The 54,293-nt window shown below is 63.1% G+C and carries 57 protein-coding genes (1 of these 57 cut by a window edge); 33 read left to right on the top strand and 24 right to left on the bottom strand.

The window, feature by feature from the left end:
- Nucleotides 1-285 precede the first annotated feature (285 nt).
- The 6 genes from HNE05_RS14480 to HNE05_RS14455 all read left to right on the top strand — a co-directional run bounded on the left by HNE05_RS14480 (nucleotide 286) and on the right by HNE05_RS14455 (nucleotide 4,689).
- On the top strand, nucleotides 286-540 hold the full coding sequence (locus HNE05_RS14480) for a hypothetical protein (RefSeq protein WP_173208628.1): 255 nt from the start codon (nucleotides 286-288) through the stop codon (nucleotides 538-540).
- Entirely contained in the window at nucleotides 537-752 is a 216-nt protein-coding gene (locus HNE05_RS14475) for a CsbD family protein (RefSeq protein WP_219637196.1), read from the top strand. Before HNE05_RS14480 ends, HNE05_RS14475 begins: the two co-directional genes overlap by 4 nt.
- A gap of 130 nt (nucleotides 753-882) precedes the next feature.
- A complete protein-coding gene (locus HNE05_RS14470; RefSeq protein ID WP_173208626.1) occupies nucleotides 883-1,245 on the top strand; it encodes a hypothetical protein in 363 nt (120 codons plus the stop codon).
- 77 nt (nucleotides 1,246-1,322) lie between these two features.
- Complete coding sequence (locus HNE05_RS14465) at nucleotides 1,323-1,724, top strand: DUF4398 domain-containing protein (protein WP_173208623.1); 402 nt, start codon at nucleotides 1,323-1,325, stop codon at nucleotides 1,722-1,724.
- Nucleotides 1,721-2,506 (top strand): OmpA family protein, encoded by a 786-nt coding sequence (locus tag HNE05_RS14460; RefSeq protein ID WP_173208622.1) that lies wholly within the window; start codon nucleotides 1,721-1,723, stop codon nucleotides 2,504-2,506. The genes HNE05_RS14465 and HNE05_RS14460 overlap by 4 nt, the downstream gene beginning before the upstream one ends.
- Before the next feature lie 71 nt (nucleotides 2,507-2,577).
- Nucleotides 2,578-4,689, top strand: a complete 2,112-nt coding sequence (locus HNE05_RS14455) for a putative bifunctional diguanylate cyclase/phosphodiesterase (RefSeq protein ID WP_173208620.1) — start codon at nucleotides 2,578-2,580, stop codon at nucleotides 4,687-4,689.
- 141 nt (nucleotides 4,690-4,830) lie between these two features.
- On the opposite strand, the gene HNE05_RS14450 is transcribed toward HNE05_RS14455, so the two are convergent.
- The 8 genes from HNE05_RS14450 to HNE05_RS14415 all read right to left on the bottom strand — a co-directional run bounded on the left by HNE05_RS14450 (nucleotide 4,831) and on the right by HNE05_RS14415 (nucleotide 13,174).
- Nucleotides 4,831-5,559, bottom strand: a complete 729-nt coding sequence (locus tag HNE05_RS14450; protein WP_173208618.1) for a Crp/Fnr family transcriptional regulator — start codon at nucleotides 5,557-5,559, stop codon at nucleotides 4,831-4,833.
- Between the two features lie 130 nt (nucleotides 5,560-5,689).
- On the bottom strand, nucleotides 5,690-6,436 hold the full coding sequence (locus HNE05_RS14445) for a Crp/Fnr family transcriptional regulator (protein WP_173208616.1): 747 nt from the start codon (nucleotides 6,434-6,436) through the stop codon (nucleotides 5,690-5,692).
- 253 nt (nucleotides 6,437-6,689) lie between these two features.
- On the bottom strand, nucleotides 6,690-7,307 hold the full coding sequence (gene trhA / locus HNE05_RS14440) for a PAQR family membrane homeostasis protein TrhA (protein WP_173208615.1): 618 nt from the start codon (nucleotides 7,305-7,307) through the stop codon (nucleotides 6,690-6,692).
- A gap of 119 nt (nucleotides 7,308-7,426) precedes the next feature.
- Complete coding sequence (locus tag HNE05_RS14435) at nucleotides 7,427-9,958, bottom strand: EAL domain-containing protein (protein WP_219637195.1); 2,532 nt, start codon at nucleotides 9,956-9,958, stop codon at nucleotides 7,427-7,429.
- Nucleotides 9,959-10,121: 163 nt separating this feature from the next.
- A complete protein-coding gene (locus HNE05_RS14430; RefSeq protein ID WP_173208613.1) occupies nucleotides 10,122-10,772 on the bottom strand; it encodes a phenylalanine--tRNA ligase beta subunit-related protein in 651 nt (216 codons plus the stop codon).
- 51 nt (nucleotides 10,773-10,823) lie between these two features.
- Complete coding sequence (locus HNE05_RS14425; RefSeq protein WP_173208612.1) at nucleotides 10,824-10,994, bottom strand: hypothetical protein; 171 nt, start codon at nucleotides 10,992-10,994, stop codon at nucleotides 10,824-10,826.
- Between the two features lie 57 nt (nucleotides 10,995-11,051).
- Nucleotides 11,052-12,422: an ammonium transporter gene (locus HNE05_RS14420; protein ID WP_173208611.1), complete on the bottom strand. Its 1,371-nt coding sequence runs from the start codon at nucleotides 12,420-12,422 to the stop codon at nucleotides 11,052-11,054.
- A 464-nt stretch (nucleotides 12,423-12,886) separates the two neighbouring features.
- Nucleotides 12,887-13,174: a hypothetical protein gene (locus tag HNE05_RS14415; RefSeq protein WP_173208610.1), complete on the bottom strand. Its 288-nt coding sequence runs from the start codon at nucleotides 13,172-13,174 to the stop codon at nucleotides 12,887-12,889.
- A 464-nt stretch (nucleotides 13,175-13,638) separates the two neighbouring features.
- Here HNE05_RS14415 and HNE05_RS14410 point away from each other — a divergent pair, with 464 nt between their 5' ends.
- A complete protein-coding gene (locus tag HNE05_RS14410) occupies nucleotides 13,639-13,836 on the top strand; it encodes a hypothetical protein (protein WP_173208609.1) in 198 nt (65 codons plus the stop codon).
- Nucleotides 13,837-13,894: 58 nt separating this feature from the next.
- Here HNE05_RS14410 and HNE05_RS14405 read toward each other — a convergent pair whose 3' ends face one another.
- Both HNE05_RS14405 and HNE05_RS14400 read right to left on the bottom strand, forming a co-directional pair.
- Nucleotides 13,895-14,287, bottom strand: coding sequence for a hypothetical protein (locus HNE05_RS14405; protein WP_173208607.1), 393 nt, complete (start codon nucleotides 14,285-14,287; stop codon nucleotides 13,895-13,897).
- 112 nt (nucleotides 14,288-14,399) lie between these two features.
- Nucleotides 14,400-15,809 carry a PilZ domain-containing protein gene (locus tag HNE05_RS14400; protein ID WP_173208606.1) on the bottom strand — a complete coding sequence of 470 codons (1,410 nt, stop codon included), beginning with the start codon at nucleotides 15,807-15,809 and terminating at the stop codon, nucleotides 14,400-14,402.
- 30 nt (nucleotides 15,810-15,839) lie between these two features.
- On the opposite strand from HNE05_RS14400, the gene HNE05_RS14395 reads away from it, so the two are divergent.
- Together HNE05_RS14395 and HNE05_RS14390 are read left to right on the top strand one after the other, a co-directional pair.
- Entirely contained in the window at nucleotides 15,840-16,307 is a 468-nt protein-coding gene (locus HNE05_RS14395) for a TlpA disulfide reductase family protein (protein ID WP_420826970.1), read from the top strand.
- 4 nt (nucleotides 16,308-16,311) lie between these two features.
- On the top strand, nucleotides 16,312-16,587 hold the full coding sequence (locus tag HNE05_RS14390) for an acylphosphatase (RefSeq protein ID WP_173208605.1): 276 nt from the start codon (nucleotides 16,312-16,314) through the stop codon (nucleotides 16,585-16,587).
- A gap of 253 nt (nucleotides 16,588-16,840) precedes the next feature.
- Here the strand turns inward: HNE05_RS14390 and HNE05_RS14385 are convergent, their stop codons facing one another.
- Together HNE05_RS14385 and HNE05_RS14380 are read right to left on the bottom strand one after the other, a co-directional pair.
- Nucleotides 16,841-17,791, bottom strand: coding sequence for a hypothetical protein (locus HNE05_RS14385; protein ID WP_173208604.1), 951 nt, complete (start codon nucleotides 17,789-17,791; stop codon nucleotides 16,841-16,843).
- A 24-nt stretch (nucleotides 17,792-17,815) separates the two neighbouring features.
- A complete protein-coding gene (locus HNE05_RS14380; protein ID WP_173208603.1) occupies nucleotides 17,816-19,531 on the bottom strand; it encodes a proline--tRNA ligase in 1,716 nt (571 codons plus the stop codon).
- A gap of 102 nt (nucleotides 19,532-19,633) precedes the next feature.
- On the opposite strand from HNE05_RS14380, the gene HNE05_RS14375 reads away from it, so the two are divergent.
- Entirely contained in the window at nucleotides 19,634-20,041 is a 408-nt protein-coding gene (locus HNE05_RS14375; RefSeq protein WP_173211684.1) for a PaaI family thioesterase, read from the top strand.
- A 73-nt stretch (nucleotides 20,042-20,114) separates the two neighbouring features.
- Here the strand turns inward: HNE05_RS14375 and HNE05_RS14370 are convergent, their stop codons facing one another.
- Complete coding sequence (locus HNE05_RS14370; RefSeq protein WP_173208602.1) at nucleotides 20,115-21,395, bottom strand: OprD family porin; 1,281 nt, start codon at nucleotides 21,393-21,395, stop codon at nucleotides 20,115-20,117.
- Nucleotides 21,396-22,283: 888 nt separating this feature from the next.
- Between HNE05_RS14370 and HNE05_RS14365 the strand changes: the two genes are divergently transcribed.
- From HNE05_RS14365 to HNE05_RS14355, 3 genes are all read left to right on the top strand, one after another.
- Entirely contained in the window at nucleotides 22,284-22,709 is a 426-nt protein-coding gene (locus HNE05_RS14365) for an HIT family protein (RefSeq protein WP_173208601.1), read from the top strand.
- 3 nt (nucleotides 22,710-22,712) lie between these two features.
- Nucleotides 22,713-22,919, top strand: a complete 207-nt coding sequence (locus tag HNE05_RS14360) for a SlyX family protein (RefSeq protein WP_173208600.1) — start codon at nucleotides 22,713-22,715, stop codon at nucleotides 22,917-22,919.
- Nucleotides 22,920-23,063: 144 nt separating this feature from the next.
- On the top strand, nucleotides 23,064-24,266 hold the full coding sequence (locus tag HNE05_RS14355) for an ISL3 family transposase (protein WP_173208598.1): 1,203 nt from the start codon (nucleotides 23,064-23,066) through the stop codon (nucleotides 24,264-24,266).
- Nucleotides 24,267-24,497: 231 nt separating this feature from the next.
- Here HNE05_RS14355 and pta read toward each other — a convergent pair whose 3' ends face one another.
- The 3 genes from pta to HNE05_RS14340 all read right to left on the bottom strand — a co-directional run bounded on the left by pta (nucleotide 24,498) and on the right by HNE05_RS14340 (nucleotide 28,239).
- Nucleotides 24,498-26,588, bottom strand: a complete 2,091-nt coding sequence (gene pta, locus HNE05_RS14350; RefSeq protein WP_173208595.1) for a phosphate acetyltransferase — start codon at nucleotides 26,586-26,588, stop codon at nucleotides 24,498-24,500.
- A gap of 119 nt (nucleotides 26,589-26,707) precedes the next feature.
- Complete coding sequence (locus HNE05_RS14345) at nucleotides 26,708-27,895, bottom strand: acetate kinase (RefSeq protein ID WP_173208593.1); 1,188 nt, start codon at nucleotides 27,893-27,895, stop codon at nucleotides 26,708-26,710.
- A 2-nt stretch (nucleotides 27,896-27,897) separates the two neighbouring features.
- Nucleotides 27,898-28,239, bottom strand: coding sequence for a DUF3565 domain-containing protein (locus tag HNE05_RS14340; protein WP_173208591.1), 342 nt, complete (start codon nucleotides 28,237-28,239; stop codon nucleotides 27,898-27,900).
- Here HNE05_RS14340 and HNE05_RS14335 point away from each other — a divergent pair.
- The 6 genes from HNE05_RS14335 to HNE05_RS14310 all read left to right on the top strand — a co-directional run bounded on the left by HNE05_RS14335 (nucleotide 28,208) and on the right by HNE05_RS14310 (nucleotide 32,515).
- Nucleotides 28,208-28,693 carry an FKBP-type peptidyl-prolyl cis-trans isomerase gene (locus HNE05_RS14335; protein WP_173208590.1) on the top strand — a complete coding sequence of 162 codons (486 nt, stop codon included), beginning with the start codon at nucleotides 28,208-28,210 and terminating at the stop codon, nucleotides 28,691-28,693. The two genes, HNE05_RS14340 and HNE05_RS14335, sit on opposite strands and share 32 nt — an antisense overlap.
- Before the next feature lie 147 nt (nucleotides 28,694-28,840).
- Nucleotides 28,841-29,323: a glutathione peroxidase gene (locus HNE05_RS14330; protein ID WP_173208589.1), complete on the top strand. Its 483-nt coding sequence runs from the start codon at nucleotides 28,841-28,843 to the stop codon at nucleotides 29,321-29,323.
- A 122-nt stretch (nucleotides 29,324-29,445) separates the two neighbouring features.
- On the top strand, nucleotides 29,446-30,183 hold the full coding sequence (locus tag HNE05_RS14325; protein ID WP_173208588.1) for a nitroreductase family protein: 738 nt from the start codon (nucleotides 29,446-29,448) through the stop codon (nucleotides 30,181-30,183).
- A gap of 93 nt (nucleotides 30,184-30,276) precedes the next feature.
- Nucleotides 30,277-30,585 carry a hypothetical protein gene (locus tag HNE05_RS14320; protein ID WP_173208587.1) on the top strand — a complete coding sequence of 103 codons (309 nt, stop codon included), beginning with the start codon at nucleotides 30,277-30,279 and terminating at the stop codon, nucleotides 30,583-30,585.
- Between the two features lie 169 nt (nucleotides 30,586-30,754).
- Nucleotides 30,755-31,348, top strand: coding sequence for a TetR/AcrR family transcriptional regulator (locus HNE05_RS14315; RefSeq protein WP_476693099.1), 594 nt, complete (start codon nucleotides 30,755-30,757; stop codon nucleotides 31,346-31,348).
- A 57-nt stretch (nucleotides 31,349-31,405) separates the two neighbouring features.
- Entirely contained in the window at nucleotides 31,406-32,515 is a 1,110-nt protein-coding gene (locus HNE05_RS14310) for an NADH:flavin oxidoreductase (protein ID WP_173208586.1), read from the top strand.
- 74 nt (nucleotides 32,516-32,589) lie between these two features.
- On the opposite strand, the gene HNE05_RS14305 is transcribed toward HNE05_RS14310, so the two are convergent.
- The 3 genes from HNE05_RS14305 to HNE05_RS14295 all read right to left on the bottom strand — a co-directional run bounded on the left by HNE05_RS14305 (nucleotide 32,590) and on the right by HNE05_RS14295 (nucleotide 36,749).
- Complete coding sequence (locus HNE05_RS14305) at nucleotides 32,590-33,774, bottom strand: glycosyltransferase family 4 protein (RefSeq protein WP_173208585.1); 1,185 nt, start codon at nucleotides 33,772-33,774, stop codon at nucleotides 32,590-32,592.
- Nucleotides 33,775-33,998: 224 nt separating this feature from the next.
- Nucleotides 33,999-34,745, bottom strand: a complete 747-nt coding sequence (gene cysZ, locus HNE05_RS14300; RefSeq protein ID WP_173208584.1) for a sulfate transporter CysZ — start codon at nucleotides 34,743-34,745, stop codon at nucleotides 33,999-34,001.
- 45 nt (nucleotides 34,746-34,790) lie between these two features.
- Nucleotides 34,791-36,749, bottom strand: a complete 1,959-nt coding sequence (locus HNE05_RS14295) for a sensor domain-containing diguanylate cyclase (RefSeq protein ID WP_173208582.1) — start codon at nucleotides 36,747-36,749, stop codon at nucleotides 34,791-34,793.
- A 228-nt stretch (nucleotides 36,750-36,977) separates the two neighbouring features.
- Between HNE05_RS14295 and trxB the strand changes: the two genes are divergently transcribed.
- Nucleotides 36,978-37,925 carry a thioredoxin-disulfide reductase gene (gene trxB / locus HNE05_RS14290; protein WP_173208573.1) on the top strand — a complete coding sequence of 316 codons (948 nt, stop codon included), beginning with the start codon at nucleotides 36,978-36,980 and terminating at the stop codon, nucleotides 37,923-37,925.
- A gap of 473 nt (nucleotides 37,926-38,398) precedes the next feature.
- On the opposite strand, the gene HNE05_RS14285 is transcribed toward trxB, so the two are convergent.
- The 5 genes from HNE05_RS14285 to HNE05_RS14265 all read right to left on the bottom strand — a co-directional run bounded on the left by HNE05_RS14285 (nucleotide 38,399) and on the right by HNE05_RS14265 (nucleotide 42,941).
- The gene (locus HNE05_RS14285) at nucleotides 38,399-38,986 is read right to left on the bottom strand and encodes a putative glycolipid-binding domain-containing protein (RefSeq protein WP_173208571.1); all 588 of its coding nucleotides are present in this window, start codon (nucleotides 38,984-38,986) and stop codon (nucleotides 38,399-38,401) included.
- A 269-nt stretch (nucleotides 38,987-39,255) separates the two neighbouring features.
- A complete protein-coding gene (locus HNE05_RS20595; RefSeq protein WP_173208569.1) occupies nucleotides 39,256-39,861 on the bottom strand; it encodes a cold-shock protein in 606 nt (201 codons plus the stop codon).
- Nucleotides 39,862-40,031: 170 nt separating this feature from the next.
- Nucleotides 40,032-41,099, bottom strand: coding sequence for a GGDEF domain-containing protein (locus HNE05_RS14275; RefSeq protein ID WP_173208566.1), 1,068 nt, complete (start codon nucleotides 41,097-41,099; stop codon nucleotides 40,032-40,034).
- Between the two features lie 112 nt (nucleotides 41,100-41,211).
- Nucleotides 41,212-41,682 carry a Dps family protein gene (locus HNE05_RS14270; RefSeq protein WP_173208564.1) on the bottom strand — a complete coding sequence of 157 codons (471 nt, stop codon included), beginning with the start codon at nucleotides 41,680-41,682 and terminating at the stop codon, nucleotides 41,212-41,214.
- A 140-nt stretch (nucleotides 41,683-41,822) separates the two neighbouring features.
- A complete protein-coding gene (locus tag HNE05_RS14265) occupies nucleotides 41,823-42,941 on the bottom strand; it encodes an HD domain-containing phosphohydrolase (RefSeq protein ID WP_173208562.1) in 1,119 nt (372 codons plus the stop codon).
- Nucleotides 42,942-43,246: 305 nt separating this feature from the next.
- Between HNE05_RS14265 and aspS the strand changes: the two genes are divergently transcribed.
- From aspS to queE, 13 genes are all read left to right on the top strand, one after another.
- Nucleotides 43,247-45,022, top strand: coding sequence for an aspartate--tRNA ligase (gene aspS, locus HNE05_RS14260; protein WP_173208560.1), 1,776 nt, complete (start codon nucleotides 43,247-43,249; stop codon nucleotides 45,020-45,022).
- A 94-nt stretch (nucleotides 45,023-45,116) separates the two neighbouring features.
- Complete coding sequence (locus HNE05_RS14255) at nucleotides 45,117-45,866, top strand: YebC/PmpR family DNA-binding transcriptional regulator (protein WP_173208558.1); 750 nt, start codon at nucleotides 45,117-45,119, stop codon at nucleotides 45,864-45,866.
- Nucleotides 45,867-46,026: 160 nt separating this feature from the next.
- On the top strand, nucleotides 46,027-46,551 hold the full coding sequence (gene ruvC, locus HNE05_RS14250) for a crossover junction endodeoxyribonuclease RuvC (protein ID WP_160078987.1): 525 nt from the start codon (nucleotides 46,027-46,029) through the stop codon (nucleotides 46,549-46,551).
- Nucleotides 46,552-46,572: 21 nt separating this feature from the next.
- On the top strand, nucleotides 46,573-47,178 hold the full coding sequence (gene ruvA / locus HNE05_RS14245) for a Holliday junction branch migration protein RuvA (RefSeq protein WP_160494131.1): 606 nt from the start codon (nucleotides 46,573-46,575) through the stop codon (nucleotides 47,176-47,178).
- Between the two features lie 3 nt (nucleotides 47,179-47,181).
- Nucleotides 47,182-48,234, top strand: coding sequence for a Holliday junction branch migration DNA helicase RuvB (ruvB, locus tag HNE05_RS14240; RefSeq protein WP_173208556.1), 1,053 nt, complete (start codon nucleotides 47,182-47,184; stop codon nucleotides 48,232-48,234).
- Between the two features lie 52 nt (nucleotides 48,235-48,286).
- The gene (gene ybgC, locus HNE05_RS14235) at nucleotides 48,287-48,733 is read left to right on the top strand and encodes a tol-pal system-associated acyl-CoA thioesterase (RefSeq protein ID WP_173208553.1); all 447 of its coding nucleotides are present in this window, start codon (nucleotides 48,287-48,289) and stop codon (nucleotides 48,731-48,733) included.
- Between the two features lie 2 nt (nucleotides 48,734-48,735).
- Nucleotides 48,736-49,434 (top strand): protein TolQ, encoded by a 699-nt coding sequence (gene tolQ / locus HNE05_RS14230; protein WP_173208551.1) that lies wholly within the window; start codon nucleotides 48,736-48,738, stop codon nucleotides 49,432-49,434.
- Between the two features lie 8 nt (nucleotides 49,435-49,442).
- Nucleotides 49,443-49,901 carry a protein TolR gene (gene tolR / locus HNE05_RS14225; RefSeq protein ID WP_173208549.1) on the top strand — a complete coding sequence of 153 codons (459 nt, stop codon included), beginning with the start codon at nucleotides 49,443-49,445 and terminating at the stop codon, nucleotides 49,899-49,901.
- The gene (gene tolA, locus HNE05_RS14220; RefSeq protein WP_173211683.1) at nucleotides 49,898-50,848 is read left to right on the top strand and encodes a cell envelope integrity protein TolA; all 951 of its coding nucleotides are present in this window, start codon (nucleotides 49,898-49,900) and stop codon (nucleotides 50,846-50,848) included. Before tolR ends, tolA begins: the two co-directional genes overlap by 4 nt.
- Nucleotides 50,845-52,149: a Tol-Pal system beta propeller repeat protein TolB gene (tolB, locus tag HNE05_RS14215; protein ID WP_173208547.1), complete on the top strand. Its 1,305-nt coding sequence runs from the start codon at nucleotides 50,845-50,847 to the stop codon at nucleotides 52,147-52,149. The genes tolA and tolB overlap by 4 nt, the downstream gene beginning before the upstream one ends.
- 56 nt (nucleotides 52,150-52,205) lie before the next feature.
- Complete coding sequence (gene pal / locus HNE05_RS14210) at nucleotides 52,206-52,694, top strand: peptidoglycan-associated lipoprotein Pal (RefSeq protein ID WP_173208545.1); 489 nt, start codon at nucleotides 52,206-52,208, stop codon at nucleotides 52,692-52,694.
- A gap of 6 nt (nucleotides 52,695-52,700) precedes the next feature.
- Nucleotides 52,701-53,528 carry a tol-pal system protein YbgF gene (gene ybgF / locus HNE05_RS14205; protein ID WP_173208543.1) on the top strand — a complete coding sequence of 276 codons (828 nt, stop codon included), beginning with the start codon at nucleotides 52,701-52,703 and terminating at the stop codon, nucleotides 53,526-53,528.
- Between the two features lie 194 nt (nucleotides 53,529-53,722).
- A protein-coding gene (gene queE / locus HNE05_RS14200) for a 7-carboxy-7-deazaguanine synthase QueE (protein ID WP_173211682.1) crosses the window boundary here: on the top strand, nucleotides 53,723-54,293 show its 5' portion. The gene runs 77 nt beyond the window's last position; the window shows 571 of its 648 coding nt (coding positions 1-571); the start codon lies at nucleotides 53,723-53,725; the stop codon falls past the right edge of the window.

Genomic DNA, 54,293 nt, shown 5'->3' with positions numbered 1-54,293 from the left:
CGGCGGGGGCGCAACCGCTGGTAAGGCGAGTCGGTTGACGCGGTGACTGTAGGGGCTGTTGTCATTTCGTCGCGGCCGTGAACGAAACGGCAACTGCCCACAGCCTGGGCGCCGCGGGCCAGAGCGTCTGTGCGTCAGCGAACGGACGCCAATATTTTTCACTTTAAGGGGGAATTAGCTGCGCTTATGCGCGCCAGCGTACGGACGGGCCCTGGGCGGACTGCCATCGTCTTCATCCCGAGTTGCGTCCTTTACTCGCTGCCGGGGGTTCTACAGGAGGTCACCATGCACACGCCGATTGATCCGCAGCTGCCGGTAATACCTGCTCCGCCTGCCGAGCGGCCGAATCCGGATGTCGCCCCGCCGCCAATTGGTGATCCGCGGCAGCAGCCGCTGCCGGGTGAACAGCACGACCCGTTGCTCAATCCCTGGCCGGAGCTCAAGGAACCCAGGCGTAGCGAGCAAGAAGACCTGCTGGATGGCTACTCGGGCCCGGCAGAGGACGATGAGCGCTTTGCCAGCATCGAGCCGTATCAGTGAGTGGTTTGCCCAGTGCCGCCCAGTTGTGCGGCCAATGCAAGCAGCAGATTGGGGTTGTCACGCGGGCCTGGGGCCATTTCACCGACAACCAGCGACTGATCAAACGAGGCCAGGCGCTGCGCCTAGCGGGGCTGTTACAGGCGCGTTACGCCTTCTCGCGTGACGAAGCCGATGCCCAGGTCAAGGCGTTCATCGAGAAGAGCAAGTGTTGAGCTGAGCTGAGCCAGATTGCCTGACGCTTCGTCCATCGCGGTGGACCGTGGCATCTGGAGCTTTCAGTGGTGTTTTCACTTTTTTCGGCGTGGCGCCTCAAGCAGCCGTCACGCCCGTTGGAGAAGCCGCATGACCAACCATTCGCGCACCCTGATGCTCGCCTTCGGCCTGGCCCTGGCGATGTTGGCGGTCGGCAGCCTGGCCGTTGCCCTGAGTCTGTCCCAGGACGCTGCGGCGGCACGCCAGCAGGCTCTGGTGTGGAAGACCTATGCCCTGGCCGTGCATAGCCAGGGCTTGCTGGCGACCCATGACGATGGTCAGGGCTGCAGCGATTCCCCCTGTTGCGTGGCACTTGTCGAGCACCTCCTCGAGCAGGCGCACGCGCGGTTGCCCGGCCAGGAGCCCGTGCATGCCGTGGAGCTTGAAGGTTCCCAACTGCAGGCGGCCATCAGCGCCAGCGATCGCCCGGTTGTACGCGGCTTCAGCTTCTGAAACTGCGCGCTTGTCCGCACCCCCACCCCACGCACCGTCTGCCCTGTCGCAGCGGTGTTGCCTTCGAGGACAACACCATGAACCTGACCCCGCAACCCACTCACCGCACTACCGCGTTACGCCTGCTCGGCGGCTGTGCCGGCCTGCTGTTGCTTGGCGCCTGTGCCTCGCCTGAGCCGCCCAGCCAGGCCCTGCAGGCCGCCGAATCGGCGATCAGCAATGCCGAGCGCGCCCGTGTTGCCGATTACGCCGCGCCGGAACTGGGCGTGGCCCGCGACAAACTGCTGGCCGCCAATAACGCCGTGGAGCTGGACCAGATGCTGCTGGCTGAACGCCTGGCCCAGCAGTCGCGCGCCGAAGCCGAGCTGGCCCTGGCCCGGTCCCAGGCCGCCAAAGCCAAGGTGGTGAATGACGAGATGCGCAAAAGTACCGACAGCCTGAAACAGGAAATGCAACGCAACACGGGAGTACAACAATGAACACTGTGCAGAACCTCCATCTCTTCAGCGCGCTGGCCATCTGTGTGGCGCTCGCCGGTTGCGCCGCACCGAGCACACCCCAAGGTGCTGCCGCCACCCGTGACAAGCTGACCCTGCTGCAAGGTGATGCCGAGCTGGCCAACCGTGCCCCGGTGGCCATCAAGGACGCGGAAGTCGCAGTAATCGCCGCGGAACAGCCGCGCAAAGGCAATGATGAGGAACAGGCACTGGGCCAGCATCTGGTGGTGATGGCCGACCGCAAGGTGGAAATTGCCCGTGCCGTGGCGCAGGCGCGCTTTTATGAAGACCAGCGCCAGCTGCTCAGCCAGCAGCGCGAGGGGGCACGCCTGGATTCGCGCACCGCGGAGGCCGATGAGCTGCTGCGCCAACTCAATGCGCTGAATGCCAAGCAGACCGAACGCGGCATGGTCATGACCATCGGTGACCTGCTGTTCACCACCGGCGGCTCGGAGTTGCGTAGTGCCGGCGCCAATGATCTGGGCCGGCTGGCGCAGTTTCTCCAGCAGCATCCGGAGCGCGATGTGCTGATCGAAGGGCACACCGACAATGTCGGCAGCGACGACGCCAATTTCAGCCTGTCGCAGCGCCGTGCCGAGTCGGTCAAGGCCTACCTGCAGCGCCAGGGCGTGGCTTCCAGCCGCCTGGATGCTTCCGGCAAGGGCGAGAACTCCCCGGTGGCGGGCAATGATTCGGCCTCCGGTCGCCAGTTGAATCGGCGTGTGGAAGTGATCATCAGCAATACCCTCAGCTCCCTGCGTTAAGACGCAGCGTCCGTGGAACTCATGTAGTCGCTAGTGGCGTGGAGCAATATTTCCGGCAAAGGAGTGTGGTTATGAGCTACAGAGTGCTGATTGTCACGGCGGATGCCACCGACTGCAGCGGGCTGCAGGACATGCTTTTGGATGCGGCGGATGGTTCTTTCGTCAGCGAACGGGTCACCCACCTGGCAATGGCCCTCAAGCGCCTCGAGGGCACTGGCATCGACGCCGTACTGCTGGATCTGGCGCTGCCCGATAGCGTGGGTATCGCTACCTTTCTGGCGGTCTTCGCCGCCGTGCCGCATCTGCCCATCCTCACCCTGTGTGCGCCGGAGGACGAGCCGCTGGCGCTGGAGACGCTACGTTGTGGGGCCCAGGGCTATCTGCTCAAGGGGCGGTTCGCCAGCTACCTGGTGGCCCAGTCGCTGAGCAATATCATCCAGCGCAAGACGGTCGAGGCGCGCCTGCTGGTGGAGCAGGCACGGGCCGAAACCACCCTCAACTCGATCAGCGATGCGGTGATCGGCACCGACCTGCAAGGCCGTATCGATTACCTCAACCTGGCGGCCGAGCGTATGACCGGCTGGACGCGCGAGGAGGCGCGCGGGCAACCGATTGCGCAGGTTCTGCAGCTGATCAGCGGGGCCAGCGCTGCTGTGCCCAGCCCGGTCGACCAGGTTCTGCAGGAGGACGCCGAGGTGGGCATGGCCGCCGGTACCATCCTGATTCGCCGCGATGGCAGCAATGTGGCGATCGAGGATTCGGCCGCACCGATCCATGATCCCGATGGCCAGATCAGCGGGGCGGTGGTGGTGTTCCACGATGTCACCGCGGCGCGTGCCATGGCCATGAAGATGGCCTACCTGGCGCAGCACGACTTCCTCACCAAACTGCCCAATCGGGTGCTGCTCAACGACCGCATCGCCCAGGCGATCAGCCTGGCCGAGCGCAGCGGTAACTCCATCGCCCTGATGTTTCTCGATCTGGACAACTTCAAGCACATCAACGACTCACTCGGCCATGGCGCCGGCGACAAGCTGCTGCAGTCGGTGGCGCTGCGCCTGGCCAAGTGCGTGCGCAGCTCGGACACGGTGAGCCGCAATGGCGGCGACGAGTTCGTCGTGCTGCTGGCCGAGGGGCGCAACATGCAGGATGCCAGCCTCACCGCGCAGAAGATCCTCGCCGCGCTGGCCATCCCCCATCGCATCGACCAGCACGAACTGCGGGTGACCAGCAGCATCGGCATCAGCGTGTATCCCGCCGATGCCGGCAGCGCCGAAGCCCTGTTGAAGAACGCGGACACGGCGATGTACCACGCCAAGGAAGCGGGGCGAAACAACTACCAGTTCTTCAAGCACGACATGAACGTGCGTGCGGTCGAGCGTCAGGTCATCGAGCACAGCCTGTGGCGTGCCCTGGAACGGCATGAGCTGGTGCTGCACTACCAGCCCAAGGTCAACCTGCAGACGGGCAGCATCACCGGTGGCGAAGCCTTGCTGCGCTGGGTGCATCCGCAGTGGGGCATGACCTTGCCCGAGCGCTTCATGACGGTGGCCGAGGAGTGCGGGCTGATCGTGCAGATTGGCCGATGGGTGTTGCGCGAGGCCTGCCGGCAGACTTGCCTGTGGGAGGCTGAGGGGATAGTGCTGCCTTCGATCGCGGTGAATGTATCGGCCCTGGAATTTCGCCATCCGGGCTTCGTCGACGGGGTGCGCAGCATTCTCCAGGAAACCGGCCTGGCGCCCGAGCGCCTGCAGCTGGAAATCACCGAAAGTGTGCTGATGCGCGATGCCGACGCCAGTGCCACGGTGCTGCATCAGCTCAAGGCCATGGGCGTGCAACTGGCCATCGATGATTTCGGTACTGGCTATTCCAGCCTGAGCTACCTGCTGAAGTTCCCCATCGATGTGCTGAAGATCGACAAGTCCTTCGTGCATGCCATCAGCGCCGCCCACGGCAACGGCATTATCGTGCGCGCGGTGATCGCCATGGGCGCCAGCCTGCATTACCAGGTGGTCGCCGAAGGCGTGGAAGACCAGGCGCAGCTGCTCTTTCTCAAGACCGAGCAGTGTGGCGAAGGGCAGGGCTTTCTGTTCGGTCAGGGCCTGGTGGCCATGCAGTTCGCCACCCTGCTGTTGGCCAGCGAGGCCAGCGGAAAGGCTGCTGCACTGGCGCCGGTGGACTGAGAGTCTGGCTTTGATCTCCCCTAGGATGTGCCGTGCGCAGCGCCAACCCCATGCGGGCATTCAGGTTCGCTGCGTTTTTGCCCCCTCTCCCGTTTACGGGAGACGACTGCATCCATGCAGTCCGGGGTGTGTGCCTGCCACTCACACGGGCGCCGCGGCCGGTGCGCTGAACAGTCGCGAATAGTCGGCGCTGAGCGCGTTGTAGCACTCGCAGGCGGCGGCCTCCAGGCCCAGGCGGTCGAGGATGGTGATCTGTCCACGGCTGTAGTGGATCAACTGGCGCAACTGCAGGGCCCCGGCGGCAATGGTCACGCCGCTGCGGCGCACACCGAGCATTTCGGCGAGGTATTCGTGGGTGAGGTGGAAGTTGTCCGCATGGGCGCGGTCATGGGTCATCAGCAGCCAGCGCGCCAGGCGTGGCTCGACCTCGTGGAAGTGGCCGCAGGCGGCGTTCTGCGCCAGCTGCGTGAGCAGCACATAGAGATAGCGCTTGAGGGTGCGCAGCAGGCGCGGGCATTCCGGCAGTAGCTGGCGCAACTGCGTGGCACTGATGCGCCAGGCGCTGCCGGGGCCCTGCACCACGGCACGGCAGGGCGCGGCGTTGATGCCCAGGGCCAGGGTGGCGCCGAGCATGCCTTCGTTGCCGATCAGGCCCAGCTCCAGTGGCGGATGTTCGCCCAGGGTGGCGACCAGGGAAATGAAGCCGGTCAGGGGAAAGTACAGGTAGCGAAAAGGCTGCTCGGCCTCGCAGAGAATCTTGCCGAATACCAGTTCGACTTGTTCGCAGTCGTGCAGGATTCTGTTGCGTTCCTTGCGTGGCAAACCGTCGAGCAGCAGATTGCTGACGGGCGGTGGCTGAGCTGTGAGCATGGGAGAGTCCTGCAGCACCGGGCGAGCCGACTGTGGCGCGGGAAGGGTGCTTGGCAGTCCCGTATCCGCAGTCTGCGCGACGAGCCGCAGGCGATCTGTACGTTACTGCACGTAGTTGCGGGTTTCGCTGCTAGGCAGTGCTGGGAAGACCGGCGGTCTTGCGCTGGGGGAGATAGGGCAGCAGGCGATCGGTTTCGCGCTTGACCACCTCGTAGCATTCACAGCTCAGCTGTTCGAGCTTGTGCCGGTCGATGACGGTGATATGCCCGCGGCTGTATTCGATCACGCCCTGGCGCTGCAGCTTGCCGGCCGCCTCGGTGACGCCTTCGCGGCGCACGCCGAGCATGTTGGCGATCAGTTCCTGGGTCATGGTCAGGTTATTACCCGGCAGGCGGTCCAGCGACAGCAGCAGCCAGCGACACAGTTGCTGGTCGATCGAGTGGTGGCGGTTGCACACGGCGGTCTGCGCCATCTGGGTGATCAGTGCCTGGGTGTAGCGCAGCATCAGCACCAGCAGTTCACCATGGCGGTTGAACTCGTCCTTCAGGCGCTGGCCCAGCAGGCGATAGGCGTGGCCGCCACTCTGCACGATGGCGCGGCTCGGCGTACTTTCACCGCCCATGAACAGGGCGACGCCGACCAGGCCCTCGTTACCGACCACGGAAATCTCCGCCGATGCGCCACTTTCCATGACATACAGCAGCGAAACGATCGAATCGGTGGGGAAGTACACGTGGCGCAGGGTGTCGCCGGACTCGTAGAGCACCTTGCCGAGGGGCATCTCGACCGGCTCCAGGTGGGGGAACAAGCGTTGCTGTACTTCGCCCGAAAGGGCCGCCAGCAGGTGGTTGTGCTGGGGCATTATGGCTTCTGCCATGACGATCTCCATCCTAGAAGTGAGCGGTACAACCGGTTCAGCATACGCACCTGAAAACTGCGCTCTGTTCGGTATCGCACATAAGGATGGAATTGCCAGGGCTGGTGACCGACGGTGCTGGCTTGCGCGGCTAACGGCTCACAACCTGTTTACAACCTTTTGGACTAGAGCTAGCCAAGGCGCCACGACCAACGGGAGTAACAGCCGCTTTTAACGCGGTATGGCTGCGAGTCAGGCGCTCGCAAACCGGTGCTCAGAGCACGTAGCGCAGTATCGCCACGTAGTGCAGCAGGCTGCCGGCCATGACGAACAGGTGCCAGATGCCGTGCCAGTGGCGAAAACGGCTGTCGTAGGCGAAGAAAATGATGCCCACCGTGTACAACACGCCGCCGCTGGCCAGCCAGATGAAGCCGTCGCGGCCCAGGGCGGCGAGCAGTGGCTCGATGGCCACCAGTACGATCCAGCCCATCACCGCGTAGATGACGATGGACAGCACCCGCGCCTCCGAGCGCGGCTTGATCTCCTGCAGCATGCCGACCAGGGCCAGGCCCCAGACGATGCCGAACAGCCACCAGCCCCAGGGGCCGTGCAGGGTGACCAGGCAGAAGGGCGTGTAGCTGCCGGCAATCAGCAGGTAGATGGACAGGTGGTCGAGCTTGCGCATGACCAGCTTCTTCGGTCCGCGCAGGCTGTGGTAGAGCGTGGAGATGCTGTAGAGCAGGACCAGGGCCAGGCCGTAGATGGCCACGCTGACGATTTTGCGTGGCTCACCGTCGAGGCTGGCCAGCACCAGCAGCCAGATGGCGCCGACGGCGGCCAGCAGCGCGCCGATCAGGTGAGTCCAGGCGTTGAATTTTTCCCCGTGATACATGTGTTGCGACCTCGAACCGCGGTGACTGTGGGCTGGCAGGCAGGACCAGTCGCGGCACTATACGGAATTCAAGTGTACGGTTGTACTCTGAATGCTTCAGCAACCATCCCGACAGCCGCTCAGCGGTTGCCGGCGCGCCTGGCGCCTGCCACCCAGCCTTGCAGGTCGGCGGCCGGGCCGGGTTTGGCGAACAGGTAGCCCTGGTAGAGCGAGCAGCCCGATTGCAGCAGGGCGTCACGCTGTTCGACGGTTTCCACCCCCTCGGCGATCACTTGCAGGTCCAGGCTCTGCCCCAGGGCGACGATGGTGCGCACGATGGCAGCGTCGTTGGCATCGCTGAGCAGGTCGCGGACGAAGCAGCGGTCGATCTTCAGCCGGCTGAGTGGCAGACGCTTGAGATAGCCGAGGGAGGAGTAACCGGTGCCGAAGTCGTCGAGGGAGAAGCGTACACCGTGGCTTTGCAACTGCAGCATGCGGCGGATCATTTCCTCGATGTCGGCGGCCAGATGGCTCTCGGTCAGCTCCAGTTCCAGGCGCTTGGGGTTGGCGCCGGTTTCCGCGAGGATGGCCAGCACATCGGCGACGAAGCCGGGATGGTGCAGCTGGCGGGCGCTGACGTTGACCGCCAGGGGCAGCTCGGCCAGTGCCGGGTCGCTGCTCCAGGCCACCAGCTGACGGCAGGCCGCCTGCAGGATCCAGCGTCCCAGCGGAAGGATCAGGTCGGTGCTTTCGGCCACCGGGATGAACTCGCCCGGTGGAATCAGCCCGTGCTGTGGATGCTGCCAGCGCACCAGGGCCTCGGCCCCGATCAGCTGGCCATGCTGGTCGACCTGGGGCTGGTAGTGCAGCAGGAAGTGCTGCGCGGCAATGCTCTGGCGCATGTCGGTTTCCAGGCGAATGCGTGCCATGGCGGCGGTCTGCATCTGCTGGTTGAAGAAGCGCAGCGCATTGCGCCCGGCGGCCTTGGCCTCGTACATGGCCAGGTCGGCGCGCTTGAGCAGTTCTTCCACCGTGCTGTGGCTGTCGGAAAACAGCGCCACGCCGATGCTCGCCGTGCTGGTGTGGGCATGGCCCTGCAGATCATAGGGCGCGGCCAGGCTGGTCAGCAGCTTGCTGCCGACGGCCTCGATCTCGATCAGGGCCTGCGCCGAATCCGTCGACAGGCGTTCCAGCATCAGCACGAACTCGTCGCCGCCCAGGCGCGCCAGGCTGTCTTCTGCGCGGATCTGGCCGCTCAGGCGCAGTGTCACCTGTTGCAGGAGCAAATCGCCCATGGCGTGGCCGAGGGTGTCGTTGAGGGTCTTGAAGTTGTCCAGGTCGATGAACAGCAGGGCGCCTTCCTGGCCGGTGCGGGCGTGGTAGGCCAGGGCGTGCTGCAGGCGGTCTTGCAGCAGGCGCCGATTGGGCAGGCCGGTGAGCGAATCGAAGAAGGCCAACTGGTGGATCTGTTCGAGGTTGCGCTTGTGCTCGGTGATGTCGGTGGAGATGCCGCAGAGGGCGTAGATGCTGCCGTCCGGGCGGCGCAGTGGGAGCTTCACCGACAGGTAGGCGTTCTCGCACTGGCCGTCGACACTGCGATTGATCTCTTCGAGCTGTACCCGCTCGCCCTGCTGCAAGACGCGCAGGTCGTTGTTGCGCAGGTTGTTGACGGTGGCTTCATCGAAAAAGCTGCTGTCGGTCTGCCCCAACACCTGTTCACGCGGCTGGCCGAACAGCTCGCAGACCTTCTGGTTGGCGTACTGGTAGCGCAGCTGCGGATCCTTGATGTAGATGTAGGCCTCGACGCTGTCGAGGATGGTGTTCAGGCGCAACTCGTTGGCACTCAGGTCGCGGGTCTGCCGGGCCACCTGGCGGCGCAGTACAACGGCTCCGCCGAGTGCCAGCAGCAGCAGGCTGGCAAGGGTGGCCAGGGCCCACCACAGACTCGCTGGAATGCTCAGCTGTGGCGGCTCGCTGCCCCAGCGCTGGATGATCTGGTAGTAGGGCGAGTCGGCCTGCTCCTGCCAGGTCTTCAGGTGACTGTCGATGGCTGCCAGCAGATCGCCGTTCTGGCCTTTGCGGGTGGCGAAGAACAGGCGCGCCGGCTGGAACATGATCGGCGTGCTGCGCAGGCCGAAGCGCTCGGCGTTGTAGTCACCGAAACGCTGGTTGGCCACTACGGCATCGGCGTTGTCATTGGCGACCATTTCGAAGCCTTGCTGCAGGCTCTGCACGGGCAGCAGTTCGGCGCGCAGGCCAAAGCTGTCGAGCAGCGTGAGCAGGTAGGCTTCCTGCACCGAACCGGCCAGCACCGCGATGCGCCGGCCATTGAGGTCGAGCTGGGAATTCAGGCGCAGGTCCTGCTGGCTGTAGATCTGCGACCAGCTGAAGAGCGCCGGTAGTTTGTGGAAGTCGAAGATCTGCGCGCGTTCATCGTTCCAGGCGACATCCGGCATCAGGTCGATCTGCCCGCTGCGGGTCAGCTCCAGGCATTGCTGCCATTCGCAGGCTACCGGTTGCAGCTGCCAGTCTTCATGGCGGGCGATCTCACGCAGCAGATCGCCGAATATGCCGGACAGCTGACCGTCCTGACCGAGCATTATTTTCGGTTCATTGGCATACACGCCGACCTTGATGCTGCGCTGTTCCGCCACTGAGGGTGAGGCAAGCAAAACGCTACAGATCAGTAGAAGGAGGGGCCTGAGGCGGTACTGCATGGGCGCAATGACTTCGATCCGTTGAAGATAGTGCAACGATAGGCCGAAACAGCGGCGTTGGCTCGTCTATCGCGTGGCAATCCAGCATGACCCACACGCAGCAGGCTATGCAGCGTTTTCAGGCGACGCAGGGCAGGCCGCTGCAGTAGCGCTGCAGGTCGGCCTTGAGGCCTTCGGCGATCTGCCGCAGGTAATCGCCATCGGTGTGCGGATGGCCCTGGACGATGAACAGGGCCGCGTGGGTCTGCGCGGCGACGGCGCTGCCGTTGGCCTGGCGGTATTCCATGCGACAGAGGACCTGGCCGCGGGCATCGAAGTAGGCGTACTCGCCGGCCGGGAGCAGGGTGGGGCTGTCACTGCCGAGCCCGCTGAAGGACTCACCGCCGCGGCTCAGGGCCAGGCTGACCGGGAGTTGCAGGCACTGCAGATCGTGGGCACCGATCGACAGGCCGCTGTTCAGCGACCACTGGTTGTACAGGTCCACCAGCGGTGAAACCGCGCGCAGGCGTCCCGTGCTCTGCTGCTGCTCATACAGCGTCAGTGGCGACGGTGGAAAACGTTTGGCTGAGCGGCCGGTGCGCAGGCGCAGATCGAGAAAACCGGCCTGGCAGAGCCAGCTGTGTTGGGGGTTGAACTCGTTGCGCAGCTGCTGCAGACGCTGTTGCAGGGCAGCGCAATAGTGCTGATTGACCAGGCCGTGAAGGGTGAAGGCGCTGGCCTTGAGGCCAAGGCTGGGGGGTGTGTCGAGAAGAAAGACCGGGCTAAGCATGGGCACAACCTTGGTACTGGGCCGACACCCGCAGGTGCCGGCCCGCACCCTTCATTTCGTCATCGGGTTGTTGTAGCTGTGTTTCTCGTGACGCACGGTGGCCCAGATGGCGAAGACCGTCAGGGCCACCGCTACCGCCAGGATGAAACCCAGCACGGCGGGTTTGTCGGCGTAGGTGAAAATGCTGCTGGCACCTTCCCAGCTGGTAATCGGACTGCTCATGGCATTTCTCCCAGGTAGAGCGCGCGGGGCGGTGCCGCCGCGCGACAGTTTTCAGTTTCAGGCGGGTTTGGCTGCGCCGACAGCGACTTCGCTGGCAACAGGCGCGCTGGTGACGGTGATGCTGGCGCCGGTCAGCGCCCACTCCGGGTAGGCCTTGGCCGGCACTTCGACCAGGTCCAGGCCGCGTACTTCGGCATGCGCCGGGACGCGCAGGACACCCAGTTTCTTCAGCAGCAGGGAGATCAGATAGCCGGGGATGAAGCCCAGCAGGGCCAGCACCACGGCACCGCCGGCCTGGCCGAGGAAGTTCACCGGCGGTACGCCTTCACCCATGTTCGGGTAGCCGGCGATGAAGATGCCGCTGATCACGATGCCGGCGAAACCGCCGAAGCCGTGTACCGCGAAGGCGCCCACGGCGTCATCGATGCCACGCTTGACCAGGAACTTCTGCACCAGCGGCGCGGCAGCCGCCACGCCCATGCCGATCACGTAGGCGAGCGGCGGGTAGTAGACGTCCAGGCCAGGGGCCACGGAGATGATGCCGATCAGGCCGCCGGACATCATCCAGAACGGTTCGCGGGTGGTCAGGTAGGCACCGATCAGGCCGCCGGCAAAACCCATCAGGGTGTTGAAGGCGAAGGCGGAGAGGGTGGTCGGCTGACCGTAGATGTTGGTCCACTGGCCGCCGATGTTGTAGATGATGCAGCCGCCGAGGAAGCCGAAGAAACCGACGATCACCAGCATCAGGCCGATCACGCTCATCGGCATGCTGTGGCCGACGATTTCGTTGGCGCTGCCATCGGCATTGAAGCGACCGATACGGGCACCGACGTTGATCAGTACGCCGAGGGTGAAGAAACCGGCGATGGTGTGCACGCAACCGGCCGCGCCGACGTCATGGAAGCCCCACTCGGTGGTCAGCCAGCCAGCCGGGTGCCAGCTCCAGGCTGCGCCGAGAATCCACACGCCGGAGCCGAGGATGATGGCGAGGATGATGAAGGCGCTCATGCGGGTGCGTTCGATCAGCGCGCCGGACATGATCGAGGCCGTGGTGGCGGCGAACAGGGCGAAGGCGGCCCAGAAGATGCCGGTGGCGTTGTCCTTGATGTTCGGCCCCATGCTGCCGCTCCACGGCAGGCTGGCGGCGGCGCCTTCCAGATTCGGCACGATGCCGGTGGCGAAGCCGTTGTAGATCCACCAACCGAAGAAGAAAAAGGTCGGCACGATGAAGGCGAAGGCGAGGATGTTCTTCACCCCGGCGGTCAGGGCGTTTTTCAGGCGCGAGGCGCCGATTTCGTAGGACAGGAAGCCGGCGTGGATGACGACCATCAGGGCGATACACCACCAATAGAAGATTTCCATATTGATGGTCTCGGACATCCGGAGGAGCTGGTGCAGCTCTTCCAGGGTTGGGGTTGCCTGTTCCATGTGCTGAATCCTCGCTGCAATTTTTAGAAGTAGGTTCTGTTCGGCAGATCGAGAGATGGGGCGTAGCCAAGCGGTTCGTATAGTTATCGTGAGTTATCAAGAAGCGCCTTTGGCGAAAGAGCAAGGCGTGTGCCACCTGTCTTGGAAGGCTCTAGAACGGTACTTTCACGATTATTTTGGCGAGTTGGCGAGAAATTCGCCCCGTTTCTGTTCAGCACCGGCGGTGCACGCCAGATATTGGGTCGGATAGCTGTTCGTTTGCCGAAAGGGGGCGAGGAGGGGCGCTGCAATGCGTTGGGGTGTGCCGTTGCGGTGATTTGGTGGCGCTCTTGCGTGGGCTGGATGCGTGCTTTGCATGCTCCAGTGGCCTGTGCTGGATTCAGCAAGGGGCGTTGGGCGGGGCGGCGTCGACAGTCCTGCGGCTAGTCGCAGGAACAGAGCAGGTTGGGGCGGTCAGTGATCGGCTATTTGCACAGCACGATCATGGTACGACTGGAGAACCCGGCCGGGTTGAGGCCGAAGACGAAATCCGCGGGATCATCCTCGCCGCTCTCACTGCCGGCTTTGGCCATGACCTTGTAGCCCTTGCTGCCGCAGGCGATGGTGGCCTTCTTCTCGCACTGCTCCCAGCTGGAGGTCAGTCCGGAGCAATTGATATGCAGGCCTTTTCGGCCCTTCTTCTCATACGTCTTGGCAGTTGCAGAGCAGCCGGCAAGCGCCAGCACAACGATTAGCAGCACAAGCCTGTTCATGAGGGTCCCCGGTTGGCTTGTCTGTTTCTGGCGTGCCGTGGCCCGCCATCCCCTGTTGCAATGGTTCAGCCGTGGCGCAGTTCGTTGTGTGTAGTGACTGCGTTGCACCCTGGTCGGCCAGGTCAGCTAAACGATTGAGAAATATCACAAAGCCGGGGGAACTGGCGAGATAAAAAAGGTGTCGGGCGCTTACGCTGGGGGCGGCTTGTCAGCGCTTGCCCCGGCAAGTGGGCGAACGGGGCTTGGCCGTACTGCGTTCGCTCAGTCCGGGGCGGGCCACCAGCCCTGTTCGTCAGGTGACAAAAAAAGTCAGTTTAGGGCGTAGTGCTGGTTTCGGTGGCGGCAGTATTTCTTCGCGAGCCCGCATTCTGCGGGGTTGCAGCGCTGGCATGCTTCTGGCTATCTATCAGGTACTTGCTGGCAGACTGCCAGTAACTTCTGGCTGCTCAGGGAAATCGGATGTCATGAACAGTGCTGAACCTAAAGTGATTCATCTGCGCGAGCGCGATGCGGAAGGGGCATTGGAGCGCCTGAACCGTATCACCGGCTTGCGCTTTGCGCGCTGGCCACAGTCGCTGGCGCCCTTGGCCCGCAAGGTCGCTGCCGAGGAGGCAGCAGGCCAGGAGCTCGAAGCCGTCGAGCGCAATGTGGAGAGTGCCTGATCCGGCAAATGAAAACCCCGCGTCTGGGCGCGGGGTCGGTGTTGGCAGCTAGGGCGAATCAGGCTGTGGCTTGGCGGGTATCGCTGTTGAGCAGTTCAACCGCCTGCACGAACAGTTCTTCGACCACCAGGGTCTTGGCCGTTACGGCAGAACGCAGGCGTACCTGCATGTTCTCGATCTTCTGTTTTACCGGCAGACGGGCCACGCCGGACAGCATGACCTTGTTGTGCACATTGACCTTGCCATGGTCTACCGCGACCTCGCGCTGCTGGCCGCCATCATGGTAGCTGACGATCAGTGATACCGGCAGGTTGGCCAGCCCTGGCAGTTGCAGCCACACGGCTACGTTGAACTCTGCCACGCGGCCTTCGTACGGGGTGACACTGGTACGGGCGCAATTGACGATGCTGGAAGGTACTGGGCCGATCAGCTTGTCGTGGGCTTGGGACATTAGGCGGGCTCCGCTTTGCTCTTCTAGGTGTTGGAGTGGAGCGATTATAGGGGCGGGCGGAACCGTGAAACTGTGCGCTCTGGCGCCGATGGCTGTGACCTTGCTCGCAGTTTCAGGCCAGGCGCAGCGGGTGGCGCACCACTGACGGGGTAGTCAGGTTCGCTGCCGGCAATTGCACCACGGCCTGGTTGTTTACATTGGCCAGCTGCAGCCAGAGATTTTCTCCTTCAACGAACTGACCGCCCGGCAGCCACAGGCCGTGGTGCCAGCCATTGCCGGGAGCCGGGGTGCTTTGCAGGACGCCGGGGTGGGTTTGCGCGCTGGGCGTACGGCGTAGCCAGACTGGGCGCGGCAGCCCCTTCAGGTAACGCAGCCCCAGGTGCAGGCCTTCGCTGTTGAGATGGCGCCAGCGCACCACTGCCAGGCTGGGCGTGCCCTTGCTGGCGAGTACCAGCACCAGTTGGCCGACGGGCAGCTGTCCACCCTGGTCGGCATTGCAGTGCAAGCGCGCACCGCCCGGACTGGCGTCGAGCATCTGTGCGGGGCAGGCCTGAGGGCGCTTTTCCAGTAGTTGCGCATGAATGTTGAGCAGGCCGATGACCAGGCTGCAGTCGGCACTGAAGTCAGCGCGCGGGTGGCGTCGCTGTTGGCGGCCGAGCCAGTGTTGCTGGACCCGCTCGAGCAGCTCACGCTCGGCTGTAGTCTGCAGTGGTGCCGGTTCGTGCAGGGCCACCAGCAATGCGCCCAGCTCAAGGCGGCGCAGGTTGCGCGGATCGCTGTCCTGCGGCTGCTCCAGCGCCAGGCAGGGTTGCGCCAGGCTCAGGTCGACAATGGTTGCCTCGCTGTCCTCGTCATCTTCCCAGGGCTGCAGGCTGGCGAGGCCAGCCAGGGGTGTCAGCGCGCCGAACAGGATGGGGCATTCACCTTCGGCCAGGTGGAAGGGGTTGCTCATGGCCAGCAGCAGGGTCTGCTGATAGAGACCGCGCAGCGTGGCGGCGGGTGTCGGCTGGAAGGCGGCGGCGACATGTTCGTCGAGGCAGTTCTGATGTTCCCCGATCCAGTACAGCAGGTGGCTGTCACGCCACAGTCCTTCTGGTGGCTCCTGATACAGCTGGTAATGGCGCATCAGAGTCTGGGCAATGAAGTGCTCCGCCATGTACAGGCACCAGGCCAGGTGCGGGCGCGAAGGGTGGCGTCCCTGGAGTATCTGCAGCAGCAGGCGTTTGAAACCTATCGCCAGCTCGCTGCACAGGCGCACGAACAATGCCGACGGTGCGGTACTGCCGGCAAAGAGCGCGGCATAGTGACGGTATTCTTCGCTGAAGCTTTGCAGGGCGCGCTGCCTTTCAAGTAAGGTCATGGCGCTGCGATTGAGCTGGAACAACAGAGTCAGCGCCTGCTGCAAGGCGTTTTCCGTAGACTGCTGGCGGGCTGCCGCCAATTGCTCACCAAGGTCGGCCAGCGGCAGGACATCTTCTTCGCGGATGTCCGGTACTTCGAGGCGCAAGGCGTCCAGTGTCATATCAACCCTGTGTGCACGAGGATCGACTGCATGGGAATGCGGCTCCAGTTTGTGGTGGGAATTCTGACCGGTCTTCTATTGGCCGGCTGCGCCGAGGACTTGGGCGTCGATCAGCATGGACGAAAGGTAACGGCTGAACAACTGGATGACCAGTGGTTAGTGATTAATTACTGGGCAGAGTGGTGCGGCCCTTGCCGTACCGAAATTCCGCAGTTGAACCGCCTGGCCGAACAGGCGCAGGGGCGCGCTGTGCGGGTGCTTGGCGTCAACTTCGATACCTTGCAAGGCGAAGCCTTGAGCAAGGCAGTGGATGGGCTGGGTATTCGTTTCACGGTGTTGGCGCAGGACCCGGCAGCGCGCTATCAGCTGCCGCGCAACGATGTGCTACCGGTAACTTATATTGTCGATGACCAAGGCCGTGTGCGTGAACGCCTGCTCGGCGAGCAGAGCGCCGCCGGGCTGCTGGCGCGACTCACTGAACTGCAAGGCAAGGAGTAGCACGATGGCGCGTATCTGCATGCATGGCTATGTCAGCGGTAAGGTGCAGGGTGTGTATTTTCGCCAGTCCACCTGCGCCGAGGCCGAGCGCCTCGATCTAGATGGCTGGGTGCGCAACCTGGACGACGGTCGGGTCGAGGTGCTGGTCGAAGGCGAGGCCGATGCGGTGCGTGAACTGGCCGGCTGGCTCGAGCAGGGGCCGGAGCAGGCTCAGGTCACTGGGGTCGAGCTGCAGGAGCATGCCCTGCAGGGCATTGCCGGTTTCATCGCACGCCGCTGAGCGCAGTTTGCTGCGCTTGGCTTTAACTTCAGAACCTGTTTCGGATCTTTTGAGCTAGAGCCAGGCAAGGCGAGATGGGGCGAGGGCGCGGAGTTTACAAGCCGTAAATGAGCAGTACTCGTTGCACTCGCCCTTCGGGCCGCGCTGAAGCGCGTTAGTCGCAAGCGACTTTCCGAGCCCAATTGACCAGCCTTCGGCTGTTACTACGTTGCAACGCAGCATGGCCGACGATCAAGAGATCCGAGGCAGGTTCTTAGTCGCTGCCGGGATCGGCAACCAGACGCCCGGCGTCTTTCATCAGCTTGCCGAGGAATTCCTGCTGCAGTTCCGGATCGTTGCGGGTCAGCTCGATCAGGCTCTGCTCCAGTTCGCTGGCTTCCTCTTCCAGACCAAGGTCGGACAGGCGCTTGACCCGGTGTACCCACTGCGCCACTTCGTCGTCTTCCAAGTCGTCGTAGATCAGGTGGTGGGCTTCCTGCAGCTTGCCGCGCAGGGTGCGACTGACCAGCAGGCTGGCATCGGCACGGGTGTTATCCAGCGGGTCTTCGACACTCAGTAGCAGGGTGCCGATGCGGGTCACGTCTTCTTCGGCAAAGGGATCATCGAGCAGGTTCAGGCGCAGCATGCCATTGCGGTCGGTGCTCAGCTCGTGGGTCTTTTCACCCGCCTTGACCAGCACCGGGCGTTCGATCCAGGGCAGGCTCGAGTAATCCATGCGCTTGTCCAGCTGGCGCTCGTCGAGGCTGGCCAGGTTCTGTTGCGAACGGCCATTGGACTCGACGTTCATCGCCGGGTTGAGGCCGGCAAAGCCGTAGCTGATCCAGTCCTTGGTGGCGCTGTCGGGCAGGCGACCCAGCATGATCACGTTGAGCACGTTGGCACCCACTCCGGCGACTACCGCGACCGCTCCCAGAGGCACTTCGTAGAGCTCGCGCCAGGGCTGATAGGGGGTGTAGCGGTCATAGCGGCGGGTCACTTCGAACTCGGTGACTTCGAAGGTCTTCTGCTCCTGCACGCGTACCCGCCGCTGTGGCAGTTCGAGTACGCGCGGCTCGCCGACATCGATCTGCAGGCTGTGGTCGAGCAGTCTGCGCTCGAAGCGTTCCTCCTGCTCACTGCGTTGTGGCAGATGGTTGGCGCAGCCCACCAGGAGGAGGGCGCCAGCCAGGGAGGCGCCGAGGCGCAGGGTGCTTCGCTTGAACATGATGGCTCTTGTTGACTGCCTGGATTAACGACCGGTACGGGCCTTGATGAACGACAGGATGTCTGCGGCGGATACGGGCTGCGCTTCGGCGTCGCGACGGTTCTTGTACTCGAGGTTGCCCTCGGCCAGGCCACGGTCGCTGACCACGATGCGATGCGGAATGCCGATCAGCTCCATGTCGGCGAACTTCACCCCGGGGCTGGTCTTCTTGTCGCGATCATCCAGCAGCACTTCATAGCCAGCTGCCGTCAGTTCGGCATACAGCTTGTCGGTGGCTTCGCGCACGGCTTCGTTGTCGTACTTCATCGGTACCAGGGCAATCTGGAAGGGCGCCAGGGCGTCGCTCCAGAGGATGCCGCGCTCGTCCCAGTTCTGCTCGATGGCGGCCGCCACAACGCGCGAGACGCCGATGCCGTAGCAGCCCATGGTCAGGGTGATCGGCTTGCCGCCTTCCCCCAGTACCTTGCAGCCCAGGGCTTCGCTGTACTTGGTGCCGAGCTGGAAGATATGCCCGACTTCGATGCCGCGCTTGATCACCAGGGTGCCCTGACCATCCGGGCTCGGGTCGCCGGCCACCACGTTGCGCAGGTCGGCGACTGCCGACAGCGGCAGGTCGCGCTCCCAGTTGACGCCGAAGTAGTGCTTGTCGTCGATGTTGGCGCCGGCGGCGAAATCGCTCATCAGGGCCACGGAGCGGTCGATGATGCACGGCAACGGCAGGTTCAGCGGGCCGAGGGAGCCAGCGCCGGCGCCGATGGCGGCGCGCAGCTCGGCTTCCGAGGCGAACACCAGCGGGCTGGCGACCAGCTCGTGGTTGGCTGCCTTGATTTCGTTCAGTTCGTGATCGCCACGGACGATCAGGGCGATCAGCTTGCCTTCCTCGGCGGCGTGTACCACCAGGGTCTTGACGGTCTTTTCGATGGCAAGGTTGAACTGGCTGACCAGCTCCTCGATGGTCTTGGCGTTCGGCGTATCGACCAGGCGCAGTTCTTCGCTGGCGACGGCGCGGCTGGTTTCACGCGGAATGGCTTCGGCTTTCTCGATGTTGGCGGCGTAGTCGGAGGCGTCGCTGAAGGCGATATCGTCTTCACCGGACTCGGCCAGTACATGGAATTCGTGGGAGCCAGTGCCACCGATCGAGCCGGTATCGGCCTGTACCGGGCGGAAGTTCAGGCCCAGGCGGCTGAACACGTTGCAGTAGGCCTGGTGCATGCGGTCGTAGGTCTGCTGCAGCGAGGCCTGGTCGAGGTGGAAGGAGTAGGCGTCCTTCATCAGGAACTCGCGGCCACGCATCAGGCCGAAGCGCGGACGGATTTCGTCGCGGAACTTGGTCTGGATCTGGTACAGGTTGATCGGCAGCTGCTTGTAGCTGTTCAGCTCGTTGCGCGCCAGATCGGTGATCACTTCTTCATGGGTAGGGCCGACGCAGAACTCGCGGCCGTGGCGATCCTTGATGCGCAGCAACTCGGGACCATACTGCTCCCAACGTCCCGACTCCTGCCACAGCTCGGCGGGCTGGATGGCTGGCATCAGCACTTCCAAGGCGCCAGCGGCGTTCATTTCTTCGCGAACGATGGCCTCGGCCTTGCGCAGCACGCGCAGCCCCATGGGCAGCCAGGTGTAGAGACCGGATGCCAGCTTGCGGATCATGCCCGCGCGCAGCATCAGCTGGTGGCTGATCACCACGGCGTCGGATGGGGTTTCTTTGAGAGTCGAGAGCAGGTACTGACTGGTACGCATGTTTGGCCGTTCTGTCGGTTGCGAGGGCAAAGAATGACTCGGCATTGTACGGGGACAGTCCTGTGGCGTACAGGATCAGACCGGGAGTTGAAGGTGGCAGAGTTGACCGCTGAGCAGGTGCAGGCGCTGATTCGCGCCGGGGTGCCGATGGCCGAGGATATCGATCTGCGGATTGATCACCTGGATACGGAGCGGGCGGTGGCCAGGGTGCCGTTCCACGGCAAGCTGGTGCGTCCGGGCGGCACGCTGTCCGGGCCGACCATCATGTCGCTGGCCGATGCGGCCATGTATGCGGTGGTGCTGGGGCGCTTGGGGCGCGTAGAGATGGCGGTGACGTCCAACCTGAACATCAACTTCCTGGCCAAGCCGAAGCCCGTGGATTTACTGGCCGAGGCGCGCATTCTGCGGCTGTCGAAACGTCAGGCGGTGTGCGAAGTGCAGCTCTATTCGCTAGGTGCGGAGGAGGAGCTGGTGGCGCATGTGACGGGAACCTACGCGCTGCCTTTGTGAGTTGCACCAGGGGATAAAAAAGAACCCGGCCTAGGCCGGGTTCTTTTTGCACTGATTTAAGTACTGCTTGGACTTACAGCACGTCCAGCGGGTACTCGACGATCAGGCGGGTGTCGTTCAGGTCAGCGCTGTAGTCAGCGTTGTACGCGTCGTTGGCACGCCAGATGGCGTGACGTACGCGGAAGGACAGATCCTTGGCGGCGCCTTCCTGGATGACGTACTTGGTCTCGAAGTTCCACTCGTGCTCTTTACCTTCTTCGCCAGAGCTGGTGGTGATGTCGTCACCAGTGATGTAACGAGTCATGAAGCTCAGGCCCGGTACACCGAAGGTTTCCATATCGAGGTCGTAACGAGCCTGATAGGACCGCTCGTCTTGGGCGTCGAAGTCGGAGAACTGAACGGAGTTGTTCAGCCACACGGTGCCGCCGCCGTCTACGTAGCCGTAGGAGTAGCGGGTATCGCCAGAGGAGCGCTGGTGAGCCAGGGTGAGGGTGTGAGCGCCGAAGGTGTAACCGGCTGCCAGGCTCCAGATCTTGTTGTCGATCTCGCCTGCCAGAGCATCACCTTCGTCGGTGGTGCGGTAGCCGTTGAAGTCGAAGTTCAGCGACTGCTCATCGGCCAGCGGCAGGGTGTAGTTGAAGTTGAGATAGGTCTTCTTGTGGTAGTCCTCGAAGTCACCGTGGTGGAGGGCTGCACTGAAGTTGTCGGTGAAGGCGTAGCTGGCACCGAAGATGTCGCCTTCGGTCAGTTCAACGGTGTCGCGATCACTGGATGCTTGGCTGCTCAGGGCGGTAAAGCGACCTGCGCTCAGCTCCAGGCCTTCGATTTCGTTGCTGACCAGGTAGGTGCCAGTGGCGACTTCCGGCAGGATGCGGCTGTCGTCGGTGGAGAGCACCGGGCTACCGACAAACATGTTGCCGTGTTTCAGTACGGTGTCGGAAACACGGAACTTGATGGCGCCGCCAACTTCAGTTTGGGTGTCATCAGCACGGCCGTCGCCGGTTTGGTCGAACAGACCGTTGCCGTATTTGCCGCGACCACTGTCGATCTTGATGCTGGAGAGCGAGTGGGCGTCAACACCGACACCAACGGTGCCTTGGGTGAAGCCGGATTCGAGCAGCAGACGAATGCCCAGGCCGGTCTCTTCACGATAGCCCGCCGGGTTGGCGGAAGTGCTGGCACTGTTGGTGGCGCCATTGCGGAAGTCGCGGTTCATGTACAGGGCGCGGTTGAAGATGTCGAAGCTGGTATCTTCAATAAGGCCTTTCGACTCGGATTGTGCGCTGGCGAAAGCCAGTTGGGTGGTACCGGCGGTTACGGCCAGGGCCAGTGCGCTCCACTTCATCACTTGCATTGTGATTGCTCCTTTGGTTTAGAAGAGTTGTGCTACCCAATTAGTTGTTGTATGGGCGGCTCTTTCTTTTTGTGTCGGCGCTAACTTATAGCACGACGAATTAGTTGGCGACAGTTGCCACTTATTCCCTACGGATTATTTACGGCGATGTCGCAAAATCCTATGCGCCATGTCGCAATTCCGTAGCTTTCAGTCGCTTCAATCATCAGCTTTTCGGTTCCTGAAAGGTCTGCAAATCCAATCGCTTAGAGCTCTTCTTCGAGACTTTGCGAGGTGGCTTAGCGGACCGACAGGCATCGAGTTTTTGCCGAGTGCAGGATGTATAGCAACATCCGTGCACAAAATGCCAGATGCCCCCAAAAACTTGCCTGAGCGGCTTGTTTAATGGGTGTCTGGCTTCTGTTTCGGGCCTTCCTGCTGTGCGCTAGCGCCTGCTATAGAGGGCTTAACGGGCTGCCGTATCGAGCATTTCGTTACCGCAGCCTGATTCTGTAAGGAAAAAACTACCCGCAGGTAACGCTGAGTCGAATTCGCGTTGCGCTTATGCACAATAGTGGTGCGGCTGTGCATTGCGTCGGGGCGGTGGGCTGGATTGCGCGCGAAGTCGGGCGAGGGGGTTGTCCTTCGGGGCGCGCCACCTGGCTTCTATGGCGCATGATGCCTGCTCGCCGGGTTCGGTTTGTCGTGCGGGGCGTGATCTTTGTTGGCCGGCTGCGGCAAGGCTTTATGGCCTGTTCTTGTGCAAGTGGTGGCGGAGGCGCCTTGGGGTGGGGCGCGGCACTGGGGAAGGTGCCGGATTGGATTGCTGAAGTTGAGTGAACTGACTCGGTTCTGCCGTTATTCTTTGTACCTGTTATCGATGGGCTTTCGAACTTGAGGAAAGGTCTGATGTTTACCCTGGATTCACGCTTGCAGCAGGACACGTTGCTGATTGGAGATTTCCCCCTTTGTCGCCTGCTGCTGATGAATGATGCCAGTTACCCCTGGTTCATCCTGGTGCCGCGGCGTGAGGCTGTGAGCGAGCTGTTCCAGCTCGATAACGCCGATCAGCAGGCGCTCTGGCTGGAAACCACGCGTCTGGCGGAAACGCTCAAGGATGCCTTTGTGGCCGACAAGATGAATGTCGCGACATTGGGTAATGTGGTCAGTCAGCTGCATATGCATGTGATTGTGCGGCGGCGAGAGGATGCTGCCTGGCCTGCGCCGGTCTGGGGCAAGCATCCCGCCAAGGCTTACGAGCCTGAGCAGATTGCAGCTGTGCGTGAGCGCCTGCGTCTGGTTTTGACGGAAGACTTCTGCTTTGCCGAGGGTTGATGCATGAATCTGGAACAGCGCATTGTCGAGTTGGAAAGCCGCCAGGCTTTTCAGGATGACACCATTGCCGCACTCAATGATGTTCTGGTTGAGCAGCAACGAATTGTCGAGCGCCTGCAATTGCAGTTGGCGGCTTTGGCCCGGCGCCAGGAGGAAATGCAGGGCCAGTTTGGCCTGGATGAAGGCGAGGCGCCGCCACCGCATTACTGACAGTCAGGTAATAAAAAGCCCCGCCAGTGTGCCGGGCTTTTTTATGGCTCTTCGCGGACTCTGGGGGAAGAGCGCGTTGACAGTCAGGGTAGTGGGTAAATTGGCAGTCGCCAAACACACCAACCCCCACACCCTGCTGTCGCCGTGCATCCTATTGATCTTGCTGCTTTCTGGCCAGGCTACGAAGTCGTCGCCTGTCGCCAATCCACTCACGACACCCTGCTAATCAGTCTTGAACCTCAGGCCGAGCGCCTACCGATTTGCAGCCGGTGTGCCAAACCCTGTCCGTTGATCCACGAGCGGCGCATCCGTCAGGTGCGTGACCGTGATCTGCTGGATCAGCGTGTTCTGCTCCAACTGCCGGTGCGCCGCGTCGACTGCTTGGGCTGTGGGCGGGTGACCGAGCGGATTGCCTGGCTGGAGCCATCGTCCCGCCTGACTCAGCGTTTACGGATCTGGCTCGAAAGCTTGTTGCAACTGTTGCCCATCAGCCACATTAGCCGCCTCACTGGCCTGCACTGGCACACGCTCAAGACGCTCGACAAACGCCGTTTGGAAGCTGAGGTGGGTGGCTTCGAGCCGGGCGACGTACGCCGGCTGGTGATGGACGAGTTTGCTTTGCACAAGGGTCATCGCTACGCCACGGTGATCATGGATGCCGAGCGGACGCGGGTGCTGTGGGTCGGCCACGGCAACAGCCGCGAGGCGATCCGTCCATTCTTCGAACTGCTCGGTGAGCGGTGCCAGCAGATTGAGGCGGTGGCCATGGATATGAACACCGCTTTCGACCTGGAAGTGCGGCAGCACTGCCCAAAGGCCGAAGTGGTATACGACCTGTTCCATGTGGTAGCGCGCTACGGTCGTGACGTGATCGACCGGATCCGGGTCGATCAGGCCAACCTCCTGCGCGAAGACAAACCGGCGCGCAAGGTGGTCAAGCAAAGCCGCTGGCTACTGCTACGCAATCGCGAAAACCTCAAGGACGGGCAGGTCGTGCAGTTGCAAGAATTGCTCGCTGCCAACCAGCCACTGGCCACGGTCTATGTGCTCAAGGATGCGTTAAAGGAAGTCTGGTACGCCCCCAGTGTGCGGGAGGGCTGGCGGCGTTGGCGAACCTGGCTGCGGCACGCCCGGGACAGCGGCCTGGCGCCGCTACAACGCTTTGCCCGCAACCTGCGCAAATACGTCCGGGGCATCCTCGCCAGTGCTCGCTTCCCCATGCACACCAGCGTCCTTGAGGGTGTTAACAACCGCATCAAGGTGATCAAACGTATGGCCTATGGCTTCCGGGACTCGGCGTACTTCTTCCTGAAAATCAAGGCCGCCTTCCCCGGAAAAGCGCGATGAACCTTTTTAAACCGGTCTCGGAGCTTCCAAGCTCCCCTCTCCCACTTGTGGTGAGGGGCTGGGGGGTATTGGTCAACTCTCCCTCTCCCCAGTCCTCGGCTTTGGCATCCGGCATCGCTCTACCACCTACATCCATGCAGTCGTCCCCCGTGAACGGGAGAGGGGGCAAAAGCGCATCGCACTCGCCTTGCACACTGTTCATGGGGACACGCAAAGAACGTGAACAGCTTTTTATGACTCCCTGGCTGCCGCCTGGATGGCGGTGAGGGCGATGGTGTAGACGATGTCGTCGACCAGGGCACCGCGCGACAGGTCGTTTACCGGCTTGCGCAGGCCCTGCAGCATCGGCCCCACACTGACGCAGTCGGCACTGCGCTGCACTGCCTTGTAGGTGGTGTTGCCGGTGTTCAGGTCGGGGAAGATAAACACCGTGGCGCGCCCGGCCACCGGGCTGTTCGGTGCCTTCTGCAGGCCGACGCTGGCGATGGCGGCGGCGTCGTATTGCAGCGGCCCATCGATCAGCAACTGCGGGTTCTGTTCGCGGGCTAGGCGCGTGGCTTCGCGGACTTTTTCCACCTCGCTGCCGCTGCCGGAATCGCCGGTGGAGTAGCTGATCATTGCTACCCGCGCGGCAATGCCGAAGGCTTCGGCGGAGGCGGCGCTCTGCAGGGCGATCTCGGCCAGCTCGGCCGCGTTCGGGTCGGGGTTTACCGCGCAGTCGCCGTACACCAGCACCTGATCCGGCAGCAGCATGAAGAACACCGAGGACACCAGGTTGTAGCCGGGCGCGGTCTTGATCAGCTGCAGCGCCGGGCGGATGGTGTTGGCGGTGGTGTGGATGGCGCCGGAGACCAGGCCGTCGACCTCGTCCAGGGCCAGCATCATGGTGCCCATCACCACGGTGTCTTCCAGTTGCGCGGTGGCCATCGGTGCATTGAGGCCCTTGCCCTTGCGCAGCTCGACCATCGGCCCGACATAGCGCTCGCGGATCAGGTCCGGGTCGAGGATTTCCAGGCCTGGCGGCAGCTCGATGCCCTGGGCCTTGGCCACCGCCTGCACCGCTTCCGGCTTGGCCAGCAGCACGCAGCGGGCGATGCCGCGCGCCTGGCAGATGGCGGCGGCCTGCACGGTGCGCGGCTCGCTGCCTTCGGGCAGGACGATGCGCTTGTTCGCTGCCTGGGCACGGCGCATCAGCTGGTAGCGGAATGCCGGGGGCGACATGCGCGCCTCGCGCGGGCTGCCGCAGCGCTGCTTGAGCCAGTCGTGGTCGATATGGCTGGCGACGAATTCGGTGACCTTCTCCGCCCGCTCGCGGTCGTCGATGGGAATTTCCTTGTTCAGCCGGTTGAGGTTGGTCGCCGTGTCGTAGGAGCCGGTGCTCACGCTGAGCACCGGCAGGCCGCTGGCCAGGGCGCCGCGGCACAGCTCCATGATCCGTGGGTCCGGGGCGAAGTCGCTGCACAGCAACAGGCCGGCCAGGGGCACGCCATTCATGGCCGCCAGGCTGGTGGCGAGGATGATGTCGTCGCGGTCGCCGGGGGTCACCACCAGCACGCCGGGCGTCAGCAGTTGCACGGTGTTGGGCACGGCGCGGGCACAGAGGACGATCTTGGCCACCCGACGCTGCTCGTAGTCGCCGGCATTGAGCACCCGCGCACCGAGCAGCTCGGCAATGTCACGGGTGCGCGCGGCATTCAGTTCGTCTTGCCAGGGAATACAGCCGAGCAAACGGAACTGCTCGGTCTTCAGCAGCGGCGAAAGCTCCTGCAGGCGCGCGGCGAAATCCTCGCCGCGCACTTTGTTGAGGATGGTGCCGAGCACTTTCGGCTCTTGCGGTCCGCCGAACAGCTGGGCCTGGATCTCGATGCGGTCGGACAGCTCGGTCATGGCCTGGGCCGAATCGCCCTCCGGTGCCGAGACCAGGATGATTTCGGCATCCAGGCTGCGCGCCAGGTGCACGTTGATCCGTGCCGCGTAGCTGGCGTGGCGGGTTGGCACCATGCCTTCGACGATCAGTACGTCCATGCCTTCGCTGGCCTGCTGGTAGAGGCTGACGATCTCCTCCAGCAGGTCGTCCAGGTGACCGTCGCCGAGCATGTGCTCGACCCGTGCCAGGTCGAGTGGCTTGGGCGGCTTCAGGCCGAGGGTGCGAGCGATCAGTTCGGTGGAACGCTCCGGGCCTGCGTCACCGGGATGGGGCTGGGCGATCGGCTTGAAGAAACCGACCTTCAGGCCGTCGCGCTCCAGGGCACGAACCAGGCCGAGGCTGATCGAGGTGAGGCCGACACCGAAGCCGGTGGGGGCGATGAAGAAGGTCTGCATGGGTTATCCGTCCTGGTAGGCACTCGCGTTGATCGCGAAGCGCTTGCGGCATTCGGTTCGCGAGCAGAGCTCGCTCCTACGGGTGTTTTGACCGGGGTGCGGTGTGGGTCATGAGCGGTTCAGGCATCGAGCAGGGCCAGGGTGTCGAGGGCGATCTGCCGCTCCTCGTTGGTCGGCACCACCAGCACGCGCGGGCTGCCTGGGGCATGGATCGGCCCGGCGGCGCCGCGGGTGCAGGCGGCGTTGGCCGTTTCATCGAGGGCGAGATTGAACAGCTTGAGGTACGCCAGCGTCTTGCTGCGGATCAACGGCGAGTTCTCGCCGATGCCGCCGGTGAAGATCAGCCCGTCCAGCCGCGGCAGGGCACAGCTCATGGCGGCCAGGGACTTGGCCAGGCGGTAGCAGAACACCTCGATGGCCAGGGTCGCGCCGACATGCCCCTGGGCGCGCGCCTGCTCCAGGCTGCGCATGTCATTGGACAGGCCGGACAGGCCAAGCAGGCCGCTTTCCTTGTTCAGCAGGCTGTCGATGCGCTCCAGGCTCCAGCCCAGGGTGCGCGCCAGGTGGCCGTGCAGGTTGGGGTCGACGTCGCCGCTGCGGGTGCCCATCACCAGGCCTTCCAGTGGGGTGAGGCCCATGCTGGTGTCGCGGCTCTGACCGTTGACGATGGCGCAGGTCGAACAGCCATTGCCCAGGTGCGCCGACAGCCAGCTGCTGTCGGCAAAGGCCAGGCCACTCATCTCGGCCGCGCGCTGGCTAACGAAGCGGTGGCTGGTGCCGTGGAAGCCATAGCGGCGCACGCCATGCTCGCGGTACAGCGCCTCCGGTACGGCGTAGCGGAAGGCGTGTTCGGGCAGGCTCTGGTGGAAGGCGGTGTCGAATACCGCGACCTGCGGCAGCTCGGGGAACAGCTTGAGCGCGGCCTCGATACCCAGCAGGTTGGCCGGGTTGTGCAGTGGCGCCAGCGGCGCGGTGGCGCGGATCGCCAGCAGGCTGAGCGGGTCGATCAGGCAGGCGCTGGTGAACTGCTCGCCACCATGCACCACGCGATGGCCGATGCCATGCAGCTGGCCACCAGCGGCGCTTTGCACCAGCGGCAGCAGCTGGGCGAGGGCGGCGCGGTGGTCACCGCCCTGCAGCAACAGGCTGTCCTTGTTGCCGGCGTGCTGCCAGTGCAGCACCGCTTCCGGGCTGGCCAGGCGTTCAGCCAGGCCACTGAGGATGAAGTCGGGTTGGGCTTCGTTGACCAGGGCGAACTTGATCGACGAACTGCCGCAGTTGATCACCAGAATGTTGCGTGCCGGCATGCTTACTCCTTGTTCGTTGTCGGCGCCTTGTAGGCTCTACCTTCCAGCTCGGCCTGACACCAGCCGCAGGCGAACGGCTGGCCGACGCGTTGCTGGCGCTGCTGGGCATCGAGCACCCAGTCGCGGTTCTGCCAGGGCGGCTGGTGGCGCAGGTGCTGAGTATGCCCGCAGGACAGCTCGGCCACCCAATGGCCATCTTCATCCTGATGGAAGCCCAGCAGTTGGCTCCGTCCGTCCGGCTTCTGGTCGCATTCGACCGAGCCGGCAGGTAAACTCGCGCGTTCTTCAATCTTTTGCAAAAGGTCCCACCTCATGCTGATCGCCGCTAACAAGGCAGTCTCCATTGACTATACCCTGACCAACGATGCCGGTGAGGTGATCGACAGCTCCGCCGGTGGCGCACCGCTGGCGTACCTGCACGGCGCCGGTAACATCATCCTCGGCCTGGAAAAGGCCCTCGAAGGCAAGCAGGCCGGTGACGAGCTGAAGGTGGCCATCGAGCCGGTGGATGCCTACGGCGAATACAGCGCCGAGCTGGTAGCTACCCTCAACCGCAGCATGTTCGAAGGTGTCGACGAGCTGGAAGTGGGCATGCAGTTCCATGCCTCCGGCCCGGACGGCGGCATGCAGATCGTCACCATCCGTGACCTCGACGGCGACGACGTGATCGTCGACGGCAACCACCCGCTGGCCGGCCAGCGCCTGCACTTCCAGGTCAAGGTGGTCAGCGTTCGCGAGGCCCTGGCCGAAGAACTGGCACACGGTCATATCCACGGCGAAGGTGGTCATCACCACTGATAAGCAGCCTGATTGATGACCCCGCAAAACGACTTATGGTCGTTCCATCGGTGGTCGCGGCTGCTACGCTGAGTGAACGGAAAAGGCGCCCGCGGGCGCCTTTTTTGTCCTCTGCGCAGAATATCTTGCATGCTCAAGGAGTTATTCATGAGTGCCTTTCACGACCTCAATCTGCGTGCGCTGGATGGCCAGGATCTGCCCCTTGCGCCTTACAAAGGCCAACTGGTGCTGGTGGTCAATGTCGCCTCCAAGTGTGGTCTGACCCCGCAGTACGCCGCCCTGGAAACCCTCTACCAGCAGTACCGCGAGCGCGGCTTTACCGTGCTGGGCCTGCCGTGTAACCAGTTCGCCGGCCAGGAGCCGGGTACTGAAGAGGAAATTCGCACGTTCTGCAGCCTCACCTACGGCGTGACCTTCCCCCTGGGCAGCAAGTTGGAGGTCAACGGCCCCGGCCGTCACCCGCTGTACCGCCTGCTGGCGGGCGAGGGTGCCGAGTTCCCTGGCGACATCACCTGGAATTTCGAAAAATTTCTGGTCGGCCGTGATGGCCGCGTGCTGGCGCGTTTCTCCCCACGCACCACGCCGGATGATCCGGCGCTGATTCAGGCCATTGAGAAAGCGCTCGGTTGATCTTCCGGGCGCATTTGCCCAATAGCGGGCAAATGCGCCAATGCTCCGGCTGTTTCCCCCGTACGGCTTGTCGATCAGTGCATCGCCCTGCTTAATCGGCTGACTTGCCGAGGAGCCCCGCGATGACCAGTTTTCCCCAGGATGATGCCGTGGCCCATGCCTCGCCGGCGGCTTTGCGTGCGCTGATCGAGAGTCGCCGCGCGGTGCGTCGCTTTACCGACGAGGCGGTGCCCGAGGCGGTGATCCGCGACTGCCTGGAACTGGCCGTGCTCGCACCCAACTCCTGCAACCTGCAGCCCTGGAGCTTCCAGGTGATTCGCGATCCGGCACTGCTGGCGCGCCTGCACCCGGTGTGCATGAGCCAGAACGCGGCCAAGGCGCCAGTGATCATCGCCGTGCTGGCGCGCCCGGATACCTGGCGCCAGGCCTGCCAGAACATCGTCGACTACTGGCCCGAACCCGAGGTACCGGCGCGCATCCGCAGCTTCTACGCCAAGACCGCACCGTTCCAGTACAACCAGGGCCCGCTGGGCCTGTTCGGCCTGCTCAAGCGCCAGCTGGTGCGCCTGGCCGCACTGCGCAAGCCGCTGATGCGCACGCCCAACAGCCGGGCGCAGATGCGCATCTGGGCGGTCAAGTCGACGGCCCTGGCCGCCGAGAACCTGATGCTGGCCTTCCAGAGCCACGGCTACGCCACCTGCCCGATGGAAGGCTTCGACGAGGTGCGCCTGCGCAAGGTGCTGGACATCCCGCGCCAGGCGTTGCCGATCATGCTGCTGGCCGTGGGCCGCCAGGGCGAGAAGGGCGTGTACAACCCGCGTCTGCGCTTTCCGCTTGAGCAGCAGGTTACCTGGCTGTGAATCGAGGGCCGTGCCCCGGGAATAAATGAGCACCCTGGCGGTCACACAGACAGGCGCGCTTGCGCTTGTCCGCCATCGCCAAGGAGACCCGAAATGATCCGCCGCGCTATTTGCACATTCGTCGTGCTAGCTGCCATCACGCCACATGTGCTCGCCGATGATGACTCGAACAGACGCTGGTGGCGTGACGACGGGCGCGAGGCGCACTGGGCCAGGCCATGCGAAGTCAAACAGGAATCGAAGCACGGCGAGTTCAAGCGGGAGGTCAAGTGCAAGGACGGCATTGGCGCCACGTGGCACGGGAAGTGGAAGGACGAGTTCTGGGATGGCCCGTGCCACGTCAAACTTGAGGCCGACTACGAGACATTCAAGGAAGAAGTCAAATGCGAGGGGCGCGACTGACCGTGCCCCAGACGCTGCGTCTGTCGATCTGCAGGACATGAGCGGGAACCGACGCCACGCAGGTTGCCGTCGCGCTGGTGTGCCGAACATTCGGCAGAGGTTCTAGGTCACCATCACGCAGATCAATAGTGCTGGGCGAGGCGAGACGACCGGTCATATGCTCGTCGCCATGAACACCAGCATTCGATTCGACAAGCGTGACCTGATCCTGGCCAAGGGCTCGGCGGTGATGACCCGCCGCGGCTACCACGGCACCGGGGTGCAGGAAATCGTCCAGGCGGCGGGCATCCCCAAGGGTTCCTTCTACCACTACTTTGCGAGCAAGGAAGACTTCGCCCTGCAGGCCCTGGAGTTTGTTTACCAGCCGCGCCTGCAGCGCTATGCCGAAGCCCTGGGCAACCCCGAGCTGAGCCCGCGAGCACGTATCCTGGCTTACTACCGCGAGCTGCAGGCGCATTTTCTGCGCCAGGAAAAAGCCGAATACCACTGCTTCATCGGCAGCCTGAGTTTCGAGATGAGCGAGCTGCTGCCGGCCATCGGTGCACAGGTCGAAGCGATTCAGCAGGCTTCGGTGGATATCCTTCAGCGCTGCCTGGAACAGGCCCGCCAGGCCGGCGAGCTGAGTGCCGAGGAAGACTGCGCCAACCTCGCCAGTTTTATCGCCAACGCCTGGCAGGGTGTGCTGGCGCGACTCAAGGTCGGCCGCAGCACGCAAGCCCTGGATGCCTTTATCACCCGTCTGGAGCTGCTGCTGCAGCCCTGATTTTTTAAAACCCGATTAACGAGACGACCGGTCGACCGACCGGCTTGAGGAGCCCCCATGACCGCCCCCGTACAAGCCCTGTTCCAACCGTTCCGCCTGGGTAACCTGGAATTGCCGACCCGCGTGGTGATGGCGCCGATGACCCGTTCCTTTTCCCCGGGCGGCGTGCCCAATGCCCAGGTCGTCGAGTACTACCGTCGCCGCGCCGCTGGCGGTGTCGGCCTGATCGTCACCGAAGGCACTACCGTCGGCCACCAAGCGTCCAACGGCTACCCGCATGTGCCGCGCTTCTACGGTGAAGACGCCCTGGCCGGTTGGAAGCAGGTGGTCGACGCGGTGCACGCCGAAGGCGGCAAGATCGTCCCGCAACTGTGGCACGTGGGTAATGTGCGCAAGCTGGGCACCGAGCCGGACGCCAGCGTGCCGGGCTACGGCCCGAGCGAGAAAGTGAAGGACGGCAACGTGGTCGTGCACGGCATGACCAAGCAGGACATCGCCGAAGTCATCGCCGCCTTCGCCCAGGCCGCCCGCGACGCCCAGGCCATCGGCATGGACGGCGTGGAAATCCACGGTGCCCACGGCTACCTGGTCGACCAGTTCTTCTGGGCCGGCAGCAACCAGCGCAGCGACGAATACGGTGGCGACCTGGCCCAGCGTTCGCGCTTCGCCATCGAGCTGATCCAGGCCGTACGCGCCGCCGTCGGCCCGGATTTCCCGATCATCTTCCGTTTCTCCCAGTGGAAGCAGCAGGACTACAGCGCGCGCCTGGTGACCACTGCCGAAGACCTCGGCGCCTTCCTCAAGCCGCTGTCTGACGCCGGCGTGGACATCTTCCATTGCTCCACCCGCCGCTTCTGGGAGCCGGAGTTCGAAGGTTCCGACCTCAACCTGGCCGGCTGGACCCGCCAGCTGACCGGCAAGCCGACCATCACCGTGGGCAGCGTCGGCCTGGATGGCGAGTTCCTGCAGTTCATGGTCAACACCGACAAGGTCGCCGAGCCGGCCAGCCTGGAGAACCTGCTGGAGCGCCTGAACAAGCAGGAGTTCGATCTGGTGGCTGTGGGCCGTGCCCTGCTGGTCGACCCGGACTGGGCGGTGAAGGTGCGCGACAGCCGCGAGCAGGACATCCTGCCGTTCAGCCGCGAGGCCCTGAAACAGCTGGTCTGATTTCCCCGCTTTACCCCTGGCGTGCTTCGGCACGCCACTTCCAGCCCCGGCACACCGGGGCTTTTTTCGCCGGTCTATTGGCCCTCGGCTGTGCGGCTCGTGGCGCTGTGCAGATGCGTCTCGAACTGCTCAACTATCGCTGCCCAGCCCTGCTTGCCGGCGTGCTGGCGGGCGTTGAGGCGCACCCGGCGCAGGCTTTCGCGGTCTTCCAGCAGCCAGTGCGCGGCGTCGATGAAGCCTTGCTCGTCGCCGGGCATGGCCAGCGCACCGCTATGCCCGTGGCGGATGTGCTGGGCGGCGGCGGCCTGGTCGAAGGCGACCACGGCCAGGCCCGAGGCCAGGGCTTCCAGCACCACGTTGCCGAAGGTCTCCGAAAGGCTGGGGAACAGGAACAGGTCACCGCTGGCGTAGTGCGCGGCCAGTTCTTCGCCACGTTGCAGGCCGCAGAAGATGGCGTCCGGCAGGGCGCTCTGCAGCTGGGCGCGCTGTGGGCCGTCGCCGACCAGCACCAGTTGCAGGCGCTGCTGTGGATAGCGTGCCTGCAGGGCCAGAAAGCTGCGCTGCAGCAAGGCCAGGTTCTTCTCCGGGGCCAGGCGGCCGACATGCAGTACGGCGATGTCATCATCGTGCAGGCCCCAGCTGGCGCGCAGTTCGGCCGAGCGCCGGGCCGGGTGGAACAACTGGCTGTCGACCCCGCGTGCGAGCAGTTGCAGGCGTTCGAAACCACGCCGTTGCAGCTCCAGGCTCTGGCTGGCGCTGGGCACCAGGGTTGTGCTGGTACGGTTGTGGAACCAGCGCAGGTAGTGGGTGAGCAGGCGGGCCAGCAGGCCCAGGCCGTAATGCCCACTGTATTGCTGGAAGTTGGTGTGAAAGCCGCTGACCACCGGAATGCCCAGGCGCCGGGCCGCACGGATGGCGGACAACCCCAGCGGGCCCTCGGTGGCGACATACAGCACGTCCGGGCGATTGTGCTGCCAGCGGCGCAGCAGCTTGTGCAGCGCCGACTGACCCCACTGCAGGCCGCTGTAACCGGGCAGTGGCCAGCCGCGGGTCAGCAGCAGGTCATCATCGCTGCGCCGTTGCTGGTCGTCGCTCTGCCGTGGGCGGATCAGCTGCAGGCGGTGGCCACGCTGCTGCAACCCCTGGCAGAGGCGCCCGAGGGTATTGGCAACGCCGTTGATTTCCGGCGGGAAGGTTTCGCTGACGAGAGCGATATGCAGGCTTGTGACAGTCATGACAGCAGTTTCGGCTGCTGCCATGTAGCGCAGATGACGCGGCGGTTACCGGGTTGTGACAGCGCTGGCCTCAGAGTCTGTTCACGATCTTCTGAATTAGAGCCAGACAAGGAAAAAACGGCTGAGGAAGCGCAGTTTACGATCTGTAAATGAGCATGACTCGCTCCGCTCGCCCCTTCGGGGTCGCCCCATGGGCGTTAGCCGCAAGCGGCTTTCCGAAGCCGTTTTTAACGCGGTATGGCCGCGAGTCAGGAGGTCGTGGATAGACTCTCGCGCTCGCGCACCCAGAACAGGGTGGCCCCGGCCACCGCCGCCGGCATCACCAGGATATTGAAGAAGGGGATCAGCAGCGCCACATACACCGCGCCGCCAAAGCCCAGGCTCTGCCAGCGCTTCTCGCGCAGCCAGGCGAGCATGTCGTCCCAGCTGACCTTGTTGTTGTCGCAGGGATAGTCGATGTACTGCACGGCCATCATCCAGATGCCGAAGAGAATCCACAGCGGCGCAGCGATCAGGTTGAGCACCGGCACGAACGTGAGGATCAGCAGGGGAATGGCGCGTGGCAGGAAGTAGGCCAGCTTGCGCAGCTCGCGGCCGATGGTGCGCGGCATCATGGCCAGCAGCTCGTTCCAGCTGAACGGCGGGAAGTCATCGCGGCCACGCACCACCACTTCGACCTTTTCCGCGAGGAAGCCGTTGAACGGCGCGGCGATGATATTGGCCAGCAGGGTGAAGCTGAAGAACATGATCACCAGGACCAGCAGCACGAACAGCGGCCAGATCAGGTATTCGAGGAAGCTCAGCCAGTCCGGCAGGTTGGGCATGAAGGTGTCGACCCAGCCGCCGAACTGCTGCATGGCCAGGACGATCAGGCCGATGAACAACAGCAGGTTGATGGTCAGCGGCAGCAGTACGAACAGGCGCAAGCCGGGGCTCATTATCAGTTTCAGGCCTTCGCCCAGATACTGCGGGCCAGACAGGGCGGGTTTGAGCATGGTGAAGCTCCGGTAGGCGTGATTAACGCGCCGACCTTACCGATTTTACGACTCTGAAGAAAGCGCTTCGGGCTGGTAGACGCAGGCCCGGTTGCGCTCGCGCTTGGCCTGGTACATGGCGCTGTCGGCAGACTTGATCAGGCCCTCCGGGTCCTGTGCGTGCTCGGGGTAGAGGGCGATACCGATACTCGGTGTAACAAAGTCGATGTGCTGCGCGCCCAGCTGCAGTGGCGTGCTGAGGGCGGCGATCAGGCGTTCGGCAAGCTTGAGTGCCATCTCGCAGGTGGCATCCTGCAACAGCAGGGTGAACTCGTCGCCACCCAGGCGATAGACCCGATCCGGCTGGCGCATGGCATTGCGCAGGCGCTCGGCGATCTTCTGCAGCAGGGCATCGCCGGTGTCGTGGCCGAAGCGGTCGTTGACCTCCTTGAAACGGTCGAGGTCGAGGTACAGCAGGGCCAGCTGACCTTGCTGGCGCTGGGCTTGCTCCAGGGCACTCTTCAACTGTTCGGCAAAGGCCTTGCGGTTGCCCAGGCCGGTCAGCGGGTCGCGGTAGGCCATGTCGAGCAGCTGGTTCTGGTATGCCACCTGGGCGCTGATGTCGCGCAGGATGCCGCGGAAACCGCTGAAGCGGCCCTGGCCGTCGTGGACCAGGGAGAAGCGCGTTTCGTAGTAGCCGAGACTGCCATCGCGGCGACAGAAGGGCGCGGCGAAGGTGGCATTCTCGCCACTGTCGCGGGCCTGGATGAACAGCTGGCGGGCGCGCTGGCTGTCTTCGGCATTGAGGATGTTGTCGAACCTGTGCTGCAGCAGTTCCTCGGCGCTGTAGCCGAGCATCTGGCAGAGCGCGCGGTTGATCGCCATGATCACACCGCTGGCATCCAGCTCGAAGTAGCCATCCTGAATGGCATCGAGAATCTGCCGGTCCCGGGCTTCGCTCTGTTCCAGGCGCTCGAGCATGCGGTTGGCCTCGCCCGCCAGTTGGCCGAGCTCGTCGCGGCCACTGTCGCTGAGGCGCTGGTGCGCGGAGTCCGGACCGATGGCGGCCATCTCGTGGTTCATCCGCGACACCCGATGCAGGATCCAGCGTTCCAGGCCCAGGTAGATCAGCAGCCAGGCGAGCAGGCCGATGGCGCTGCTCAGTAGCAGGAAAATGCCGATGGTCTGGCGGCCATCCTGATAGAGGCGGCGGTCCTTGGTCAGCTCCAGCAGCAGCTCGGGCTCGCCGAGGTTGTTGCTGAACAGCAGCAGTTGCTGCTGACGCTCGGCATCCAGCAGCCGGCGTGGGCTGATGTGCACCGGATTGAGGCTGCTGCTGGGGGCGGGGCGCAGCTGCCAACCAGTCGGCGTGCCGTCTGGCGGTAGCAGGCGCAGCACGGCATTGACCCGGGTCTGCAGTTGCTCGGCGCGTTCACCATCGATGAAGTGCCCGGCGATCAGGGTGCCGCGAGGCTTCAGGCTGCCTTCGCTGTTGCTGATCGGGCTAGTGGCCAGCACCACGGGCACGCCCTGTATCAGCACGAGTTGCCCTTTGAGATCGCCGCTGTCGTTGTGCCGCAGGCGCTTGCTCAGGTTGAGAATGTCGTCGCGCAGTGACAGATGGTCGTCCGGGCGCTGGTCGCCGAGTACCAGCAGCTCCGGCAGATCCGGCGGCTGCCACTGTTCGGCGTAAACCCGCCCCTGCAGGTCGAGGAAGACCATAAAGTCGAGGTCCAGCAGGCGCATGGCTTCGGTGTCCATGTTGCTGCGGATGAAGTCCTGATTGCGATTCTGCATGAAGGCGTAGCTGTCATCCCACTCTGCATAGCCCTGTACGAGCTCGAGGGTGTACTTGAGGTTGTCGTCCAGCAGGCTGCGCAGACGTTTGACCTCGGTGTCCAGCAGGACGCTGTCTTGGCGATCGAAACGACTGAGGATGAGCTGTTGCGAGAGCACGAAGGCGCTGCTCAGGACCAGCACCAGCAGGGGGCCAAACAACCAGAACAGACGTTTGCGCAGAGTCATGACGGGTCTACTGCTGGGGCTTGGTGATGAAATTGAGTATAGCCATGCATGGATAGGACTCCGGGTCACATAGCCAGACTCTATTGTCGGCATTGAGAAACGAAATTTTCGCCTATCTATCGGACTGCGTAGGCTGGCCACAGTTGCGTTTCCCAGGGGCTGTCCGCGTTTTTCCAGCCTTCCCCAAGTGCTTTGGCTGGCCCCTCTTTTATTAACCTGGAGTTGTCCATGTCCGCCATTCGTCATTCCCGCGTGATCATTCTCGGCTCCGGCCCGGCCGGCTACAGCGCCGCGGTGTATGCCGCGCGGGCCAACCTCAAACCGCTGCTGATCACTGGCATGCAGGCCGGTGGGCAGCTGACCACCACCACCGAAGTCGACAACTGGCCGGGCGACCCGCACGGGCTGACCGGCCCGGCGCTGATGCAGCGCATGCAGGAGCATGCCGAGCGCTTCGAGACCGAGATCGTCTTCGACCACATCAATGCCGTGGACCTGGCCGGCAAGCCTTTCACCCTGAGCGGTGACAATGCCACCTACACCTGCGATGCGCTGATCATCGCCACGGGCGCCAGCGCCCGTTACCTGGGACTGCCGTCCGAAGAGCTGTTCATGGGCAAGGGTGTGTCCGCTTGCGCCACCTGTGACGGTTTCTTCTACCGCAATCGCGAAGTGGCGGTGGTCGGTGGCGGCAACACGGCGGTGGAAGAGGCGCTGTACCTGGCCAATATCGCCAGCAAAGTGACCCTGGTGCATCGCCGTGAGACGTTCCGCGCCGAGAAGATCCTGCAGGACAAGCTGCGGGCGCGGGTCGCCGAAGGCAAGATCGTGCTCAAGCTGAATGCCGAAGTCGATGAAGTGCTGGGCAACGACCTGGGTGTTACCGGCGTGCGCCTGCGCAACAACGATGGCAGCAGCGCAGAGCTAACCGTCGACGGCCTGTTCGTGGCCATCGGCCACACGCCGAACACCTCGCTGTTCGAGGGCCAGCTGGCGCTCAAGGACGGTTACCTGGTGGTCAATGGCGGGCGTGAGGGCAATGCCACCGCCACCAACGTGCCCGGCGTGTTCGCCGCGGGCGACGTGGCCGACCATGTCTACCGCCAGGCCATCACCTCGGCCGGTGCCGGTTGCATGGCGGCGCTGGATGTAGAGCGCTATCTAGACACGTTGTAAGCTTCGCCTAGGCGTCCGTAAATAGGCGCTGAACAGTCGCGCGGTAGCCTGGATGTAATCCGGGAGCGGAGCTGCCAGTTCCCCGGATTGCATCCGGGCTACGACTTAAGCGCTTTGCTCCCCTCTCCCGTTCACGGGAGAGGGGACTGTCCGTGTTGCCAGAAAGTCATGACCGCATTGCCCGGCCGCTGCATTGGTCGCAAGGAAAAACACCGCTTTCCAGCGTTGTAGCCCGGATGCAATCCGGGAGATGAACTGTGTGTTTCCCGGATTGCATCCGGGCTACGACTGCTCATTTACACCTCGCACACTCCGCGTCCTCGCCCGATTGATGCGCTGGCGCTTACCCTTCGGGCCAGCCTGCGGTTGTTACTCCCGTGGGTCGTGGCGCCTTGCCTGGCTCTAGCTCAAAAGACCCAAAACAGGCTCGCGGCTCGTTCAGGAGGAAAAAGCCCCGCGATTGCGGGGCTTTTTCATACCAGGGTATTCAGGCTCAGGGTGCGCGAGCTGATGCGCAGGTATTCCGCGCTGGAGCGCATCAGCAGGGCGTCCTGATCGACCAGCAGTTCGCTGGCGGCATGGCCTTCCGCTTCGCTGCGGTACAGCGCCTGGCCGTCGCTCTGGCGCAGGTACTGGTAGCGCTGGCTGCGGGCCTCCACGCGCAGGCTGAGCAGGTCGACGTAGGCGACGTCCAGCTGTTCGCTTTCGCCGACTTCCAGGGCGCAGCGCTGCAGGGCAGGGGTATGGGTAAAGGGTGAGGCGGAGAGCATGACCTGCTGGCACTGGGCGAGGTCCTCTCGCAGTTCGCCGTTGAGGAACCAGTGGCCGCGGATATCGCGGCGCAGATCGAGGCTGCGCTGGCCCTGGTTGTCGACTTTCAGCCAGAGGCGGCGGAAGCGCCAGCGCACATCACACTTGAGCACGTAGGTGGCGGCAATGCTGTTGCCACGGATGCTCTGCATCAGGTGGCTGCTGGCATTGATGCCGTGGCTGTCGATATCCAGGCTGAGGTGCTCGACGCCCGGGTTGCTCCAGGGTTTCCAGACCAGACTTTGTTGCATCCTTGCACTCCACGGCTCAAGGGCCGGGGCCTCGCGTCAGCATCCTGCTGACGACCTTACTGAAGGCACCCGACGCTCAGATGGCGGCAGGATAAGGGGCTTTCTGGCGGCTGTCTGTCAGCCAAAGCCGACAGTTAGGCAGCTTTTTGCGCAGTTCAGGACCCGTTTACGATCTTCTGAATTAGAGCCGGACAAGGCAAAAATGGCCGAGGAAGCGCAGTTTACGAGCTGTAAATGAGCATTCCGAGGCCATTTTTATTGCTGTCGCTTCAGCGGCGGCTGGGTAGTGCGGCAATAACGTCTTCTGCTTGCAGTCCCTTGTCACGCTGCATGACCGAGAACTCCACGCGCTGGCCTTCGACCAGGATGCGGTGACCTTCGCCACGGATGGCGCGGAAGTGCACGAAGATATCTTCGCCCATGTCGCGCGAGATAAAGCCGAAGCCTTTGGAGGTATTGAACCACTTCACGGTGCCGGTTTCGCGGTTGCCCAGATCCTGGGGCATGGCTGCCGACAGCTTCTGACGCAGCTTGCAATGGATGCCAAGGTGCAGTGCCACGGCCAGGGCGGCAGCAGTCAGGCTGAGCAGAATTGCCGGTTGACCGCTTACCAGTGGCAGCGGGGCCAGCAGTACCAGGGCTTGAAGCAGTACGGCCAGCACCAGCAGGAGAGAAACCAGTGTCTGCAACTGATTGCGCATGCCGGGTTGGCGGAGTGTCAGCAGGGGGGCGACAAGCAGATTGCTCATGCCGAGAAGGGCGAGGTATAGCGCGTCAGCCTGTTGCAGATAGGGCAGAGCGTCAGGGTGCAGGCTGGGAATGAAGGAAAGCAGCAGGGCGGTGACGCCCGTAAACAGATGGACAATCTTCAACATGTTCAATGAACTCACTGTTAAACGCTGGCAAAAAAGGACGAGCGATGTGTTGCGCGGTGCCCGGGTATTGAGTGGGCAGGGGTGAAGCGGGGGTGATCCCGCCTATGTTGCGGTAGCTCAGGGCCGTGCAACACGGGCGTATTTAACCGCAAAGCGGATGGCTACTCAAATCATGCGCTTAGCGCAGTTTCCGGGGTGGCGGGGTGGATCTGATTGCGGCCATTGCGTTTGGCCTGGTAGAGGGCGTCGTCGGCCCGGGTCAGCAGGCTTTCGAAGGTGTCACTGTTGTTCGCCAGCGCCAGGCCGAAAGAGGCGGTGACCGTGTCGAGAATCTTGTCGGTACTGCGTACCTTGATGCGCAGTGCCTGGATTTTCTGACGCAGTTGTTCGGCAAAAATATGGGCGCTGTGCAGGTCGAAACAGTCGCGCAGGATGACGCAAAACTCTTCGCCGCCGTAGCGGGCGGCTACCCCGCGAGGTGGCAGTAGATCGCGCATTAACTGGCCGACATGCTGCAGCACGCGGTCGCCCAGGGGGTGGCCGTACTGGTCGTTGAACAGCTTGAAGTGGTCGATGTCGAGCATGACCAGGGCCAGGCCGTGCTGGTCGGTGCTCAGTGCCTGCTCGAGCAGGCGGGTAAAAGCGTGGCGGTTGAAGACGTTGGTCAGGCTGTCCAGGGTCGCGGCAATATGCGCTCGTTCCAGCTGGCTGCGCAGGTGTTGGATTTCGGCTTGGGCGGCGCGCAGGCGGTAGAGGAACTTCTCCTGCTGCTCCTGCATTTCCTGGGTGCTTTGCTGCAGGTCGCTGAGTACGTTTGGCAGGTCTTCGGTGACGGGCTCCTGCAGTGCGGCCAGGCCCAGGGTCAGGCTGTTTTGGTAATGCTGGCTGCCGGTCACGCTGTGCGACACATCGACTTCGATGTCGTCGACCAGATCCATTACTTGTTGCTGTCCGGCGCGGGCATCTTCGATTTCACCGCGGATGATGAAGTCGCGGAACAATTTGAGCGCGCTTTCCGGGGGGAAGCTGTCGAAGTCCTTGACGATCTTGTCCAGGCGCCGATTCAGGTCCGGCTCCAGGCCCCTGCTGTAGGTGTACCAGAGCGCGTAGTGCATCGGATTCGGCGGAATATCGTGGCGCATCATGTGCGGCACGGCCTGTTTGAGCAGCGCCGCAGCTTCACGGGTCTCTTCCGGGAAAAGTTCGAGAATGGAAGGAGCTTTTGGCGGCTGGCTCATGCACGTCACTGTGGCAAGGTGGGCGAATAGGCAAAGATTAGATTAGGCAGCGCGGTTGCGCCTGGTAAAAGGCCCGGTCTGGCCGGGCATTTGCTCTCCTGCTCGCAGAGTATCAGGCGGCCAGCAGGCTGCGCAGCATCCAGGCGGTCTTTTCGTGCACCTGCATGCGCTGGGTGAGCAGGTCCGCAGTCGGCTCGTCGCTGACTTTTTCCAGCAGCGGGAAGATGCCGCGCGCGGTGCGCACCACGGCCTCCTGGCCTTGAACCAACAGCTTGATCATGTCCTGGGCGCCCGGCACGCCTTCTTCTTCCTTGATCGACGACAGGCGAGCATAGGCGGCGTAGGTGCCTGGCGCAGGAAAGCCGAGGGCGCGGATGCGCTCGGCGATCAGGTCGACGGCCAGTGCAAGTTCGGTGTACTGCGCCTCGAACATCAGGTGCAGGGTGTTGAACATCGGGCCGGTCACGTTCCAGTGGAAGTTATGGGTCTTCAGGTACAGGGTGTAGGTGTCCGCCAGCAGGCGGGACAGCCCTTCGGCGATGGCGGCGCGGTCCTGTTCGGCGATACCGATGTTGATTTCCATTTCTTGCTTCTCCTCTCGGGTGGCCGGGGTAGACGCTCCCCGTAATGGTTCGAGCCTATCATGGGGCATCCCGGTGCGACCTTGGCTTATATCAATAGAGGCGATGTTCTGGGTCTATAACGCTGCATGTGTTGGGACTTTCAGAGGCGCGCCAGTTCCGGGTGCTGCTGCAGTGTGCGGTTGAATACATCGACCCAGTGGACGCTGAACTGCCTGTTGGCCAGGTTGTTGATCTCCAATATGGCGCGCAGCCGCGGGCGCTTGCTCAGGGTCTGGTGGGCGCGCTCATGGGTGCGCGCGTCGAAGGTGTCGGCGATATTGAGGATCAGTGCGCCAGGGTGGATTTCGCTCTCGCGCAAGCCTTTCGGATAGCCGCTGCCGTCCGCGTGTTCCTGGTGCTGCAGGATGATTTCTGCCGCACTGGCCCAGGTTGGCATGCGTTTGAGCATGTCATAGGCCTGGCGTGGGTGGGCCTGCATCTGTCGGCGTTCCTCGCGGCTCAGGTGTTCTTCCTTGTGCAGCAGGTCGAGCGGCAGAAAGGCCATGCCCAGGTCGTGCAGGCAGACGGCCGCTGCCAGTTGTGCCGGTTCTACCGGTTCGCCTGCCGCCGCATTCATGCCCAGGGCCAGGCTGAGTAGGCGCTGACCGCGGCCATGCCAGTAATGCGAGCGATGCTCGCCGGCTTCCATCAGCTCGCTGAAAAACAGCAGGTCCGCATCGGCTGCGATGCCGTGCTCGGCGAGCAGCTTGTGGGTGTGCGACTGGCTCGGCAACTCCACGGGTTGCAAGCGGGTAGCAGGGTCCAGGTGTTGTAGCAGGGTGCGGCGGATTTCCGTTTGCCGTGCCGCCGGGGCTGCTGCTAGTGCTTGTAGGGCCTGGCACAGGCTGTTGAAGGCGCGCGGGTCGAGCGCGGCAGGTGCACCGCCGAGGGCTTCGTCGATCAGGCTGCGCAGGTGATCGAGGCTGAGCAGGAGGATATCGCCCAGCAGGCTGTCGAACTCCAGTTCGCCTTCGCGCAGTTGCGCCAGCACGTCTTCCATGGCCTGGGGTAGAGGCAGCAAGCTGTTCAGCTCGACGTAGCCCAGGTTGCCCTTGAGCGTGTGGACCACCCGAAACAGCTCGCGCAGCCGGGCGTTGTCCTGGGGGTGGCGCTCCAGTTCGATCAGCAGTTGCTCGCAGCGGGGCAATTGCTCGGCCGTGTCGAGGCGAAAATCATCCAGCAGGTCGCTGGAAAGGTCGGCAGGGCGTGGCGTGGCCATGTCAGGTCTCCGCAGGGGCTGAACCGACAGTATAGAAAGCAGTGGCGAAAGCGGCGGGGCGGGCGGCTGCGCGGTGGCAATTAACCATATATAATCCCGCCCCTTGCCCCGGATGCGGGCATGCGCCTGCCTGCTGCACCGCTGGTCGATTGCTTGACCTGCTCCGCGTCCGAATTGAAGAAAATGCTCGTTCTGGCCCTTGTGGCAAGCCCCGCGCGGCTTACGAGTGCTGTGTAAACGGCCCCGGCGCCGCCAGTTGGCCGCCCCGACGAATTCAAGACTGATTAGAGAAGCGAACCACCATCATGATGCGCAGCCACTATTGCGGCCAGTTGAACGAGAGCCTGGACGGTCAGGAAATCACCCTTTGCGGTTGGGTCCATCGTCGTCGTGACCACGGTGGCGTGATCTTCCTCGATATCCGTGACCGTGAAGGTCTGGCCCAGGTGGTGTTCGACCCGGATCGCGCCGAGACCTTCGCCAAGGCCGACCGCGTGCGCAGCGAGTACGTGGTCAAGATCACCGGCAAGGTACGCCTGCGCCCCGAAGGCGCGCGTAACGCCAACATGGCCTCCGGCGCCATCGAAGTGCTGGGTTACGAGCTGGAAGTGCTCAACGAAGCGGAAACCCCGCCGTTCCCGCTCAACGAATACACCGACGTTGGCGAAGAAACCCGCCTGCGCTACCGCTTCATCGACCTGCGTCGCCCGGAAATGGCCGAGAAGCTCAAGCTGCGTTCGCGCATCACCTCGAGCATCCGTCGCTACCTGGACGAGAATGGCTTCCTCGATGTGGAAACGCCGATCCTCACTCGTGCCACTCCGGAAGGCGCGCGCGACTACCTGGTGCCGAGCCGCACCCACGCCGGCAGCTTCTTCGCCCTGCCGCAGTCGCCGCAGCTGTTCAAGCAACTGCTGATGGTGGCCGGCTTCGACCGCTACTACCAGATCGCCAAGTGCTTCCGCGACGAAGACCTGCGTGCCGACCGCCAGCCGGAATTCACCCAGATCGACATCGAGACCAGCTTCCTCGATGAAAAAGACATCATGGGCATCACCGAGACCATGATCCGCAACCTGTTCAAAGAAGTGCTGGATGTGGAGTTCGGCGAGCTGCCGCACATGACCCTGGCCGAGGCCATGCGTCGCTTCGGTTCGGACAAGCCGGACCTGCGCATCCCGCTGGAGCTGGTGGATGTGGAAGACCAGCTCAAGGACGTCGACTTCAAGGTGTTTGCCGGTCCGGCCAACGACCCCAAGTGCCGCGTGACTGCGCTGCGCGTACCGGGTGGGGCGAGCATGCCGCGCAAGCAGATCGACGACTACACCAAGTTCGTCGGCATCTACGGCGCCAAGGGCCTGGCCTACATCAAGGTCAACGAGCGCGCGCAGGGCGTCGAAGGCCTGCAGTCGCCGATCGTCAAAAACATCCCGCTGGACAATATCAACGTGATCCTCGATCGCGTCGGTGCAGTTGACGGCGACATCGTGTTCTTCGGCGCCGACAAGGCCAAGATCGTCAGCGAGGCACTGGGCGCGCTGCGCATCAAGCTCGGCCATGACCTGAATCTGCTGACCTGCGAGTGGGCGCCGCTGTGGGTGGTCGACTTCCCGATGTTCGAGGAAAACGACGATGGCAGCCTGACCGCCATGCACCACCCGTTCACTGCGCCGAGCTGCAGCCCGCAAGAGCTGGAAGCCAACCCGGCGACCGCGCTGTCGCGTGCCTACGACATGGTGCTCAACGGCACCGAGCTGGGTGGCGGTTCGATCCGTATCCACGACAAGGCCATGCAGCAGACCGTGTTCCGCGTGCTGGGCATCAGCGAAGAAGAGCAGCAGGAGAAATTCGGCTTCCTCCTCGATGCACTGAAGTTTGGTGCGCCGCCCCATGGTGGTCTGGCCTTCGGTCTGGATCGCCTGGTCATGCTGATGACCGGCGCCAGCTCGATCCGCGAAGTGATCGCCTTCCCGAAAACCCAGAGCGCGGCCTGCGTCATGACCCAGGCCCCGGGTCTGGTCGACAACAAGGCGCTGCGCGAGCTGCATATTCGTCTGCGCGAGCAAGCCAAGGCCGAATAAGCCGCTACGAGAAGCCTGGATTTCCAGGCTTCTTCGTTATGGGGTGCGAATTTTTATACCCGTGCAATCTTCAGTGAGAAATACGGAGTGAGTTATGGCTGGTCATTCCAAGTGGGCCAACATCAGGCACCGCAAAGGGCGTCAGGACGCCAAGCGCGGCAAGATCTTCACCAAACTGATTCGTGAGCTGACCGTCGCGGCCAAGCATGGCGGCCCGTTGCCGGCGGATAATCCGCGCCTGCGCCTGGCCGTGGACAAGGCGCTGACCGCCAACATGTCACGTGACGTGATCGACCGGGCGATTGCCCGCGGTGCCGGCAACAACGAAGCCGACAATGTCGTCGAGTTCAGCTACGAAGGCTATGCGCCCAGCGGCGTGGCCATCATCGTCGAGGTCATGACCGACAATCGCAACCGCACCGCCGCCGAAGTGCGGCATGCCTTCACCAAGTGCGGTGGCAACCTTGGCACCGATGGCTCGGTGGCCTACATGTTCGAGCGCAAGGGGCAGATCAGCTTCGCTCCGGGCGTCAGCGAAGATGCCTTGATGGAAGCGGCGCTGGAAGCCGGTGCGGATGACGTGGAGATGGGCGAGGACGGTTCGGCGCTGGTGTCGACCAGTTTTGCCGAGTTCCTGTCGGTCAACGAGGCGCTGACGGCAGCCGGTTTCAAGGGCGAGGAGGCGGAAGTCGCCATGATCCCCTCGATCAGTGCGCCGGTTACTGACCTGGAAACTGCGAAGAAGGTCATGAAGCTGATCGACATGCTGGAAGACCTCGATGATGTGCAGGAGGTCTACCACAACGCGGAAATCCCCGACGAGATCATGGAGCAGTTGGACTGATCCTCTCTGTGGCTAAAAAGCCGGAAGTCGCCCCAGGCGCTTCCGGCTTTTTTATCTGTGCGGGCCGGGTGACGCCACTGGTAGTCGGCCCGTATACTCCTGAGCTGGATAAATAGACAGTGTGGCGGCATTTGCCGGCACCCGGAGCGAACGGCAGGGCATGACGCTGATTTTGGGTATCGACCCCGGTTCTCGTATCACTGGCTATGGCGTGGTGCGCGATACCGGTCGTGGCTGCGAGTATGTCGCCTCGGGCTGCATTCGTACCGGCGACGGCCCGTTGCCCGAGCGCCTGCAGATCGTATTTCGCGGCGTCAGCGAGGTGATTCGCCTGCACGGGCCGGTGACCATGGGCATCGAGCAGGTGTTCATGGCTAAGAACGCCGACTCGGCGCTCAAGCTCGGCCAGGCCCGCGGCGCGGCGATAGTCGCCGGGGTCGAGGCGGGGCTGGAGATCAGCGAATACACCGCCACCCAGGTCAAGCAGGCGATTGCCGGCACCGGCGGGGCGGACAAGCAGCAGGTGCAGATGATGGTCATGCACCTGCTCAAGCTGGTGCAGAAGCCGCAGATCGATGCCTCCGATGCCCTGGCTATTGCCTTGTGTCATGCCCACCATCGGCAAAGTCTGATTCCCCATGGTCTGGTCGGCGCCAAGCGGCGCGGCGGCCGTCTGCGCCTGTAATAGATAGAAGGAAGACAAGTCGTGATCGGACGCCTGAAAGGTACCCTGGCGGAAAAACAGCCGCCGCACCTGCTGGTCGATGTGAATGGCGTCGGCTACGAGCTGGAAGTGCCGATGACCACGCTGTATCGCCTGCCGTCGCTGGGCGAGCCGGTGACCCTGCACACCCATCTGGTGGTGCGCGAGGATGCTCATCTGCTCTACGGCTTCGCCGAGAAGCGCGAGCGCGAGCTGTTTCGCGAGCTGATTCGTTTGAATGGCGTCGGTCCCAAGCTGGCCCTGGCGCTGATGTCCGGTCTGGAGGTGGACGAACTGGTGCGCTGCGTACAGGCCGGCGATACCTCGACCCTGGTGAAAGTCCCCGGCGTCGGCAAGAAAACCGCCGAGAGGCTGCTGGTCGAGCTGAAAGATCGTTTCAAGGCCTGGGAAACCGTGCCGTCCATCGCCACCCTGGTGGTGGAACCCCGTGCCGGCGTGGCAGTCTCAAGCGCGGAGAGCGACGCCGTGAGCGCGCTGATTTCCCTTGGCTTCAAGCCGCAGGAGGCGAGTAAGGCCGTGGCTGCGGTGCAGGAAGACGGCCTCTCCAGTGAAGATTTGATTCGCCGCTCATTGAAGGGAATGGTTTAACCCGTGATTGAAGCCGACCGCCTGATAACCGCCACTGGCCGCGAGCGTGACGAACAGCTGGATCGCGCCATTCGCCCGCTGTCGTTGGCCGACTACATTGGCCAGCCCATTGTCCGCGAGCAGATGGAGCTGTTCATCCAGGCCGCCAAGGGCCGCTCGGAAGCCCTCGATCACACCTTGATCTTCGGCCCGCCAGGGCTGGGCAAGACCACCCTGGCCAACATCATCGCCCAGGAAATGGGGGTGTCGATCAAGAGTACGTCCGGCCCGGTGTTGGAGCGTCCCGGTGATCTGGCCGCGCTGCTGACCAATCTGGAAGCGGGTGACGTACTGTTCATCGACGAGATTCATCGCCTATCGCCGATCATCGAGGAAGTGCTGTACCCGGCGATGGAGGACTTCCAGCTCGACATCATGATCGGTGAAGGTCCGGCCGCCCGTTCGATCAAGCTGGACCTACCGCCCTTCACCCTGGTCGGCGCTACCACTCGGGCCGGCATGCTGACCAATCCGCTGCGCGACCGTTTCGGCATCGTCCAGCGTCTGGAGTTCTATTCCAGTGCCGATCTGGCGACCATTGTCAGTCGCTCCGCCGCCATTCTCGGCCTGGCCCTGGATGCCGAAGGTGCGTTTGAGATTGCCCGCCGCGCCCGGGGTACGCCGCGTATTGCCAATCGCCTGCTGCGCCGCGTGCGCGATTTCGCCGAGGTGCGGGCGGGTGGGCAAATCAGTCGTAGCGTTGCCGATCAGGCACTGAACATGCTGGATGTCGATGAGCGTGGCTTCGATCACCAGGACCGGCGTCTACTGCTGGCCATGATCGACAAGTTCGACGGCGGGCCGGTCGGTCTCGACAACCTGGCTGCCGCCATCGGCGAGGAGCGCGGGACCATCGAAGACGTGCTGGAACCCTATCTGATCCAGCAGGGGTATATCATGCGCACGCCGCGCGGGCGGGTGGTGACGCGGCATGCTTACCTGCACTTCGGCCTTAATCTGCCGGGGCGCATGGCCGAGGCGCCAGTTGCCGATCTCTTCGCGGGAAGCGACGAATAGTTTAAAAACAGGGGCTTGGCCAATTGGCAAGGCCGGGAGTAAGCACTAGAGTATGCGCGCGCAAATCGAGGCCCAGCCTTTCGCCCACCGTTGTCGGGTGTATTACGAAGATACCGATGCCGGCGGCATCGTTTATTACGTCAACTACCTCAAATTCATGGAGCGGGCTCGCACCGAGCGCCTGCGTGAACTGGGTTTTGCCCAGTCTGCGCTGGTGGCGGAAGACCTGCTGTTCGTCGTGCATTCGGCCGAGGCGCGCTATCACGCGCCCGCCAAGCTGGACGACGAACTTTTTGTGACGGCCGATGTAATCGAGTTAAACCGTGCCAGCCTGCGCTTTCGTCAACAGGTAAGGCGGGTCACGGACAAGGCGCTGCTCTGTGAAGGGCAGTTCGTGGTGGCCTGTGTGCGCGCCGACAGTTTGAAACCCCGGGCCATTCCCGAAGCGCTGCGTACAGCCTTCGCCAGTGTCGCGGGTCTACCCCCTGCAGGAGAGTAAGCGTGGAAGCTAACGCCGCCGTAGACCACATGTCCATGTGGAGCCTGATCAGCAACGCCAGTTTCGTGGTGCAGCTGGTCATGCTCATTCTGGTGGCCGCCTCGGTCACGTCATGGGTGATGATCTTCCAGCGCAGCACCATGCTGCGTGCCGCCAAGAAGTCGCTGGAAATGTTCGAGGAGCGCTTCTGGTCGGGTATCGACCTGTCCAAGCTGTATCGCCAGGCCGGCAGCAACCCGGACCCGGACTGCGGCGTGGAGCAGATCTTCCGTGCCGGCTTCAAGGAATTCTCCCGCCTGCGCCAGCAGTCCGGCGTCGATCCGGATGCGGTGATGGACGGTGTGGCGCGTGCCATGCGCGTGGCCATCTCGCGTGAGGAAGAGAAGCTCGAGCAGAGCCTGCCATTCCTCGCCACCGTCGGTTCGACCAGCCCGTACATCGGCCTGTTCGGTACCGTGTGGGGCATCATGAACTCCTTCCGCGGCCTGGCTCAGGTGCAGCAGGCCACCCTGGCCACCGTGGCCCCGGGTATCGCCGAGGCGCTGATCGCCACCGCCATCGGCCTGTTCGCTGCCATCCCGGCGGTTATCGCTTACAACCGTTTCTCCGCGCAAGGTGAGCGTCTGATCAGCCGCTACTACACCTTCGCTGACGAGTTCCAGGCGATCCTGCACCGCAAAGTGCACACCAGCGAGGACTGAGGCTTCCCATGGCCAGAATTCGCAATAGACGCAAGCCAGTCGCCGAGATGAACGTCGTACCCTATATCGACGTGATGCTGGTGCTGCTGGTGATCTTCATGGTGACCGCGCCGATGCTCAATCAGGGCGTCAAGGTCGACCTGCCCAAGGTTTCCAGCGAGGCCTTGCCGCAGGACAACAACTCCCTCGTGCTGACCATTTCCATCAAGGCCGACAAGACCTACTACTGGACCATGGGCGAAGAGGTCGATCCGGATCAGGGCAAGGACAGCGAAACCGCTACCGCATTGCCTGCCTTGGTGCAGGCAGTGACCGCGATCATGAGCCAGAACGCCAGCCAGGGTAAAAAGGTGCAGGTTTTCGTGCGCGGCGACAAGGCGGTCGACTACGGCTCGGTGATGGCGGTGATGGGCGGTCTGCAAGAAGCCGGCGTGGGCAACGTCGGGCTGATCACCGAGGCGCCCTGATGCAGCAGAGCGCTCGCTCCTCCTCGGAAAGCTATTTCTGGCCAACCATCTGGGCTGTAGCTCTGCACGCCCTGATGTTTGCCATGCTGTTTGTCAGCTTTCAGTTCGCTCCTGAGCTGCCGCCGGCCCGGCCCGTTGTCCAGGCGACCCTGTACCAGCTGAAGTCGCAGAGCCAGGCCACCACCCAGACCAATCAGAAGATTGCCGGCGAAGCCAAGAAGACTGCTGCGCGCCAGTATGAGCAGGAGCAGCTCGAGGCGAAGAAGGAAGAGCAGAAGAAACAGGAGGCCGCGGAACAAAAGAAAACCGAGGCGGCCAAACAGGCGGCGGTAGCCGAGAAAAAGGCTGAGGCGCAGAAGGCCGAAGAAGCCAAGAAGGCCGAGCAAAAGAAGCTCGCCGATATCGCCAAGAAAAAGACCGAGGAAGAGAAGAAGAAAGCCGCCGAAGAAGCCAAGAAAAAGGCGGCCGAAGCGGCGAAGAAGAAAGCTGCGGAAGACGCCAAAAAGAAGGCCGCTGCCGAATCAGCCAAGAAAAAGGCTCAGGAAGCGGCGCGCAAGTCAGCCAATGAGCAGAAGGCTGCGGCCTTGGCCGAGCTGCTTTCCGATACCACCGAGCGCCAGCAAGCGCTGGCCGACGAGGTCGGCGATCAGGTTGCCGGCAGCCTGGATGACCTGATCATCAAGTTGATCAGTGAAAACTGGCAGAAGCCGCCATCGGCCCGTGCCGGCATGAGTGTCGAATTGCTCATTCAGATGCTGCCCGATGGCACCATCATCAATGCCAGCATTACGCGTTCTAGCGGTGATGCTGCCTTCGATGGTTCGGCCGTCGCAGCGGTGAAAAATATCGCTCGTATTCCTGAGATGCAGCAACTGGACCGCGCCACCTTTGACCAGCTGTACAGGCAACGGCGCGTTATCTTCAAACCGGAGGACCTAGGTCTGTGAACAAACTAATTCGGATTGCCATGCTCGGCATTGCCTTGCTGGCTGGCTCTTTGCAGGCTGCTGACCCTCTCGTCATTACCAGAGACTCCAATCGTGCCATTCCCATTGCCGTAGTACCTTTCGGTTGGCAGGGCGGCACCGTGCTGCCCGAGGACATGGCCGATATCATCGGTAATGACCTGCGCAACTCTGGTATGTACGAGCCGATTCCCCGGCAGAACATGATCAGCCTGCCGACCCAGGCCGGCGAGATCATCTACCGCGACTGGCAGGCCCTGGGCGCCCAGTATGTGCTGGTCGGTAGCATCGCGCCGACCGGTGGCCGCCTGCAGGTGCAGTTCGCCCTGTTCAACGTGGCCAGTCAGCAGCAGGTCGCCGCCGGCAATGTGACCGGTACGCCGGATCAGCTGCGCGACATGGCCCACCATGTGGCCGACCAGTCGTTCGAAAAGCTGACCGGCATCAAGGGCGCCTTCTCCACCAAGATGCTCTATGTCACCGCCGAGCGCTTTTCGGTCAACAATACCCGTTACACCCTGCAGCGTTCCGACTACGACGGTGCCCGTGGCGTGACCCTGCTGCAGTCGCGCGAGCCGATCCTGTCGCCGCGCTATGCGCCGGATGGTCGCCGTATCGCTTACGTCTCGTTCGAGCAGCGCCGCCCGCGCATCTTCGTGCAGCACATCGACACCGGCCGCCGCGAGCAGATCACCAACTTCCAGGGCCTTAACGGCGCACCGGCCTGGTCGCCGGATGGCAATCGCCTGGCGTTCGTGCTGTCCAAGGACGGCAACCCGGAAATCTACGTAATGAACCTCGGCAGCCGTCAGCTGCAGCGCGTGACCAATCACTACGCCATCGATACCGAACCTTTCTGGGGCAAGGATGGTCAGACCCTGTACTTCACTTCTGATCGTGCCGGCAAGCCACAGATCTACAAGCAGAACATCGCCGGCGGCGAGGCGCAGCGCGTGACCTTCATCGGTAACTACAACGCCAACCCGAAACTTTCGGCTGACGAGAAGATGCTGGTGATGATCCATCGTCAGGATGGCTTCACCAACTTCAAGGTGGCGGCGCAAGATTTGACGCGTTCAGGTTCCGCTCCGCGCATCCTCTCCGAGACCAGTCTGGACGATTCGCCCACTGTTGCGCCCAATGGCACCATGCTAATCTACGCCACCCGCCAGCAGGGTCGCGGAGTGCTGATGCTCGTGTCTACCAACGGGCGCGCCAGACTCCCGATTCCCACCGCTCAAGGTGATGTAAGGGAGCCGTCCTGGTCCCCCTACTTGAACTGATGCGGCCAAAAAACTTTCGTTAAAAAACAAACCTAGAAACCATCTGGAGTTACATCATGGAAATCCTGAAATTTGCTGCGCTGGGCCTGGCTCTGGCCGTTACCGTTGGTTGCTCGTCCAAAAACGGCGACAACGCTGGCGAAGGCGCTGTTGATCCGAACGCTGGCTACGACGCCAACGCCAACGGCATGGACAGCGCTATGAGCGAAGAAGCTGCTCTGCGCGCCATCACTACCTTCTACTTCGAATACGACAGCTCCGACCTGAAGCCGGAAGCCATGCGCGCTCTGGACGTACACGCCAAGGACCTGAAAGGCAACGGCGCTCGCGTCGTTCTGGAAGGCCACACCGACGAGCGCGGCACCCGCGAGTACAACATGGCTCTGGGCGAGCGTCGTGCTCAAGCCGTACAGCGCTACCTGGTTCTGCAGGGCGTTTCCCCGGCTCAGCTGGAACTGGTTTCCTACGGCGAAGAGCGTCCGGTTGCCACTGGCACCGAAGAGCAGTCCTGGGCTCAGAACCGTCGCGTCGAACTGCGTAAGTAATTCGCCATGCACAAGTGCCTTCGTGTCGTAGCCTCTCTGGTTCTCGCCCTGCCGCTTGCGGCAGTGGCCGAGGTTCCCGTGGTGGATAGTAGTGCCGGTTACGGTACTAGCAGTTATCCGCCGGTGGGTTACGGCACGAATGGCGCCTACGCTGGGGGCGGGGCTACGGCCCCGGCCTCTGCGCAGGGTGAGCTGTTCATGCAGTTGCAGCAGATGCAGCAAGAAATTGCTTCGCTGCGCGGCATGGTTGAAGAACAGCAGAACGAGATTCAGCGCCTCAAGCAAGAAAGCTTGGCGCGTTATCAGGATCTGGACAGCCGTTTGGCTGGTGGTGCCGCTGGCGCCGCAGCTCCTACCCAAAATTCCCCTGCCGACGGCGCGATCAACGCCGGCGGTGCTCCAACGGCTCCGACCCAAGAAGCTCCAGCCCAGCCTGCGAGCAATGAGCCGGCCGACCCGGCGAAGGAAAAGCTGTATTACGACGCTGCCTTCGACCTGATCAAAGCCAAGGATTTCGACAAGGCCAGCCAGGCCTTCGGCGCTTTCCTGCGCAAATACCCGAACAGCCAGTACGCCGGCAATGCCCAGTACTGGCTCGGAGAGGTCAACCTGGCCAATGGCGACCTGCAAGAGGCCGGCAAGGCCTTTGCCCAGGTCAGCGTGACCTACCCGACCCATGCCAAGGTGCCGGATTCGCTGTTCAAACTGGCGGATGTCGAGCAGCGCCTGGGCAACACCGACAAGGCCAAGGGCATCCTGCGTCAGCTGATTACCCAGTTCCCCGGCTCCTCGGCCGCCCAACTGGCTCAGCGCGACCTGCAACGCCTGCCCTGATCGAGCGGTGTATTGGTCAGAAAATCCGCGCTAGTCGCGGGTTTTTTATGGCTTGCTCTCCGTGGCGGGCGCCCTTCGGTCCGTCGCCTGGGCGACGTTAAAAATGTCTCCCTGAACATTTTCGTTTAGAATCGCGACCCCCTTTCCCGCAACGGAGGCGGATGGCCTGTTTCGCCGTCACGCCCGGTGCCGATATGCAAGAAACCCTGCGCATTACCGAGATTTTCTACTCGCTGCAGGGCGAAACGCGCAGCAGTGGTTTGCCCACTGTGTTCGTTCGCCTGACTGGCTGCCCGCTGCGCTGCCAGTACTGCGACACCGCCTACGCCTTCAGCGGCGGCGAGCTCATGAGCCTGGACGCCATCTGCGCGCAGATCGCCAGCTACAAGCCGCGCTACATCTGTGTGACCGGTGGCGAGCCGCTGGCCCAGCCCAATTGCATCCCGTTGCTCCAGCGTCTGTGTGATGCCGGCTACGAGGTGTCCTTGGAGACCAGCGGCGCCCTCGATATCGCGGCCACCGACCCCCGCGTCAGCCGCGTGGTCGACCTGAAAACCCCGGGTTCGGCGGAAGTCTCGCGCAATCTGTACAGCAACCTGGATCTGCTGACGCGCAATGATCAGGTCAAGTTCGTCATCTGCTCGCGCGAGGACTACGACTGGGCTGTCTCCAAGCTGATCGAGTACCGCCTCGAGCAGCGTGCCGGCGAGGTGCTGTTCTCGCCCAGTCACCAGCAGGTCAGCGCCCAGGCCCTGGCCGAGTGGA

The organism is Pseudomonas campi (genome assembly GCF_013200955.2).
GTDB lineage: Bacteria > Pseudomonadota > Gammaproteobacteria > Pseudomonadales > Pseudomonadaceae > Aquipseudomonas > Aquipseudomonas campi.
Note: the sequence above shows the minus strand (reverse complement) of the source record. Positions and strands in the feature narration are given on the sequence as shown.

What these genes read in the sequence shown, in the direction of transcription:
- HNE05_RS14465 (WP_173208623.1), top strand. Translation starts at nt 1,323, where the DNA reads ATGAACCTGACCCCGCAACCCACTCACCGCACTACCGCGTTACGCCTG.
- HNE05_RS14455 (WP_173208620.1), top strand. Translation starts at nt 2,578, where the DNA reads ATGAGCTACAGAGTGCTGATTGTCACGGCGGATGCCACCGACTGCAGC.
- HNE05_RS14285 (WP_173208571.1), bottom strand. Translation starts at nt 38,986, where the DNA reads ATGCAACAAAGTCTGGTCTGGAAACCCTGGAGCAACCCGGGCGTCGAG.
- HNE05_RS14445 (WP_173208616.1), bottom strand. Translation starts at nt 6,436, where the DNA reads ATGGCAGAAGCCATAATGCCCCAGCACAACCACCTGCTGGCGGCCCTT.
- HNE05_RS14410 (WP_173208609.1), top strand. Translation starts at nt 13,639, where the DNA reads ATGAACAGTGCTGAACCTAAAGTGATTCATCTGCGCGAGCGCGATGCG.
- HNE05_RS14400 (WP_173208606.1), bottom strand. Translation starts at nt 15,809, where the DNA reads ATGACACTGGACGCCTTGCGCCTCGAAGTACCGGACATCCGCGAAGAA.
- HNE05_RS14275 (WP_173208566.1), bottom strand. Translation starts at nt 41,099, where the DNA reads ATGAGCCAGCCGCCAAAAGCTCCTTCCATTCTCGAACTTTTCCCGGAA.
- HNE05_RS14295 (WP_173208582.1), bottom strand. Translation starts at nt 36,749, where the DNA reads ATGACTCTGCGCAAACGTCTGTTCTGGTTGTTTGGCCCCCTGCTGGTG.
- HNE05_RS14370 (WP_173208602.1), bottom strand. Translation starts at nt 21,395, where the DNA reads ATGCAAGTGATGAAGTGGAGCGCACTGGCCCTGGCCGTAACCGCCGGT.
- trxB (WP_173208573.1), top strand. Translation starts at nt 36,978, where the DNA reads ATGTCCGCCATTCGTCATTCCCGCGTGATCATTCTCGGCTCCGGCCCG.
- HNE05_RS14415 (WP_173208610.1), bottom strand. Translation starts at nt 13,174, where the DNA reads ATGAACAGGCTTGTGCTGCTAATCGTTGTGCTGGCGCTTGCCGGCTGC.
- HNE05_RS14310 (WP_173208586.1), top strand. Translation starts at nt 31,406, where the DNA reads ATGACCGCCCCCGTACAAGCCCTGTTCCAACCGTTCCGCCTGGGTAAC.
- HNE05_RS14450 (WP_173208618.1), bottom strand. Translation starts at nt 5,559, where the DNA reads ATGCTCACAGCTCAGCCACCGCCCGTCAGCAATCTGCTGCTCGACGGT.
- HNE05_RS14325 (WP_173208588.1), top strand. Translation starts at nt 29,446, where the DNA reads ATGACCAGTTTTCCCCAGGATGATGCCGTGGCCCATGCCTCGCCGGCG.
- HNE05_RS14430 (WP_173208613.1), bottom strand. Translation starts at nt 10,772, where the DNA reads ATGCTTAGCCCGGTCTTTCTTCTCGACACACCCCCCAGCCTTGGCCTC.
- ybgC (WP_173208553.1), top strand. Translation starts at nt 48,287, where the DNA reads ATGCGCGCGCAAATCGAGGCCCAGCCTTTCGCCCACCGTTGTCGGGTG.
- HNE05_RS14480 (WP_173208628.1), top strand. Translation starts at nt 286, where the DNA reads ATGCACACGCCGATTGATCCGCAGCTGCCGGTAATACCTGCTCCGCCT.
- HNE05_RS14365 (WP_173208601.1), top strand. Translation starts at nt 22,284, where the DNA reads ATGTTTACCCTGGATTCACGCTTGCAGCAGGACACGTTGCTGATTGGA.
- trhA (WP_173208615.1), bottom strand. Translation starts at nt 7,307, where the DNA reads ATGTATCACGGGGAAAAATTCAACGCCTGGACTCACCTGATCGGCGCG.
- cysZ (WP_173208584.1), bottom strand. Translation starts at nt 34,745, where the DNA reads ATGCTCAAACCCGCCCTGTCTGGCCCGCAGTATCTGGGCGAAGGCCTG.
- HNE05_RS14315 (WP_476693099.1), top strand. Translation starts at nt 30,755, where the DNA reads ATGAACACCAGCATTCGATTCGACAAGCGTGACCTGATCCTGGCCAAG.
- ruvC (WP_160078987.1), top strand. Translation starts at nt 46,027, where the DNA reads ATGACGCTGATTTTGGGTATCGACCCCGGTTCTCGTATCACTGGCTAT.
- HNE05_RS14470 (WP_173208626.1), top strand. Translation starts at nt 883, where the DNA reads ATGACCAACCATTCGCGCACCCTGATGCTCGCCTTCGGCCTGGCCCTG.
- HNE05_RS14330 (WP_173208589.1), top strand. Translation starts at nt 28,841, where the DNA reads ATGAGTGCCTTTCACGACCTCAATCTGCGTGCGCTGGATGGCCAGGAT.
- pta (WP_173208595.1), bottom strand. Translation starts at nt 26,588, where the DNA reads ATGCAGACCTTCTTCATCGCCCCCACCGGCTTCGGTGTCGGCCTCACC.
- HNE05_RS14345 (WP_173208593.1), bottom strand. Translation starts at nt 27,895, where the DNA reads ATGCCGGCACGCAACATTCTGGTGATCAACTGCGGCAGTTCGTCGATC.
- HNE05_RS14380 (WP_173208603.1), bottom strand. Translation starts at nt 19,531, where the DNA reads ATGCGTACCAGTCAGTACCTGCTCTCGACTCTCAAAGAAACCCCATCC.
- HNE05_RS14390 (WP_173208605.1), top strand. Translation starts at nt 16,312, where the DNA reads ATGGCGCGTATCTGCATGCATGGCTATGTCAGCGGTAAGGTGCAGGGT.
- HNE05_RS14255 (WP_173208558.1), top strand. Translation starts at nt 45,117, where the DNA reads ATGGCTGGTCATTCCAAGTGGGCCAACATCAGGCACCGCAAAGGGCGT.
- HNE05_RS14360 (WP_173208600.1), top strand. Translation starts at nt 22,713, where the DNA reads ATGAATCTGGAACAGCGCATTGTCGAGTTGGAAAGCCGCCAGGCTTTT.
- HNE05_RS14395 (WP_420826970.1), top strand. Translation starts at nt 15,840, where the DNA reads ATGGGAATGCGGCTCCAGTTTGTGGTGGGAATTCTGACCGGTCTTCTA.
- ybgF (WP_173208543.1), top strand. Translation starts at nt 52,701, where the DNA reads ATGCACAAGTGCCTTCGTGTCGTAGCCTCTCTGGTTCTCGCCCTGCCG.
- HNE05_RS14335 (WP_173208590.1), top strand. Translation starts at nt 28,208, where the DNA reads ATGCTGATCGCCGCTAACAAGGCAGTCTCCATTGACTATACCCTGACC.
- pal (WP_173208545.1), top strand. Translation starts at nt 52,206, where the DNA reads ATGGAAATCCTGAAATTTGCTGCGCTGGGCCTGGCTCTGGCCGTTACC.
- HNE05_RS14420 (WP_173208611.1), bottom strand. Translation starts at nt 12,422, where the DNA reads ATGGAACAGGCAACCCCAACCCTGGAAGAGCTGCACCAGCTCCTCCGG.
- HNE05_RS20595 (WP_173208569.1), bottom strand. Translation starts at nt 39,861, where the DNA reads ATGTTGAAGATTGTCCATCTGTTTACGGGCGTCACCGCCCTGCTGCTT.
- HNE05_RS14460 (WP_173208622.1), top strand. Translation starts at nt 1,721, where the DNA reads ATGAACACTGTGCAGAACCTCCATCTCTTCAGCGCGCTGGCCATCTGT.
- HNE05_RS14425 (WP_173208612.1), bottom strand. Translation starts at nt 10,994, where the DNA reads ATGAGCAGTCCGATTACCAGCTGGGAAGGTGCCAGCAGCATTTTCACC.
- HNE05_RS14305 (WP_173208585.1), bottom strand. Translation starts at nt 33,774, where the DNA reads ATGGCAGCAGCCGAAACTGCTGTCATGACTGTCACAAGCCTGCATATC.
- HNE05_RS14270 (WP_173208564.1), bottom strand. Translation starts at nt 41,682, where the DNA reads ATGGAAATCAACATCGGTATCGCCGAACAGGACCGCGCCGCCATCGCC.
- aspS (WP_173208560.1), top strand. Translation starts at nt 43,247, where the DNA reads ATGATGCGCAGCCACTATTGCGGCCAGTTGAACGAGAGCCTGGACGGT.
- HNE05_RS14385 (WP_173208604.1), bottom strand. Translation starts at nt 17,791, where the DNA reads ATGTTCAAGCGAAGCACCCTGCGCCTCGGCGCCTCCCTGGCTGGCGCC.
- tolR (WP_173208549.1), top strand. Translation starts at nt 49,443, where the DNA reads ATGGCCAGAATTCGCAATAGACGCAAGCCAGTCGCCGAGATGAACGTC.
- HNE05_RS14405 (WP_173208607.1), bottom strand. Translation starts at nt 14,287, where the DNA reads ATGTCCCAAGCCCACGACAAGCTGATCGGCCCAGTACCTTCCAGCATC.
- HNE05_RS14340 (WP_173208591.1), bottom strand. Translation starts at nt 28,239, where the DNA reads ATGGAGACTGCCTTGTTAGCGGCGATCAGCATGAGGTGGGACCTTTTG.
- HNE05_RS14320 (WP_173208587.1), top strand. Translation starts at nt 30,277, where the DNA reads ATGATCCGCCGCGCTATTTGCACATTCGTCGTGCTAGCTGCCATCACG.
- HNE05_RS14265 (WP_173208562.1), bottom strand. Translation starts at nt 42,941, where the DNA reads ATGGCCACGCCACGCCCTGCCGACCTTTCCAGCGACCTGCTGGATGAT.